This window comes from Massilia phyllostachyos, assembly GCF_021044825.1.
Lineage (GTDB): Bacteria > Pseudomonadota > Gammaproteobacteria > Burkholderiales > Burkholderiaceae_D > Telluria > Telluria phyllostachyos.
The window spans coordinates 1536046-1585987 of record NZ_JAJNOC010000001.1; the positions used below are offsets into that span (position 1 = coordinate 1536046).

Consider the following 49942-nt stretch of genomic DNA (forward strand, 5'->3'; position numbering starts at 1 on the left):
CAGGAAGCCGAGGCCGCCGATGCCGGCCATCAGGTTGAACGACACGCCGATGTAAGCGCCCAGCACGGTCGGGATCATCGACAGCGCGAGCAGCCAGTAGGTGTTACGCAACACATTGTTGCGGGGTGCGACCCGCGACCGTTTGGTCAGGTCGATGGTGCTTTGCGATGGGGTGTTGGGGAACATGGTGCCTCCGGTTGGTGGATGAGCGTCACTGTCAAAAATAGGGCCGCAAACTTAGCGGTCGCTTAAATTTCGGCTTAATGAGGACGAATTCTCGCCCCAACTCTAGCACTTTCCTTGCTAGTACCGCAATATCGGCTATATGAGGGATGTATGGTAAAATTAAAGGTTGATTGAGTCCCGAAATTCTACTTAAGTTCTTGATCCAAACCTTTCTTTTTATTGGAGTTTTTACATGGCAATCGAACGCACCCTGTCGATCATCAAACCGGACGCAGTTGCAAAAAACGTGATCGGCCAAATCTATAGCCGCTTTGAAGGCGCTGGCCTGAAGGTCGTCGCTGCTCGCATGACCCAGCTGTCGCAAGCCGAAGCCGAAGGCTTCTACGCCGTGCACGCCGCACGTCCGTTCTTCAAGGATCTGGTCAACTTCATGATCTCGGGTCCGGTCATGATCCAGGTGCTCGAAGGCGAAGGCGCGATCCTGAAGAACCGCGACCTGATGGGCGCAACCGATCCGAAGAAAGCCGACGCCGGCACCATCCGCGCCGATTTCGCCGACTCGATCGACGCCAACGCCGTGCACGGTTCGGACGCTGCCGAAACCGCTGCCGTGGAAATCGCTTACTTCTTCCCGGCACTGAACGTCTACTCGCGTTAATTAGAATGGGGGAGCGCATCCGGGGCGTTCCCCGGCAAATTTCCCCCGGACTAATTGAATGAGTAAGCTACCCGCCCGCAGCCCAGGGCTGGCGCGGGTAGCTTCGGAAACAAAAGGATTTCACCATGACGACGCTCACCAACCTGCTGGACTTCGATCCGGCGCAACTCATCGCCTACTGCGCCGAGCTGGGTGAGAAGCCGTTCCGCGCAAAACAGCTGCAACGCTGGATCCACCAGTTCGGGGCTCAAAACTTCGACGAGATGACCGACCTGGCCAAATCGCTGCGCGAAAAACTCAAGACCCGCGCCGAGATCCGGTCACCGGGCATCATCAGCGACAACACCTCGAGCGACGGCACCCGCAAATGGCTGGTCGACGTCGGCAACGGCAATGCCGTGGAAACCGTGTTCATCCCGGAAGAAAACCGCGGCACCCTGTGCATCTCGACCCAGGCCGGCTGCGCCGTCAATTGCCGCTTCTGCTCGACCGGCAAGCAGGGCTTCAACCGCAATCTCACCGTGGCCGAGATCATCGGCCAGCTGTGGATGGCGGAATTCGAGCTGCGCCGTACCAAGGGCATCGAGCCCGGCCCGAAGGGCGAACGCCAGATCACCAACGTGGTGATGATGGGCATGGGCGAGCCGCTGCTGAACTACGAGCCAACCGTCACCGCGCTCAAGATGATGCTGGACGATAACGCCTACGGCCTGTCGCGCCGCCGCGTAACCCTGTCGACCTCGGGCGTGGTGCCGAACATCGACAAGCTGGCGCAGGACGTGCCGGTCGCCCTGGCGGTGTCGCTGCACGCGTCGAACGACGCCCTGCGCGACATCCTGGTGCCGCTGAATAAAAAATATCCGCTGCGCGAGCTGCTGGCCGCCTGCAAGCGCTATCTCGAATTCGCGCCGCGCGACTTCATCACCTTCGAGTACTGCATGCTCGACGGTTTCAATGACAGCGACGAGCACGCGCGCGAACTGATCGCGCTGGTGAACGACCCGGTCGTCGGCGTGAACTGCAAGTTCAACCTGATCCCGTTCAACCCCTTCCCGGAATCGGGCCTGTTCCGTTCCAAGAACCCCCGCATCAAGGCCTTCGCCGAAGTGTTGATGAACGCCGGCATCGTGACCACCGTGCGCAAGACGCGCGGCGACGACATCGACGCCGCCTGCGGCCAGCTGGCGGGCGAGGTCAAGGACCGTACCCGCGTGGCCGAGCGCATGGGCAAGATGGCCGAATATCAAAAGAAGTTCGGCGCCGACTTCGGGCGCATCGTGGAGATTCCTTCCTGATGGGCCGCGCCGGCCGCGCAGCAGCAAGTCTCTTCGCCCTGGCAGTGCTGGGCGGATGCGCCAGCAATGGCGGGACCGGCGGCGGCGAACTGAAAACCGCGTCCGACCAGACCGCGGTGGAAAAGCGCGCCAACATCCGCATGCAGCTGGCGGTCGGCTATTACCAGAACGCCCAGTACGAAACCGCGCTCGACGAGGTCAAGCAGGCGATCGCGATCGACACCGGCTATGCCGAGGCTTACGGCCTGCGCGCCCTGATCTATACCGCGATGGGGCAGCTGCAGCTGGCCGACGACAACTACCAGCACGCGCTGCGCCTGCAGCCGAACAACCCGGACCTGGCCAACAACTACGGCTCCTTCCTGTGCCAGTCGCTGAACAAGCCGGCCCAGGCGATGCCGTACTTCGAACGCGCACTGAACAACCGCAGCTACCAGACCCCGGTCAGCGCGCTGGTGAACGCCGGCGTGTGCGGCATCCGCAACCGCAATTTCGAGGCCGCCGAGCGCCACCTGCTCGAGGCCCTGCGCTACAACCCCGACCTGCAGGCGACCAATGCCGGCCTGGCGCGGATCTATTACGAGCGGCGCGATTACCCGCGCGCCGGTTTTTTCATTAACCGCCTGATCGAGACGGCGAAACTCGACACGCTGCCGGCCGACACCTTGTGGCTGGCGCTGCGGGTGCAGCGCAAGCTGGGTGAACGGACGCATGAAGCGAGCCTGGCAGCCCAGCTGCGGCGCCGTTTCCCGGGATCGGCCGAGTACGCGGCTTTCGAGCGCGGCGCATTTGATGAGTGAGACGAGGAACATGAACGAGCATGCAGACCAGCCGGCAACCCCGGGCAAGGACACGGGCATTCCCGGCAAGACCCTGCAATCCCAGCGCGAAGCCATGGGCTGGAGCGTGGAGCAAGTGGCCGACCAGCTGAAGCTGGCCCCGCGCCAGATCCTGGCGCTGGAAGCGGGCAACTATGCCGCATTGCCGAGCCCGGCCGTGACGCGCGGCTTCGTGCGCGCCTACGCCAAGCTGCTCAAGATTGACGCCGCCCCGCTGGTCGCGATGATCGAGATGAACATGCCGCCGGAAGCGCAGGCGGGCGCCAGCAATGTGCGCCGCGAGCAGCGTCCGGCCTCGTTCTCGGAAAAGAGCCGCTTCCCGGTGGGCGGCAAGCGCAACAAGGTGCCGGCCGGCCTGATCGGCGGCGTCATCGTGCTGGCCGCCGCCGGCGCCGCGCTGTGGCACTTCGGCCTGCTGCCAGGCAGCAACCAGCCGGCGCCGCATAGCAATCCGGATGGCGCCGTGATCGAGACGCCGATGGCGACCCCGGGCGGCATCGCCCCGGCCGGCCAGGATGCGCTGCAGAGCCCGTCCGTTCCCCTGATTTCCGTGCCGGCGCCGGCAGCCGAAGGTGCAGCGCCTGGCGCCGCCCCGGCCACCACCCCGGCTGCGCCGGCGACCGCCCCGGCCACTGTGCCCGGCGCGACGGCGACCCCGGCCGCGCCTGCCGCGACGGCGCCCGCACCGGTCGCCGCGGCGCCTGTTGCCGCACCCGCGGCCGCCGGCGGCAATGCCCTGGTGCTGAACGTGCGCGAGGATTCCTGGATCGGCGTGCGTCCGGTCGGTGGCGGCAAGCCGCTGCTGTGGCGCGAGGTCAAGGCCGGCGCTACGGAAACCATCGACCTGGCCGGACCGGTCACCCTGACCGTCGGCAATCCGGGTGGTGTGACCGCGACCCTGCGTGGCGCCGCGGTCGGCCTGCAGGAAACGCCTGGCAAGAAATTCGCCCAAGTCTCCTTGAAGTAAGCAATGGAACAGAACATGAGTGAACCAATCCCGTCCGGCCCGCTGGCGCGCCGCGCCAGCCGCAAGGTCGCGGTCTCGCATGGCAACCGCACCGTCTGGGTCGGCGGCGACGCGCCGGTGGTGGTGCAGTCGATGACCAACACGGACACGGCCGACGCAATCGGCACCGCGATCCAGGTCAAGGAACTGGCGCGCGCCGGTTCGGAAATCGTCCGCATCACGGTCGATACCCCGGCCGCCGCCGCCGCCGTGCCGGCCATCCGCGAACAGCTCGACCGCATGGAAATCGACACCCCGCTGGTCGGCGATTTCCACTACAACGGCCACCTGCTGCTGCGCGACTATCCGGAATGCGCGCAGGCGCTGTCGAAATACCGCATCAACCCGGGAAACGTGGGGCAGGGCGCCAAGCGCGATACCCAGTTCGCCCAGATGATCGAGATCGCGGCCAAGTACGACAAGCCGGTGCGCATCGGCGTCAACTGGGGCTCGCTCGACCAGTCGCTGCTGGCGCGCATCATGGACGAGAACGCGTCGCGGGCGAATCCGTGGAGCGCCCAGGCCGTGATGTACGAAGCGCTCATCACCTCGGCGATCGAGAACGCCGTGCGGGCCGAGGAAGTCGGCCTGGCGCGCGACAAGATCATCCTCTCCTGCAAGGTGTCGGGCGTGCAGGACCTGATCGCGGTCTACCGCGAACTGGCGCGCCGCTGCGACTACCCGCTGCACCTGGGCCTGACCGAGGCCGGCATGGGCAGCAAGGGCATCGTGGCCTCGACCGCGGCCCTGTCGGTGCTGCTGCAGGAAGGCATCGGCGACACCATCCGCATTTCGCTGACCCCGGAACCGGGCGGCGACCGCACCCGCGAAGTGGTGGTCGGCCAGGAAATCCTGCAGACCATGGGCCTGCGCAAGTTCACGCCGATGGTGATCGCCTGCCCGGGCTGCGGCCGCACCACCTCGACCGTGTTCCAGGAACTGGCGGACAATATCCAGACCTTCCTGCGCGAGCAGATGCCGGAGTGGAAGAAGACCTATCCGGGCGTGGAAGCGATGAACGTCGCCGTGATGGGCTGCATCGTCAACGGGCCGGGCGAATCGAAGCACGCGAACATCGGCATCAGCTTGCCGGGCACGGGCGAATCGCCGGCGGCGCCGGTGTTTGTCGATGGGCAGAAGGTTGCCACCTTGCGCGGCGAGCGCATCGTGGAGGAGTTCAAGACCATCGTGCTGAACTACGTCCAGAAAAATTATGGGCGAGCCGGGGTTTCGGACGACATGTCGTCCGCCGGCGCAGCGACCCTGGCGTGAGCCGGGGGCTGTGGAGAGCTTGCAGAACCGCGGCTTGAAGCAGCGCCCAATACAGAAGTGAAAGAAATCATGTCCAAACCAGAAAAAATCGTCGCCGTCAAAGGCATGAACGACATCCTCCCGCAAGACGCACCGATGTGGGAGCTGTTCGAGAACACCGCCGAGACCATCCTGAAAAGCTACGGCTACCAGAAGATCGTCACCCCGATCGTCGAGGATACGAGCCTGTTCGCGCGCGCCATCGGCGCCGTGACCGACATCGTCGAGAAGGAGATGTACTCCTTCGAAGACTCGATGAACGGCGACCAGCTGACCCTGCGCCCCGAAGGCACCGCCGGCGCCGTGCGCGCCGTCATCGAGCATAACCTCGTCTACGACGGCCCCAAGCGCCTGTGGTACAAGGGCCCGATGTTCCGCCACGAGCGTCCGCAGCGCGGCCGCTACCGCCAGTTCTTCCAGTTCGGCGCCGAAGCCGTCGGCTTCTCGGGCCCGGACATCGATGCCGAGCTGATCATGCTGTGCCGCCGCCTGTGGGACGACCTCGGCCTGCAGAACGTGCGCCTGGAACTCAATTCGATCGGCAACGCCGACGAGCGCCTGCGCCACCGCGCCGAGCTGATCGCCTACCTGGAAAAGCACGAGGACATCCTCGACGCCGAGGCCAAGCGCCGCCTGCACAGCAATCCGCTGCGCATCCTGGACACCAAGAACCCGGCGATGCAGGACATGGTCAACGGCGCGCCCAAGCTGCTGGACTACCTGGGCGAGGAATCGCTGGCCCACCTCAACGGCCTGAAGAACATCCTAGACCGCAACGCCGTGCAGTACACCATCAACCCGCGCCTGGTGCGCGGCCTGGACTACTACAACCGCACCGTGTTCGAGTGGGTCACCGACGAGCTCGGCTCGCAGGGCACCATCTGCGCGGGCGGCCGGTATGACCCGCTGATCGAGCAGTTCGGCGGCAAGCCGACCCCGGCGGTCGGCTTCGCGATGGGCATGGAACGCATCATCGAGCTGATGAAGGGCCTCGGCGAAGCCCAGGCCCCGGCGCAGTGCGACGTCTACATGGTGCACCAGGGCGAAGGCGCGCAGATGCAGGCCTTCATCATGGCCGAGCGCCTGCGGGATGCCGGCCTGGATGTTGTGTTACATTGCGCAACGCCGGCCGGCGCGGGCAGCTTCAAGAGCCAGATGAAGAAGGCCGACGGCAGCGGCGCCGCCTTCGCCGTCATCATCGGCGAAGACGAGATGGCCAAGGGCCAGGCCGCCGTGAAATCCCTCCGCGGTGAAGCCGGCGAACAGCAGCAGGCCAGCGTCGCCTTCGAGGAACTGGTGGACCACGTGGTCGACCAGATCATCGGCGGCGGCGAGCACGACTGCGACGACGAGAACTGCGCGGAACACGGCCACCACCACCGTCCGTAACACCGATTCCCCACCGATCCACAACAACTACAACAGCAGAGTTACCATGGCATACGATCTCGAAGAACAGGAACAGATTGCTTCATTCAAGGCCTTTTGGGCCCGCTTCGGCAACATCATCCTCTGGGTGCTGATCATCGCCCTCGGTTCCTACGCCGGCTACAACTACTGGAATTCGCACAAGCGCAACCAGGCCGTCGAGGCCTCGGCGCTGTACGACGAGCTGCAGGTCTCCCTGGCCGCGAACGACAACGCCAAGGTCCAGCGCATCGCCGGCGACATCCAGAAGAAGTACGAAGGCACCGCCTACGCGCAGATGGCCGCCCTGGGCGCCGCCAAGACCGCGTTCGAGGCGAACGACCTGAAGACCGCCAAGGCGCAGCTGCAGTGGGCGGTCGACAAGGGCAACGACGAGTACAAGGCGGTCGCCAAGCTGCGCCTGGCCGGCGTGCTGCTGGACGAGAAGTCGTATGACGCCGCCCTGAAGCTGCTGAACGACTCGTTCCCGGCGGCCTTCTCGGCCGAAGTCTCGGACCGCAAGGGCGACGTGCTGGTGGCGCAGAACAAGCTGGCGGAAGCGCGCCAGGCCTACACTGCCGCCTACGCCGCGATGCCGAAGGAAAACCCGGGCCGCCAGCTGGTCCAGGTCAAGCTCGAAGCCATCGGCGGCAGCGTGCCGGCGGAGAAAGATGCGACAGCCGCAGACGAGGCGAAAGCAGCCGCGTAAAACCCCAGAATGAAGGCCCGCGCCCGCCGGCCAGGTGGGCGCGGGCTTATGTCCTCTAAAAGGTTAAAGAATATGCGTATTAGCAGCAAACTTGTTGGTGTTGGTGTACTGGCCCTGGTGACGGGCTGCTCGAGCATTCCGCAGCTGTCCTCGCTCAGCAAGCTCAATCCCTTCTCGTCCAAGAAGACGACCGACCAGCCGGCCGAGCTCGTCGAGCTGAAGGGCTCGATGGCGGTGCGCACCGCGTGGAAACTGGACATCGGCAAAGCCGGCGCCTACACCTTCTCGCCTGCGCTGGCCGGCAACACCGTGGTGGTGGCCAGCAACGCCGGTGACATCGCGCGCGTCGAAGCCGCCACCGGCAAGCTGCTGTGGCGCATCAAGGCGGGCACCGAGCTCGCCAGCGGCGTCGGCACCGACGGCAACCTGATCGTGGTCGGCGGCGACAAGGGCAAGCTGCTCGCCTTCGACATGGACGGCAAGAAGCTGTGGGATGCGCAACTCTCGAGCGAACTGCTGTCCTCGCCGGTGGTGGGACAGGGCATCGTGGTCGCGCGCAGCCTCGACAACCGCATCGTCGGCCTGGACGCCAAGACCGGCCAGGCCAAGTGGACCACCCAGCGCACCTCGCCGCCATTGACCCTGCGCACCGCGCCGGGCATGGTGGTGACCGGCACCGACGTGCTGGTGGCGCAGCCGGCCGGCAAGCTGTCGGCCCTGATCCTGGCCACCGGCGCGCCGCGCTGGGACCTGGAAGTGGGCGTCTCGCGCGGCGCCACCGAGCTGGAGCGCGTGACCGACATCGGCGGCTACCCGGTGCTGTTCGAATCCGACGTCTGCGCCGTGTCCTACCAGGGCCGCGTGGGCTGCTTCGAGGCGGCCAGCGGTTCGCAGCGCTGGACCCGCGACCTGTCGTCGCAGGCCGGCGTGGCGGTCGACCAGCTCTACGTCTTCGCACCCGACGACAAGGGTTCGCTGTTCGCCTATAACCGCGACACCGGCGCCAACGCCTGGAAGAACGACAAGCTGGCCTTCCGCCGCCTGTCGACGCCGGTGTCCTACGGCCGCGCGGTGGCGGTCGGCGACTACCAGGGCTACGTGCACTTCCTGTCGCGCGAAGACGGCTCTTTCCTGGCGCGCGCCGCCACCGACGGCAGCCAGATCATCGGCACCCCGCTGGTGGCCGGATCGCACCTGATTTTTCAAACACAAAATGGAACTGTGACCGCCATCGCGGTCGAATAGAATAAATACATGAAGCCGGTAATCGCACTCGTAGGTCGCCCCAACGTCGGGAAATCGACCCTGTTCAATCGCCTGACCCGTTCGCGCGACGCGCTGGTGGCCGACCTCCCAGGTCTCACCCGCGACCGCCACTATGGCGAGGGCCGGATCGGCGAGCGCCCCTTCCTGGTCATCGACACCGGCGGTTTCGAACCGGTGGCCAAGGAGGGGATCATGCACGAAATGGCGCAGCAGACGCGCCAGGCGGTGGCGGAAGCCGACGTCGTCGTGTTCATCGTCGACGGCCGCCAGGGCCTGACCCCGCACGACAAGACCATTACCGATTACCTGCGCAAGCAGAACCGCAAGGTCATGCTCGTGGTCAACAAGTCCGAGGGCATGAAGTACACCTCGGTCACCGCCGATTTCTACGAACTCGGCATGGGCGACCCGTACGTCATTTCGGCCGCCCACGGCGACGGCGTGCACGACCTGGTCAACGAGGCGCTCGACTTCGCCTTCGAGAATCGTCCGGACGAGGAAAACGAGGCGGAGCACCCGGACCACGGCATCAAGATCGCCATCGTCGGCCGCCCGAACGTGGGCAAGTCGACCCTGATCAACACCCTGGTCGGCGAGCAGCGCGTGATCGCCTTCGACATGCCGGGCACCACCCGCGACTCGATCGAAGTGCCGTTCGAACGCGACGGCAAGAAGTACACCCTGATCGACACCGCCGGTATCCGCCGCCGCGGCAAGATTTTCGAGGCCATCGAGAAATTCTCGGTCATCAAGACCATGCAGTCGATCTCGGACGCCAACGTGATCGTGCTGCTGCTGGACGCCCAGCAAGACATTTCCGAGCAAGATGCCCACATCGCCGGCTTCATCCTGGAATCGGGCCGCGCGCTGGTGGTGGCCGTGAACAAATGGGACGGCCTGCAGTCGGACGACCGCGACCAGGTTAAGATGGACCTCGACCGCAAGCTCGATTTCCTCTCCTTTGCCAAGACCCATTTCGTGTCGGCACTGAAGGGTACCGGCATCAGCCAGCTGATGAAGTCGGTGGACTCGGCATACGCCGCGGCGACCGCCAACCTGTCGACTCCGCGCCTGACGCGTGCGCTGCAGGAAGCGATCGAGAAGCAGGAACCGAAGCGCAAGGGCAGCACCCGTCCGAAGCTGCGCTACGCCCACCAGGGCGGCCAGAATCCGCCGATCATCGTCATCCACGGCAATGCCCTGGAAGCCGTCAGCGAGCCGTACAAGCGCTACCTGGAGAAGCATTTCCGCGACACCTTCAACCTCGTCGGCACCCCCGTGCGCCTCGAGCTGCGTACAGGCAAGAATCCATTTGCCAAGGAGCAGAAATAGGCCGGTGCAGTACGACAAAAAGTGGCGAAACAGGTTACAGTAGCTCAGGGCTTTCATTCGCTATAGCGGAATGTGGCCCAAGCACTTGAATTATGGCAAACCGCCATTACTTTTAAACTACAACAACATTACGGAGCTGTTATGAGCAACAAAGGGCAACTGTTACAAGACCCATTCCTGAACGCTTTGCGCAAGGAGCACGTCCCCGTCTCCATCTACCTGGTCAACGGCATCAAACTGCAAGGCCATATCGAGTCCTTCGACCAGTACGTCGTCCTGCTTCGTAATACCGTGACCCAGATGGTCTACAAGCATGCCATTTCCACCGTCGTCCCGGCTCGCGCCGTCAACCTTAACCTCGACTCCGAAGCCGAGTAAGGCCGATGGCTGACGCCCCCGGCAACACCTCCATGCGCGCAGCGCTGGTCGGCATCGACTTCGGTACTGGCGACTTCGGCGCCAGCCTGGAAGAGCTGTCCCTGCTTGCGCGCTCCGCCGGCGCCGATCCGATCACCACGATCACGGCCAAGCGCAGCAGTCCCGATCCCGCCCACTTCGTCGGCAGCGGCAAGGCCGACGAAATCAAGATGGCCTGCAAGGTCGATGGGATCGACATCGTCATCTTCAACCACGCCCTCTCGCCCGCCCAGCAGCGCAACCTCGAGCGCCGCCTGGAAGTGCGCGTGGTCGACCGCACCAGCCTGATCCTCGATATCTTCGCCCAGCGCGCCCAGAGCCACGAGGGCAAGCTACAAGTGGAACTGGCCCAGCTGCAGCACCTGGCCACGCGCCTGATCCGCGGCTGGACCCACCTGGAGCGCCAGAAGGGCGGTATCGGCCTGCGCGGTCCCGGCGAAACCCAGCTCGAGACCGACCGCCGCCTGATCGGTGAGCGCGTCAAGCAATTGCGCATCCGCCTGACCAAGCTGCGCAAACAGCACGAGACCCAGCGCCGCCAGCGCGGCCGCAACCAGACCTTCTCGGTCTCTCTCGTCGGTTATACCAATGCCGGCAAGTCGACCCTGTTCAATACGCTGACCAAGGCCGGCGTGTATGTTGCGAACCAGCTGTTCGCGACCTTGGACACCACCAGCCGCCGCCTGTACCTGGGCGACGAGGTAGGCAGCGTCGTGATCTCCGATACCGTTGGCTTCGTGCGCGAGCTGCCCCACCAGCTGGTGGCGGCGTTCCGCGCGACGCTCGAGGAAACCATCCATGCCGACCTGCTGCTGCACGTGGTCGACGGCAATTCGCCGGTGCGCATGGAACAGATCGAGCAGGTCAACGAGGTGCTGCGCGAGATCGGCGCCGATCACGTCCCCCAGATCCTGGTCTGGAACAAGATCGACGCGGCCGGGCTGGAGCCCGGGGTCGAGCGTGATGAGTATGATAAGATCAGCCGCGTTTTCATCAGCGCCCATAGCGGCGCCGGGCTGGACCTGCTGCGCGATGCGATCGTCGAGGCGGCCAAGGCCGCACGAGGCAACAACTACACCAACGAAGGGCAGGACGAGGCCGATGGCTTCGCCGAGGACGAGCCGGGTGGCGGTCTTCTCAGCGGTCCTGCCGACAATATGCCAACTTCCACCCAATTCGGGCCCCACTAGCCTATGCTCGTTTCTTTCCTCAAGCGTTGCGGCATCAAACTGTCGCTCAACGATCCACGTTGGGGCCATAAACCCCAGGGTGACCACAAGGCCCAGGAAGGCCGCCGGCCGGGTGAAGGCCCGCCCGACCTCGATCAACTCTGGCGCGACTTCAACGCGCGCCTGAACCGCCTGTTCGGCGCGCGCGGCAACGGCAACAACGGCGGCGACGGCGGCGGTCCTTACCGCGGCTCGAGCGGCGCCGGCATCACCGCCGGCGTCGTCGCCGTCATCGTCGGCCTGATCTGGCTGGCGAGCGGCGCCTTCATCGTGCAGGAAGGCCAGGTCGGCGTGGTCACCACCTTCGGCAAACTCAGCCACCGGACCGGCGCCGGCTTCAACTGGCGCTGGCCCTACCCGATCCAGGCCCACGAGACCGTCAACGTCTCGCAGATCCGCACCGCCGAGATCGGCTACCGCGCGAATGTCCGCAACAAGCAGCCGCAGGAAGCCCTGATGCTGACGGACGACGAGAACATCATCGACATCCAGTTCGCGGTCCAGTACACCCTGAAGGACCCGGTCCAGTGGTTGTTCAACAACCGCGACCAGGACGACAGCGTGCGCCAGATCGCCGAAACGGCCATTCGCGAAGTGGTCGGCCGCAGCAAGATGGACTTCGTGCTGTACGAGGGCCGCGAGAAGGTCGCGAGCGACGTGCACCAGATGATGCAGCAGATCGTCGACCGCTACGCGCTCGGCGCCCTGATCACCAACGTGACCATGCAGGCGGTGCAGCCGCCGGAGCAGGTGCAGGAAGCCTTCGATGACGCCGTGAAAGCCGGCCAGGACCGCGCCCGCGCCCGCAACGAAGGTGAGGCGTATGCCAACCAGGTGATCCCGCAGGCGCGCGGCCAGGCCTTCCGCCTGGCGCAGGATGCCGAAGCCTACCGCTCGATGGTGGTGGAAAACGCGACCGGTAACGCTTCGCGCTTCGACCAGGTGGTGGCCGCCTATTCGAAGGCGCCGCAAGTCACCCGCGACCGCATGTACATCGACACCATGCAGCAGATCTTCTCCAGCACCAGCAAGGTGATGGTCGATTCGCGCGCGGGCAATCCGATGATCTACCTGCCGCTGGATAAACTGATCGGGCAGGGCGCCGGCAACGACGGCGTGGGCAGCCGTTCCGGCCCGCAGCAGGTGCCGGCCGCGCCGCAGTCGAATGCGCCGCAGGACGTCATGCAAGCCATGGATTCGGTGCGTCATCGCGACAGCCGGAGCCGCGATTCCTCACGTGACCGGGAGAGCCGTTAATGAACCGCCTCGTAACTTTATTTGTGGCGGGCTTCATTGCCCTGATGCTGCTGTCCTCGACCGTGTTCGTGGTGGACCAGCGCCGCTTCGCCATCGTGTTCGCCCTGGGCCAGGTGCGTGACGTCATCACCGAACCGGGCCTGCACTTCAAGCTGCCGCCGCCGTTCCAGAACGTGATCTACCTGGACAAGCGCATCCTGACGCTGGACACGCCGGACGCCGACCGCTTCATCACCGCCGAGAAGAAGAACATCCTGGTGGATGCCTTCGTCAAGTGGCGCATCGTCGACCCGCGCCTGTACTACGTCTCCTTCAACGGCGACGAGAACCGTGCACGTGACCGCATGTCGCAGATCATCAAGGCGGCCCTGAACGACGAAATCACCAAGCGCACCGTGCGCGAAGTGATCTCGGGCGAGCGCGGCCGCGTGATGGAAGCGGTGAAGGAAAAGGTCGTGGCCGAAGCCAAGGAGATCGGCGTCGGCGTGGTGGACGTGCGTTTGAAACGTGTCGACTACATCGACCAGATCAACAACTCGGTGTACGAACGCATGAAGGCCGAGCGCGTGCGCGTGGCCAATGAGCTGCGTTCGACCGGTGCTGCGGAATCCGAACAGATTCGCGCGGATGCGGATCGCCAGCGGACCGTGATCATTGCCGAGGCATTCCGCGAGGCGGAGAAGATCAAGGGTGATGGGGACGCGAAGGCGACGGCGATTTATGCGGAGTCGTTCGGGAAGAATCCGGAGTTTGCGAAGTACTATCGTTCGCTGGAGGCGTATCGCGCTACCTTCAAGAATCGCGGCGACGTGATGGTGGTGGATCCGAATTCGGAGTTCTTCAAGTATTTCAAGCAGCCGGGTTCGAAGTAAGCGCTAGTGGTTTGCCGGCAGAAATTGGATCCCGGCCTTCGCCGGGATGACGGTTTTAAGGATTGTGGTGTCAGGAGTCGATAACTCCACTCATCCACGGACAAAAGACAACGTCATCCCGGCGCAGGCCGGGATCCAAGTTTACGTAGTACAGTGTTAACTCTTCAGTATAGACAAGCGCCGCACAGTGGCACTTTGGCAACCCTGAAAGGCTGTCAAAACCATATCCCCGTCCTGCACCTCCCCATTTTCGGGTAAAATCACCGATTCGGCGCTCGCACCGTGCGCCAGCACGCCTGTGCGTTTGTCATTGTTCTTAATAACAACTCCTTCGCTGTCTGCCCATGCCGAACTGGCTTCTGCCTGAAAATATCGCCGATGTCTTGCCGTCCGAAGCGCGCAAGATCGAGGATCTGCGCCGCAAGATGCTCGATACCTTCCGCCTCTACGGTTACGAGCTGGTGATGCCGCCGCTGCTCGAGTATGTCGAGTCGCTGCTGGCAGGCGCAGGGCAGGACACCGAGCTGCGCACCTTCAAGGTGGTCGACCAGATTTCCGGGCGCCTCCTGGGCCTGCGCGCCGACATGACCACCCAGGTGGCGCGCATCGACGCCCACCTGCTCAACCGCGACACCGTCACCCGCCTGTGCTACGCCGGCAGCGTGCTGCATACCCGTCCGTCGGGCCTGCACGCCACCCGCGAACCGATCCAGATCGGCTGCGAGATCTACGGCCACGCCGGCCTGGAAGCCGACGCCGAGATCCAGGAACTGGCCCTGTGTGCGCTGGCCCTGGCCGGCTTCGACAGCGTGCGCCTGGACTTGTGCCACGTCGGCATCCTGCGCGCCGTCCTGGCCGAAGACCCGGCCGCGCGCCGCGACGAAGCCCAACTCATCGGCCTGCTGCGCGCCAAGGATGCGCCGGGCCTGGACGAGTTCACGCAGCATTACGCGCTTGACACCCGCAAGGCCCTGATGGCGCTGCCGCAGCTGTACGGCGACGTCGGGGTGCTGGCGCGTGCGAAAGAGGAACTGCCGGCGCTGCCGGGCATCACCCGCGCGCTGGCCGAATTGGCGGCATTGGCGGCGAGCGCCATCGGCCGGGCCGAAGTGGCGATCGACCTGGCCGATCTGCGCGGCTACCAGTACGAAAGCGGCGCCATGTTCGCGCTCTATGTGCCGGGCCTGCCGAACGCGGTGGCGCGGGGCGGGCGCTACGACCACGTCGGCGAGGCCTTTGGACGTGCGCGTCCGGCGACCGGCTTCTCGCTCGACCTGCGCGAACTGGCGCGGCTGCTGCCGACCGCCGAGCGCAAGCATTCGATCCGCGCGCCCTGGGGCAATGCGCCGGAACTGAAGGAAAAAATCGCTGACCTGCGCAAGGCAGGCGAAGTCGTGATCCAGTCCATGCCGGGTCACGACAATGTTCAGGACGAGTTCGAGTGCGACCGCGTGCTCGTCCTCGAAAACGGAAATTGGATTCTCAAAAACTTAGGTTAAGTGATGTCAAATACTAACGTGGCAAAGAACGTCGTCGTCATCGGCACCCAATGGGGCGATGAGGGCAAGGGCAAGATCGTCGACTGGCTGACCGACCATGCGGCCGGCGTCGTCCGTTTCCAGGGCGGCCATAACGCCGGTCACACCCTGGTGATCAAGGGCCAGAAGACCGCGCTGCAGCTGATCCCGTCGGGCATCATGCGCGAAGGCGTGGCCTGCTACATCGGCAACGGGGTGGTCGTCTCGGTCCCGGACGTGATGCGCGAAATCGACAAGCTGCAAGCTGCCGGCGTCGAAGTCGCCTCGCGCCTGAAGATCTCGGAAGCCTGCCCGGTCATCCTGCCTTACCACGTCGCCATCGACAAGGCGCGCGAAGCCAAGCGCGGCGAGAACAAGATCGGCACCACCGGCAAGGGCATCGGCCCGGCCTACGAAGACAAGGTGGCGCGCCGCGCGATCCGCATCGCGGACATGCTCAACGAAGAGCGCTTTGCCGAGAAACTCAAGGAAAACCTGGAGTACCACAACTTCGTGCTGGTGAACTACCTGGGCGGCGAAGCGATCGACTTCCAGAAGACCTTCGACGACGCGATGGCGCTCGTCCCGCGCCTGCGTCCGATGGTCGGCGACGTCTCGTCGGCACTGTACGCGGCCCACAAGGCTGGCGGCAACCTGCTGTTCGAAGGCGCGCAGGGTTCCCTGCTCGACGTCGACCACGGCACCTACCCGTTCGTCACCTCGTCGAACTGCGTCGCCGGTAATGCTGCTGCCGGCGCCGGCGTCGGTCCGGGCATGCTGCACTACATCATGGGCATCACCAAGGCCTACACCACCCGCGTCGGCTCGGGCCCGTTCCCGGCCGAACTGCCGACCGACCAGGGCGTCGGCGAGCACCTGTCGCGCGTGGGCCACGAGTTCGGCACCGTCACCGGCCGCGCCCGCCGCTGCGGCTGGTTCGACGCCGCCCTGCTGCGCCGCTCGGTGCAGATCAACGGCGTGTCGGGCATGTGCCTGACCAAGCTGGACGTGCTGGACGGCCTCGAGTCGCTGAAGCTGTGCACCGGCTACACCGTCGATGGCCGCAATGTCGACATCTTCCCGGTCGGCGCCGAAGAAGCCGCGCGCTGCCAGCCGGTGTACGAAGAAATGCCGGGTTGGCTTGACTCGACCGTCGGCGCCAAGTCGATGGAAGACCTGCCGGCCAACGCCCGCGCCTACATCAAGCGCATCGAAGAACTGGTTGGTATCCCGATCGACATGGTGTCGACTGGTCCGGACCGCGAAGAAACCATCGTGCTGCGCCATCCGTTCGCAGCCTGATCAATAAAAATAGGAATAGCCTGAAAATGAACACCCCTGCATCGACCGACAAGGACCTCTGGGTTTCGTGGGACGAGTACAACCGCCTGGTCGAGCGCCTCGCGCTGCAAGTGTATGAATCGAACTGGAAGTTCGACATGGTCCTGTGCCTGGCGCGCGGCGGCGTGCGTCCTGGCGACGTGATCTCGCGCATCTTCGACGTGCCGCTGGCGATCCTGTCGACCAGCTCCTACCGCGAAGAAGCCGGCACCAAGCAAGGCAACCTGGACATCGCCAAGTACATGACGATGACCAAGGGCCCGCTGGCCGGCCGCATCCTGCTGGTCGACGACCTGGCGGATTCGGGCGTGACCCTGCAGAAGGTGCGCGAGCACCTGCAGACCAACTACCCGGACGTGAGCGAAGTGCGTTCGGCCGTCATCTGGGTCAAGGGTACTTCGGCGTTCAAGCCGGATTACCACCTGGAAGACCTGCCGCACAATCCGTGGATTCACCAGCCGTTCGAGGACTACGACGGCCTGCGTCCGCACCAGCTGTCGGCGTGGATGAAGAAGTTCGAAAAGTAATTTGCTTTAGTCCGCAAGGGCAAAGCGAACGGGCAGGGAAGGCGCAAGCCTTTCCTGCCCGTTCTGCTTTCTGGCGGCCTCTCTCGTGAAGGGGCGTCCGCGGCGCGCGATGCAGCTCCGGTCGTGGCAGAGGTTCTGGGCGGCGCGGGAATGTCTCGGTGGAGTGCTTCCATCGTAGATGCAGGCAGCGAAAAGGTGCTTTCAAAGTTTTATTCCTTTCTGCATCTTATAGGAGAATCTTCTATGATTTGGATTGGATATAGTTGAATCTTCTATATAGCGAAGGAAGTGGCATGAAAGACGGCCAGTTGGACGAAATCGACCGCAAAATCTTGCGCACCTTGCGTACGGATGGGCGCATCAGTAACCAGGACCTGGCAGTCAGCGTCCACCTGTCGCCGACCGCTTGCTGGAACCGCGTGCGTGCGCTGGAAGAGGGCGGCTTCATCGAGGAGTACGCGGCGATTCTCTCTCAGCGCGCGCTGGGACTGCCCGATACCGTCATCATCGAGGTCACGCTCGAGCGGCATGACGAGGACATGCTGGAGCGCTTCGGCGAGGCGCTGGCGCGGTTGCCGGAGGTGATGGAGGCCAGCCTGCTGACCGGCGACTACGATTACCTGATCAAGGTGGCGGTGGCCGGGACCGAGGGATACGAGCGCTTCCTGCGCCAGCGTCTGTACAAAATTCCCGGTATCCGGCATAGCCGCTCGACGTTCGTCTTGCGTACCCTGAAGCGTACGCACTCCGTCGAACCGTAGAGGGTGTGAAAAAACGGCGATGGCAAGGCGCCGAGTCGAAGACAGTACACTCCTACGGCGAGACGAGGCAACGCAGCCATCGACGAATTTTTCACACCCTCCTGTAAAATGCGGCGCTACCTGTCTAGTCAACTTCAACAATAAGAACCATGACCCAAAGCTTCTTCCAGACCTTTATCCTGCTCATCCTCGTCACCGACCCCTTTGGCAATATCCCGATCTTCGTCGCCGCCCTGAAAGACGTCCCGATCGAACGGCGCAACAAGATCGTGATCCGCGAATGCGCGATCGCCTTTCTGCTGCTGCTGGTCTTCATGTTCTTCGGCCAGCACTTCCTCGAGGCGCTGCATCTGAGCCCGGTCGCGCTGCGGATCGGCGGCGCCGTCATCCTCCTGATGATCGCGATCCGCATGATCTTCCCGCACCCGGACGGCGTGCTGGGCCGCAACGAGCACGGCGAGCCCTTCATCGTGCCGCTGGCCATCCCCGCGCTGGCCGGCCCTTCTGCGCTGGCGACCGTGCTGCTGTTCACCTCCGGCAGCATGACCGACACCCTGGTGCACGTGGCGGCCCTGGCCGCGGTCGGCGTGGTGTGGCTGGCGGTGTTCCTGTCGGCCGAGCGCCTGCAGCAGAAGCTCGGCCCGCAGGTCATGACGGCCTTCGAGCGCCTGATGGGCCTGATTTTGACCGCCATGTCGGTCGAGATGCTGCTGGGCGGAATCAGGGAGTTCGTGAAGACCCTCTAACGCCTTCTGTGCGGGGCGAATGTCACATTTCTGGCAAACTTTTGTCATCACGACCACAACGGCCCTGACCGCATCGCCAGAAGTATGAAAACCGAGCACGCGACACCCTCCGAATGGCTGCCCTTCCTCAGCGGAGGCGGCCAGATGGGAGCCATGATGCGGGCGCACGACTGGTCGACGTCGCCGCTCGGCCATCCGCGCAACTGGCCTCAGGCCCTGCGCACCACGGTCGGGCTCATGCTCAACTCGAAGTTTCCAATGTTCGTGGCCTGGGGGCCGGATCTGGGCTTCCTGTACAACGACACCTACGCCAACATCCTCGGTGACAAGCACCCGGCGGCGCTGGGCAGCCGCTTCCACGACATCTGGCGCGAGATCTGGGACGACATCCATCCACTGATCGTGCGTGCTCTGAAGGGCGAGGCGACCTACCAGGATCGCATGCCGCTGCGCATGAACCGACACGGCTACGACGAGGACACCTGGTTCCGCTTCTCCTATTCGCTGGTGCGCGACGAAGACGGCGACGTGGCCGGCATGTACTGCGCCTGCGTCGAGATGACCGGCGAGGTGATGGCTGAGCGCTATCGGGAGGAAGAGAACCAGCGCCTGATGACGCTGTTCGAGCAGGCGCCCGGTATCATCGCCGTACTACGCGGCCCGGACCACGTGTTCGAGCTCACCAACCGCTCCTACCTTCAGCTGATCGGCCAGCGCGAACTGATCGGCAAGCCCGCGCGCGAAGCGATTCCCGAAGTGGCCGGGCAGGGCTTCTTCGAACTGCTCGATCAGGTCTACACTTCGGGCGAGACCTTTGTCGGCCATGCGGTGCCGCTGCGCGTGCAGCGCGAAGCCGACGGGCCGCTGGAAGAGCGCTTCATCGACTTCGTCTATCAACCGATCCGCGGGCCGAAGGGCGACGTCGAAGGTATCTTTGTCGAGGGCAGCGACGTCACCGTGCGCAAGCGCGTGGAGGACGAGCTGCGCGCCGCCAACCGCCAGAAGGACCAGTTCCTCGCCATGCTGGCGCACGAGCTGCGCAACCCGCTGGCGCCGATCACCACCGCGGCCCAGCTCCTGCAGCGCGGGAACATGGACCCGCAGCGCATGCGCCACGCCAGCGACATCATCGCGCGCCAGGCCGAGCACATGACCTCCCTGGTGAACGACCTGCTCGACGTCTCGCGCGTGACGCGCGGCCTGGCCACCATCGAGAAGGACGAGCTGGACGTGGCCGACATCGTCCACGGCGCGGTCGAGCAGGTGCGCCCGTTGCTGGATGCGCGGCGCCATGTGCTGCGGCAGGAGACCGCGATTGAGGCGCTGCACGTGCGCGGCGACCGTACGCGCCTGGTGCAGGTGGTCTCGAACATCCTGAACAACGCCGCCAAGTACACGCCGCCCGGCGGCCAGCTCGTGCTGCGCACGCGGCGCGACGGTGACGAAGCGGTGATCTCGGTGTGCGACAACGGCCAAGGCATCGATCCGCAGGTGCTGCCGTATATCTTCGACCTGTTCACCCAGGCCGAGCGCACGCCCGACCGCTCGCAGGGCGGCCTCGGGATCGGTCTCGCATTGGTGAAGAGCCTGGTGGCCCTGCACGGCGGACGGGTCGCGGCGACCAGCCCCGGCCTGAACCAGGGCAGCGAGTTCTCGATCCGCCTGCCGGTGCTGCAGGATGCGCCGGCGCCGGCTGCGGAACAGGACGGCGCACACCCGGCCACGGGGCCGGTGCGGGTGCTGGTGGTCGACGATAACGCCGACGCCGCGCAGATGCTGGCGACCCTGCTGGAGGCGCACGGCCACGCGGTCAGCGTCGAGTACGACGGCACCGCGGGCTATGCGCGCGCCCTGCGCGAGCGGCCCGAGGTCATGCTGCTCGATATCGGCCTGCCCGACCTCGACGGCCACGAACTGGCGCGCCGCCTGCGCGCCACGCCGGAAACCGCGAACGCGGTGCTGGTGGCGCTGACCGGCTACGGCCAGAGCGACGATCGCGACCGCGCGCGCGAAGCGGGCTTCGACCGTCATCTGGTGAAGCCGGCCGACCTGTCCGAACTGCTGCGCATCCTGGCGCAGGTGCGCGATCCGGCCGCGCGCTGACTGTCGAAAGGAGGGGGAGAATCGAAGTAGGGTGGACCGGGCCACGAGAGGCGGCTCTGCCGTCCGCGCGTTCAACTAACGGTTGAGCAGACGTATCGTCCGTTCAAACGCTGGTTGAACGCGTGGGCGGAGGACCGCGGGGCCGCCCAGGCCCACCCTACGAAAACCCGGTAGCACCGGGTTTATTTGCCGAGCATCGAGACCACGTTGTCGGCCCCCGGCGCGCCGAATGCCTGCTGCTTGAGCACATGCAGCTGATCCCGCACCTGCGCCGCTTTCTCGAACTCGAGGTTCTTGGCGTGGTCCACCATGAGCTTCTCGAGGCGCTTGATCTCCTTGCTGATCTGCTTCTCGCTCATCGACTCGACCTTGGCCGTCGCCGCATCTTCCTGGATGCCCTCGACCATCGCCTTCTGCGCCGCATTGCTGTAGACGCCGTCGATCATGTCCTTGATCTTCTTGTTCACGCCCTTCGGCGTGATGCCGTTCGCCTCGTTGAAGGCGATCTGCTTGGCGCGGCGGCGTTCGGTCTCGTCGATCGCGCGCTTCATCGAGTCGGTCATCTGGTCGGCGTAGAGGATCGCGACGCCGTTCAGGTTACGCGCCGCACGGCCGATGGTCTGGATCAGCGAGCGTTCGGAACGCAGGAAGCCTTCCTTGTCCGCGTCCAGCACCGCCACCAGTGACACTTCCGGCAAGTCCAGGCCTTCGCGCAGCAGGTTAATGCCGACCACCACGTCGAAGGTGCCCAGGCGCAGGTCGCGCAGGATCTCCACGCGCTCGACCGTCTCGATATCGCTGTGCAGGTAGCGCACCTTGATGCCGTGGTCGCTCAGGTATTCGGTCAGCTGCTCGGCCATGCGCTTGGTCAGCGTCGTCACCAGCACGCGCTCGTCCTTGGCGATGCGGTCGGTGATCTCGCTCATCAGGTCCTCGACCTGCGAGCGGGCCGGCTTGACGATGACCTTCGGGTCGACCAGGCCGGTCGGGCGCACCACCTGCTCGACCACGTTGTCGGCCTTTTCCTTCTCGTACTCGGCCGGCGTCGCCGAAACGAAGATGGTCTGGCGCATCTTGTTCTCGAACTCCTGGAATTTCAGGGGCCGGTTGTCGAGCGCCGAGGGCAGGCGGAAGCCGTAGTCGACCAGGTTCACCTTGCGCGAACGGTCGCCGTTGTACATCGCGTTGAGCTGGCCGATCATCACGTGCGACTCGTCCATGAACATGAGCGCGTCCTTCGGCAGGTAGTCGATCAGGGTCGGCGGCGGTTCGCCCGGCATCGAGCCGGACAGGTGGCGCGAGTAGTTCTCGATGCCCTTCGTGAAACCGATCTCGGCCAGCATCTCGAGGTCGAAGCGGGTGCGCTGTTCCAGGCGCTGCTCTTCGATCAGCTTGTTCTCGTTGCGGAAGTACTCGAGGCGGTCGCGCAGCTCGGCCTTGATCGACTCCACCGCGCGCAGCACGGTCGAACGCGGGGTGACGTAGTGCGAGCCCGGGTACACGGTGAAGCGCGGGATCTTCTGGCGCACGCGGCCCGTCAGCGGGTCGAACAGCTGCAAGGATTCGATCTCGTCGTCGAACATCTCGACGCGGATCGCCAGTTCCGCGTGCTCCGCCGGGAAGATGTCGATGGTGTCGCCGCGCACGCGGAAGGAGCCGCGCGAGAAATCCATCTCGTTGCGGGTGTACTGCATCTGGATCAGGCGCGCGATGATGTCGCGCTGCGCCACCTTGTCCTTGTGGCGCAGGGTCAGGATCATCTTGTGGTATTCGTTCGGATTACCGATACCGTAGATCGCCGACACGGTGGCCACGATGACCACGTCGCGCCGCTCCATCAGCGACTTGGTGCACGACAGGCGCATCTGCTCGATGTGCTCGTTGATCGACGAGTCCTTTTCGATGAACAGGTCGCGCTGCGGCACGTAGGCTTCCGGCTGGTAGTAGTCGTAGTAGGAGACGAAGTACTCGACCGCGTTCTGCGGGAAGAATTCGCGGAACTCCGCATACAGCTGGGCCGCCAGCGTCTTGTTCGGCGCGAAGATGATGGCCGGGCGGCCGGCCTGCGCGATGGTATTGGCCATCGTATAGGTCTTGCCGGAACCCGTCACGCCGAGCAGGGTCTGGTACATCAGGCCGTCGTTGATGCCCTCCACCAGGCCGGCGATCGCGGTCGGCTGGTCGCCCGCCGGCGGGAAGGGCTGGTGCAGCTTGAAGGGCGATCCGGGGAAGGTGAGGACGGTCGGCTCGGGGGCATTTGCGATGGATAAATCTGCCATACTTTCAGACCTTTGCTAGAATGGGAGTCCACTTGACGCAGTGCAGCACTGCCGTCAACGTCTATACAACCGCTGCGAACCCACCGACAAACTCACTCAGTAAAGTTTAGTCTATCACGATGACTTCCACAGCCTCCGCCAGCCTCTTCGGCGCCATCGACATGGCGCCCCGCGACCCGATCCTGGGCATTACCGAAGCATTCAACGCCGACACCAATCCGGCCAAGATCAACCTGGGCGTCGGCGTCTACTATGACGATAATGGCAAGGTGCCTTTGCTGCAGTGCGTGCGGAAGGCGGAAGCGAAGCTGATGGAGCAGCCGGCTCCGCGTACCTACCTGCCGATCGAAGGCCTGGCAGCGTACGACAAAGCCGTGCAAGAGCTGGTATTTGGGGCCGACAGCGCCGTAATTCAAGAGAAGCGCGCGATCACCGTGCAGGCCCTCGGCGGCACCGGCGCATTGAAACTGGGCGCCGATTTCCTCAAGCGCTTCGCACCGGGTTCCGAGGTCTACATCAGCGATCCGAGCTGGGAAAACCACCGCGCGCTGTTCGAAGGCGCGGGCTTCACGGTCAACAACTATGCTTACTATGACGCCGCCACCCACGGCGTGAACTTCGAGGGCATGCTGGCCGCGCTTAAGGCCATGCCGCAGGGTTCGATCGTGGTGCTGCACGCCTGCTGCCACAACCCGACCGGCGCCGACCTGAGCCAGGACCAGTGGAGCCAGGTGATCGATGCTGTCGTCGCCGGCGGCCTGGTGCCCTTCCTCGACATGGCCTACCAGGGCTTCGGCGCGGGCATCGCGGAAGACGGCGCCGTGGTGCGCCGCTTCGCCGAGAAGAACATTCCGCTGCTGGTGTCGAACTCGTTCTCAAAATCGTTCTCGCTGTACGGCGAACGCGCCGGCGCGCTGTCGATCGTCGCGACCAGTGCCGAGGAAGCGGCGCGCGTACTGTCGCAACTGAAGCGCGTCATCCGTACCAACTACTCGAACCCGCCGACCCATACCGCCAAGGTGGTCGCGATGGTGCTGTCGACGCCGGAACTGCGTCAGCTGTGGGAAGAGGAACTGGCCGGCATGCGCGTGCGCATCAAGGAAATGCGCAACCTGATGGTCGAAAAGCTGAAGGAAAAGGCGCCAGGCCACGACTTCGACTTCGTGCGCGAGCAGGTCGGGATGTTCTCGTACTCGGGCCTGACCAAGGAGCAGGTCGGCAAGCTGCGCGACGAGTCGATCTACGCCGTGGACACCGGCCGCATCTGCGTCGCCGCGCTGAACTCGACCAATCTCGACCGCGTCGTTGACGCCGTCGCAAAAGTTCTTTAAAATCTTGGCTCTTCGGAACTGACCGCAAGTTGATTCCGAAGAGCAGCAAAAGTGGCTGCACGGCACGTTCAAATTTGACAGCGTGTCACTGCAAACATATAATGCTGTCATCAATTCCCTGATAGCTCAGTCGGTAGAGCGACGGACTGTTAATCCGCAGGTCCCTGGTTCGAGTCCAGGTCGGGGAGCCAGAATTCGGAAGGCCACATCGCAAGATGTGGCCTTTTTTGTTATGGCGTCTGCTAGGCTGGCAATCTCTTTTCATCAGGACTGTAATGTGAAGCATTTACCAAAGAGCAAAAGCATCGCCATCGGCAAGCAGGTGCTGCGCTTCTCGATGTCCGGCCAGGGTCAGCCGACCATCGTCATGATCAATGGGGCGGGTGGGCCGCTGGAAGGGTGGCACAAGCTGTATCCCGACATCGAGGCGCTGGGGGCGGTGGTCAGCTACGACCGTCCCGGCGTCGGCGCCAGCCCGCCTCCGAAGGAGCCGCAGGTCGGCACCACGGTCGTGATGCAGCTGCGCGCGCTGCTGCGCGAGATCGCGGCAAAGCCGCCGTTCCTGCTGGTCGCGCATTCCTTCGGCGGGCTGCATGCGAACCTGTTTGCGCGCGTGTATGCGGCTGAAACCTGCGGCGTGCTGTTCCTGGAAGCGACGGCGCCGGATGACGTGGCGAAGCTGAAGCAGTATCGGTCGGCCATGCAGCGCGCGGTGGCGGGGTTGCTGGACCGGGTGGCGCCGCCGGATGCGAACGACGAGATCGGCAATGAAGACGAGACCGTGGCGGAGATTGCGGAAGCGCCGGACTTTCCGCCGGTTCCCGTGACCGTGATCTCGGGCGGCAGGCGCTTGCCGCGCTGGATGGTGTCGAGTGCCTCGGTCGAGGAGCGTTCGCGTAACCAGGAAGGGCTGGCGCGGCTGTCGCCCTTGGGCCAGCGCGTGATCGCGCAGAAGAGTGCGCATTTTCCGCAGATGACCGAGCCGCAGCTGGTGCTGGATGCGTTGAAGAAGCTGATCACGCGGCTGCCGGACTAGAAATCTTGCTCAGCTATTCGCGAAATCGAAAAGCGCTGCTATAATACGGCCTCTAATCCCTGATAGCTCAGTCGGTAGAGCGACGGACTGTTAATCCGCAGGTCCCTGGTTCGAGTCCAGGTCGGGGAGCCAGAATATGGAAGGCCGCATCGTGAGATGCGGCCTTTTTCGTTTGCGCCGCCAGAATGCGGCCCCGACGTTTGAATTCTCTTCAGCCCAACTCGTCGTTCCGGCGCAGGCCGAAGGAATGCCACTGGCATTCCTTCGCCCAATTTCCCTCGCAAACCCCGATCCATCCGAAGCGCCCGTCACTAATCAACAGAATTGGGCCCCGGCCTCCGCCGGGGCGACGTTGGTTGAGCTAACGGTCTGTAAGGCAGTGCGACTTCGGATTTGCTAGCGAGCGCGCCGCTCAGCGAACAACCGGCTTGACCCGCGACGCCGCCTCCAACGCCCGTTGCCGCGCCGTATCCACATCCCCAGCAGTCGCCAACGCCACCCCCATCCTCCGCCGCGCAAACGACTCCGGCTTCCCAAACAACCTCAACTCCGCCCCCGGCACCCGCAGCGCATCCGCCACGCCCTCGAACGCAATCCCCGCAGCTTCATGCTGCCCATAGATCACCGCCGACGCCCCCGGCGCCCGCAGCGCCACATCCACCGGCAAGCCGAGGATCGCCTTGGCATGCAGCTCGAACTCGCTCTGCACCTGGCTCGCCATCGTCACCATCCCGGTGTCGTGCGGACGCGGGCTCACTTCCGAGAACCACACCATGTCGCCCTTCACGAACAGCTCGACGCCGAACACGCCGCAGCCGCCCAGGTTGGCCGTCACCTTGCCGGCGATGTCGCGCGCGCTCGCCAGGGCCGCGGGGCTCATCGGATGCGGCTGCCACGATTCGACGTAGTCGCCCTGCACCTGCTTGTGGCCGATCGGCTCGCAGAAGCTGGTTTCGATTTCGCCGTTCGCATCGAGCGAACGCACCGTCAGCAGCGTGATCTCGTAGTCGAAGTCGATGAAGCCTTCCGCGATCACGCGGCCCGCATCGACGCGGCTGCCGCTGGCCGCATACTCCCACGCCTGCGCCACGTCGCCCGCGTTGTCGAGCTTCGACTGGCCCTTGCCCGACGACGACATCACCGGCTTGACCACGCAGGGGAAGCCGACCGCTTCGCAGGCCTGCTGCAGTTCTTCCAGGCTGCTGGCGAAACGGTAGGGCGAGGTCGCCAGGCCGAGTTCCTCGGCGGCCAGGCGGCGGATGCCTTCGCGGTTCATGGTGAGCAGCGCCGCGCGCGCGGTCGGGATGCAGGTGATGCGACCGGCTTCTTCCAGCGCCACCAGGGTCTCGGTGGCGATCGCCTCGATCTCCGGCACCACCAGGTCGGGCTTCTCGAGCGCGATCAGGGCGGCCAAGGCTTCGCCGTTCGTCATGTCGATCACGTGGGCGCGGTGCGCGACCTGGTGGCCGGGCGCGTTCGGATAGCGGTCGACCGCGATGGTCTCCACGCCCAGGCGCTGCAGGGCGATGATCACTTCCTTGCCGAGCTCGCCGGAGCCGAGCAGCATGACCTTGGTGGCGGAAGGGGAGAGGGGCGTGCCGAAAGTGCGTGCGGTCGTCATGGGGTCTACTGTTGGTTGGGGATGTGGGACTATAGCAAAGCGTCATCGATGGCGCAGGCAAGCAGCCGTTTATGCGCGGCACTGGTCAAAACGAAAACGGGCCGCTATAATGCGGCCTCAATTCCCTGATAGCTCAGTCGGTAGAGCGACGGACTGTTAATCCGCAGGTCCCTGGTTCGAGTCCAGGTCGGGGAGCCAGAATACGGAAGGCCGCATCGTGAGATGCGGCCTTTTTCGTTTGCGGCGTCAGAATGCGGAGTTGGCAGATGAATCACTGCACACTTGCACGTGGTTCCGGCGCAGGCCGGAAACCAATTTCTCATGCAGATCATGATCGCATTCGCGAAGCGCCCGTCACTGTTCTACGGAATTGGGCCCCGGCCTTCGCCGGGGCGACGTTGGTGGAGGGAGCGGCAGATCAGGCCATGTCTACTTCGGTCGTGGCCGCCGCACTGCGCGTCATGTGCGCCGCTCGACAAACTCATACACCGCCATCCCACCCACCATCGCCGCGACGAACAACAGCGGCTTCAGCCCACCCCAGCCCAGCGACACCAACGCCGGCCCCGGGCAATAGCCGGCCAGCCCCCAACCAACGCCGAACACCAGGCTGCCCAGCACCAGCCGCCGGTCGACCTTGCCGCGCGCCGGCAGGTGCAGCGGCCCGCCGTCGAGCGTGCGGCCGCGCCGGCTTGCGAGCGCAAAGGCGGGCACGGAGACCAGCAGGGCGCCGCCCATCACGAACAGCAGCGACGGGTCCCAGTCGCCCGCGAGGTCGAGGAAGGCCAGCACCTTGTGCGGATCGGCCAGGCCCGAAAGCAGCAGGCCGATGCCGAACACGAAGCCGGCGAGCAGCGCATAAGGCAGGCTCATGACAGCAGATGGCGCAGCAGCCAGACGGTGACGAAGCCCGCCGCCATGAAGGCGAGAGTGGCTGAGATGGAGCGCGGCGAGCGGCGCGACAGGCCGCAGATGCCGTGGCCGCTGGTGCAGCCGGAACCGTAGCGGGTGCCGAGGCCGACCAGCAGGCCGGCCAGCGCCAGCACGGGTTTTTACAGTTCGTACGAAACTTGTTCATTTCTTACTTGTCATACAAAGGTAGCTTCAATTCGTTTGACGTCAGGGCATAGGTGGCATGCCCATATGAGAGACGAGTTGAGGAGCATCGCGGTGAGTTCCACCGTGACTGCCTGTGGAGGGGAAGGCGCTGGCCTTGTGCTTAGGCTTAAGGTGAAACCAGCCCCTACGAAGCAGGAATCCAACTGTATGGTGAGCCTTAAGCTGTATCAGGTAGCTTTACGTAAGTTTGGAGGAACGGTAGTCGGCATCGACTTGCGCCTCGGGCAGCACCGCGAACAGGCCCCAGGCGAGCGGCGCGCCGACCAGGCCGGCCAGGAAGGCGATGCGCCACGCCGTTTCGCCTTCCCGCGGCCGCAGCAGGCCGCCGACGATGCCGCTGATGCCTGCCACGCGACCGTTCAGCAGTACGAACAGCGCCACGCCGGCACCGATCAGGAGGCCGCCGGCGAGCGAGGTCCAGGGAGTGACCTGGGTCCAGTCGATGTGCATCGGACGCTGCCCATGAAACGAAGTTCAGCGGTACTTCTTCTTGTTCGTGGTGTACGTACGAGTATAGAAGCCGGAAGGCTTCTTTGCCACCCAATCGATGAAATTGCGGATATCCTCATGAGAACGCAGCGCTTCCCAGGTATGATAGCCCTGCAGCAGCTCGCGTTCGGTGAAGACCGAGTGGATCTTGCGGTGGCAAACCTTGTGGATCGGGAATTGCACCTTGCCCTTGAAGGTCTTGGGAATCAGGTGGTGACGGTCGACGTTGACCGTGCCCAGCGCCCGTCCGCACAGGGGGCACGGGGTATCGGCCGCGGGTAGGGCGGCGGCGCTCTGGTCGGGGATGGGCTGGCGTTTGGGCATGCCGTCCAGATGGCGACGCTTGCGCCATCCTGCAAGGCGCTCGTCAATACGGATGCACCGGACGGAGTCGTCAATTATGTTAAAGACCGCACATTGTAGTAGAATCAAAGCTTATCAAATTGCAAGATCGTGACATTACGATTCCCTGCCGCAATGATTGTAGATCGTCCAACCTGTTCCGTTCTCCTCATCGACGACGAGTCCTTTTCACAGGACATCGTCGCGCATGGGCTGACGGGCTGCGTCGGCCACAACCTGTGCTACGAGTCGAGCCCGGCCCGGGCGGTCGAGGTGGCGCGCGAAGTGCGGGCGACCGTGGTGCTGGTCGACATGCGCATGCCCGACCTCGACGGCTTCGAAGTCACCGCGCGCCTGCGCGCCCATCCCGACACCGCGGACATTCCCGTCATCGTGCTGTCCTCCGAGGACGACCCCGACATCAAGGCGCGCGCCTTCGCGGTGGGCGCCAACGACTACCTGGTCAAGTGGCCCGATCCGCGCGAGCTGGTGGCGCGCGTGCGCTACCACAACGACGCCTATGCCATGCGGCGCCAGCGCGACGAAGCCTTCGCCTCGCTGCGGGTGAGCCAGGAACAGCTCGCGGCCAGCCAGTCGGCCCTGCACCAGGCCCAGAAGATGGAGGCGATCGGCCAGCTCACCGGCGGCGTCGCCCACGACTTCAACAACGTCCTACAGATCATCGGCGGCAACCTGCAGCTGCTGAAACTGGTCGGCAACCTGAACGACAACGCCAAGGGGCGCGTCGAGATGGCCTTGACCGGCGTCGAGCGCGGCGCCAAGCTGGCCGCCCACCTGCTCGCGTTTGCGCGGCGCCAGCCGCTGCAGTCGGTGGTGGTCGATCCCGCCCACCTGCTGCGCGAGATGGACGACATGATGCGCCGCGTACTGGGCCCCAGCGCGCACGTGGTCACCGAGATCGACCACGATCTCGGCAGCACCATGGTCGACCCCAACCAGCTCAACAACGTGCTGCTGAACCTGGCCATCAATGCGCGCGACGCCATGGCCGGCAGCGGCACGCTGACCATCCGCGCCATGAACGCCGACGCCGGGCTGCCGCCCGAAGTGCCGGCCGGCGGCTACGTGATGCTGGAGATTGCCGATACCGGCAAGGGCATGCCGCCGGAAGTGCTGCAGCGCGCCTTCGAGCCCTTCTTCACCACCAAGCCGGTGGGGCAGGGCACGGGCCTGGGCCTGTCGATGGCCTACGGCTTCGTCAAGCAGTCCGGCGGCGAGATCGTGTTGAAGAGCGAGGTCGGGCGCGGCACCAGCGTGCGCATCTACCTGCCGCGCAGCGACGCCGCGCCGGCGCCGGTGGAGGCGGTGCACAGCGCCCAGCTGACCGGCGGCCTGGAGACCATCCTGGTGGTCGAGGACGAGGAACACGTGCGCGCCTCGACCGCCGGCATCCTGTCGGCGCTGGGCTACGACGTGATCGAGGCGGCCGACGCCGCGCAGGCGGTCGACATCATCGAGAGCGGCCGCCACATCGACCTGGTGTTCAGCGACGTGATCATGCCGGGGCCGGTGAGCAGCCTGCAGCTGGGCGAGATCGTGGCAGGCCGGCTGCCGGACGCGCAGATCCTGTATACCTCGGGCTACGCGGAAGGGGTGCTGGTGCACGAAGGGAAGCTGGATGCGTCGCTGCACCTGCTGCAGAAACCGTATCATCCTGAAGCGCTGGCGGCGCGCATCCGCCACCTGCTGCGCCGGCGCGAGCGCGCCGCGCAGGAAATCAAGCCGGCGTCGCCGCCGGCCGGTTCATCTCACTTGGGCTTGACGTAGCGGCGCGAGCCCGGCGGCGGTTCGTTCAGGACCGCCCAGAACACGCCCAGGTCGGCGATCGCGCGCAGGAATTCCGCGAAGTCGACCGGCTTCACCACATAGGCGTTCACGCCCAGCTCGTAGCTGCGCACCACGTCCTGTTCTTCCTTCGACGAGGTCAGCATGCACACCGGGATGCTCTTGAGTCCTTCGGTGTTGCGGATCTCGCGCAGCACTTCCAGTCCGTCCACCTTGGGCAGCTTCAGGTCGAGCAGGATTACGGCCGGATTGCCTTCCGCGCGGTCCTTGAACTCGCCGCGGCGGTGCAGGTAGTCGAGGGCGTCGGCGCCGTCGCGCACCACCACGACTTCATTGGCGAGCTGGCTTTTCGCCAGCGCGATCAGGGTCAGTTCGAGGTCGTGCGGATTGTCTTCGACGAGAAGGATGGGCTTGAGCATGGCTGCCTCAGGGAGTAGGGTGTTTCGGAATGCTGAAGGAGAAGGTCGCGCCTTCCCCCGGTACGGAATTGGCCCAGACCCGGCCGTTGTGGCGCTCGACGATGCGGCGCACGTTGGCCAGGCCGATGCCGGTGCCCTGGAAGTCCTCCATGCGGTGCAGGCGCTGGAACACGCCGAACAGCTTGTGGACGTAGTCCATATTGAAGCCGGCGCCGTTGTCGGCAACGTGGAACACGAATTCCTCGTCATTCTCTTCGGAGCTGATGGTGATGACCGCCGGGTCGCGCCCGCCGGTGAATTTCACCGCGTTCGACAGCAGGTTGAACACCGCCAGGTTCACGAACGTCGGGTCGGCCCAGATGGTCGGCAGCTGCTCGATGTGCCAGTCGACGTTGCGCTGGCCGATCTCGATGCCGAGCTTGTCGATGCAGGCCGAGACCAGGTCGTTCATGTCGACGTTGGTCGGCCGCAGCGCGGCGCGGCCCATCTGCGAGAACGACAGCAGGTCGTCGACCAGCTTGCCGGCCAGGCGCGCCGACTCCTTGATGTTCTTGAGGAAGCGCTGGCGCCGTTCCGGATCTTCGCTGCCGGCCGACTCGATCAGGAGGTCGGAGAATCCCACGATGTGGCGCAAGGGGGCGCGCAGGTCGTGCGAGACCGAATAAGAGAACGCTTCGAGCTCCTTGTTGGCGCGGCCCAGTTCCTCGGCCAGTTCGGCCATCTGCTCGGCGCGTTCCAGCGCGATGCCGAGCAGGGCGCTGCGGAACTCGATGGTGAGCTCGATTTCGCCCGCGTGCCAGGGCAGGCTGCGGCCATGAATGGTCTCGCGCCAGGCGGCGAAGGACAGGCGCGGCGAGAGCTGGACCGGATCGTTCGCCGAAGCGGCCTTGCCGCGCGGGTTGCCGGCCCATTCGATGGTCTGCACCACCTCCGGGCGGAACCACAGCAGATAGTGCTTGTGGATGCGCGAGATCGGCAGCGCCAGCAGGCCGCTGGCGTTGCGCACCAGCGCCACGCCGTCCGGATAGACTTCCATCAGGTGGTCGGTGTGGAACACGTCAGAGTGCCCCTGCATCGCCAGCCAGTCGACCAGCTGGCGGATGGCCGGCTCGGCGGGCGTATCGCCAAAGGTCAGCACGCGTTCGTCGACCACGATGGCGACCCCGCCTGCGCGGCCGAAGCGCAGCAGCTCGGGGAACACGCCGCTCATGTTTTCCAGGAAGTCGGCGCCCTTGGTCAGGTGGCCGAGCATCTCGACCATGATGCGCCGCACCTCGAGCCGGAACTGGAGTTCGGTGGCGTCCTCGCGCGACTCGATGCACAGGGCCAGGATCTGGCCCACCTGCTCGCAGGCGGTGCGCTTCTCGACCGGCACCGGGCGCGGGCCTTCGTTATGGCAGGAGATCAGGCCCCACAGCTCGCCCTTGACGATCAGCGAGACCGACATCGAGGCCAGCGTGCCCATGTTGCGCATGTACTGCAGGTGCACCGGCGAGACGCTGCGCAGGGCCGCGAACGACAGGTCGTTGCGCTTGCCCGTGACCGGGTTCAGTTCCGGCACCAGCGGCGCCGGCGTGTAGTTGGCGTCCTGGATCACGCGGATCGGCGACAGCGCGTACAGGGCGCGCGCCTGCGCCGGCACGTCGCTGGCGGGGAAATGCTGGCCCAGGTAGGACTCGTAGCCGTCTTCCTTCGATTCGGCCACCACCTTGCCGTGGCCGTCGGTGTCGAACTGGTACACCACCACGCGGCCGTAGCCGGTCACGGCGCGCACGTGGCGCGCGGCCAGCTCCGACAGTTCGGCGATCGCGGCCGAGCCGTTCACCTTGAGCAGAAAGTCGCCGATCAGCGGATACAGGTGGCGGAAGTCGGCCGCGCCCGGGCGGTTCACGCCTTCGCATTCGAGGATCACCAGGCCGTCCCAGGCATGCGCCAGCACGTCGAAGTGGGCGCCGTTGGCGAGGGTGATGGTGCCGATGTAGGCCGGGCGCGAGCCGAGGCCTTCGCCCGCGAGTTCCGGCGCCAGGCGCGCCGCGGCCGCCTCGCCGACGATGCGCGCGAGCGGTTGGCCGATCGCGTCCCGGACCGGCACGCCGGTCCAGTGCTCGAGGTTGTCGCTGGCCTGCTGGATCGCGCGGCTCGCGTCCGGGTCCGCGGACATGGTCAGCATGAAGCCGTGCGGCTGGATGCTGCCCGGCGTGCGGATCGGCTCGTTCGCGCAGTGGGTCAGGTCGAGGAGGTCGGTGGAAGCCTGTGTCATATTGCCAAGAGAAGGCGCAGGAAAGATACAATTCAACATTGTAACGTCAAATTCGGCACTTCAATCACGCCGGTGGCTGATTTTCCAACATTGCCGCGCCCGCAGGGGCTGGCGCCAAGTGCGCGGCGCGTATTGCTGAGCAGGGCTATGATACGATCCTTCGTACTGACCCGCGAGTGTCCAAGGCTCATGAATCCGCACCATCCCGCACTCCCCACGCTGACTGACGAACAACGACTCCAGTACCTGATCGCCGGCATCAGCGACTATGCGATCTACATGCTCGACCCGCTGGGGCACGTCAAGAGCTGGAACGCGGGCGCCCAGCGCTTCAAGGGCTACCTGCCGCAGGAAATCCTGTTCCAGCACTTCTCGCGCTTCTACACGCCGGAAGACCGGGACGCCGGCCTGCCGGCGCGGGCGCTGGCGCATGCCCTGGAACACGGCAAATACGAATCCGAAGGCTGGCGCGTGCGCAAGGACGGCACCCGCTTCTGGGCGCACGTCGTGCTCGACCCGATCTACGACGAGCACCGCAACCACCTGGGCTACGCCAAGATCACCCGCGACGTCACCGCGCGCAAGCAGGCCGAGGACGCGCTGCGCGAGAGCGAGCAGCGCTTCCGCCTGCTGGTGCAGGGCGTGACCGACTACGCCATCTACATGCTCTCGCCCGAGGGCACGGTCTCGAACTGGAACATCGGCGCCGAGCGCATCAAGGGCTACGGCCAGGCCGACATCGTCGGCAGCCACTTCTCGCGCTTCTACACCGAGGAAGACCGCGCCGGCGGGCTGCCGCAGCGCGCGCTCGCCACCGCGCGGCGCGAGGGCCGCTACGAGGCCGAAGGCTGGCGCGTGCGCAAGGACGGCACCCGCTTCTGGGCGCACGTGGTCATCGACGCCATCACCGGCGACGACGGGCAGCTGCTGGGCTTCGCCAAGATCACGCGCGACCTGACCGAGAAGAAGCAGGCCGAGGAAGCGCTGGAGCAGGCGCAGCGCGCGCTGTTCCAGTCGCAGAAGATGGAATCGATCGGCCAGCTCACCGGCGGCATCGCGCACGACTTCAACAACCTGCTGTCGGTGCTGGCCAGCGGCATCGAGGTCTTGAGCATGACCCGTCCCGGCGCCGACGCCAAGACCCTGGACAGCATGCGCCGCGCAATCGACCGCGGCGCCACGCTGACCCAGCAGCTGCTGGCCTTCGCGCGCCAGCAGCCGCTGCAGCCGGAAACGCGCAGCATCAACCGCATCGTCACCGGTTTCGAATCGGTGCTGCGGCGCGCCGCGCCGTCCGGCGTGGAATTCAGCCTGCAGCTCGACCCCAAGGCCGGCAGCGCCGTGGTCGACACGGCGCGCCTCGAATCGGCGCTATTGAACCTGGTGGTGAACGCGCGCGACGCCATGCCGGAAGGCGGGCGGCTGAGCCTGGACACGCGGCCGGCCGAGCTGCGCGAAGGCGAAGTGACCGGCCTGGCGCCGGGCCCCTACGTGCGCATCGCGGTGACCGACACCGGCACCGGCATGCGTCCCGACACCGTGCAGCGCGCCTTCGAGCCCTTCTACACGACCAAGGAAACCGGCAAGGGCACGGGCCTAGGGCTGTCGCAGGTGTACGGTTTCATCAAGCAGTCCGGCGGCGAAGTGGTCATCCAGAGCACGCTGGGCGAGGGCACCGCGATCGTGATCTACCTCCCGGCCGTGACCGAGCAGGGCAGCGAAGCGGTGCACGGCGACACCGAGACCGTGCTGATCGTGGAAGACGAACCGGACCTGCTGGACGTGGCCTCGGCGCTGTTCCTGAGCATGGGCTACGACGTGATGACGGCGGCCAGCGGGCAGGATGCGATGGGCATGCTGGCGAGCCGCGACGTGGACATCCTGTTCACCGACATCGTCATGCCGAACGGGCCGAACGGGATCGAGCTGGCGGAGTTCACGCGGGAGAACTACCCGAACATCAAGGTGATGCTGGCCTCGGGGTACCCGCAGCCGGCGCTCAGGCTGGATCAGAATCGCTTGGGGGAGTATACGTTTGTGAGCAAGCCGTATCGGCTGTCGGACCTGGCGCGGGGGCTGCGCAGCGTGCATTGAAGGTGGTTGTGGCTATTCGCTGACGACTGTCACTCTTCTTGCCACTTACCGTTGAGTCGTCATCCCGGCGCAGGCCGGGATCCAATTCCGTCGCACAGTGACGGGCGCGTCGCGGATGCCTTAGGGCGGCTCATGGGAAATTGGATTCCGGCCTACGCCGGAAGTCATGGGCGCCAGTGGCGCGCATGACGGTGCTACGGTTAGCGGTTTGGGCAAGTGTCGGTGGTATGCTGGGTGCTACAACCCAAAAATGATGTCACTAATCCGCTCATACAAAGGATTCGCCGACGGCCCCGGGTTCGGCCAGTTCAGCACATCGAAGTGGTCATACCCCCGATAATTCCCCAAAAAATTCCACGTCCCCTTCACCGACTTCCCATCGAACTCCCGCACCGCATGCCCCCCAGGCGCCCGCATGCTCACCGTGTTCACCACCCCATCGTTCGCAAACCAGTCGCTGTCGATCGGCACCCGGCCCGCCCCCAGCTGGGTATAGCCGCCCAGCCCGCGCTGCAGGGCCGAGGGCACGATCCATTCGCCGGCCGTGGCCTTGAATCCGGGGATCATGTCGTTGCGCGGATACTGGTTATAGGTGGTCTGCACCGGTGCGATCACGCGGTCGGTCGCGTTGCAGCACCAGGCGCCGGCTTCGGTGGCCACCGTGCCCACCGAATACCAGTAGATGTGCGGCGAAGTGCGCGCCCAAGTGTTGAATTCGCGTGCGCCGTCGGGCGAGAGTTCCCAGTTGGCCCAGCGGTTCTTCAGCACGTCCCCCAAGGGTGTCTGCAAGCCCAGGTTCAGCACGGCGTCGGCGAAGGTGGTGCCGTTGTGCGGCGTCGAGATGGTGGTGACGCTGCGCACCCAGCCCACCTTGCCGCCCTTGAACAGTTCGTGGCCGCCTTCGTCTTCCGGCGAGCCGTGCTCCAGCAGTTCGACCAGGGCGCGGATGGTCGTGCCGCCCTGGCTGTGGCCGATGAAGTGGAGCGGATGCGCGGCGTCCCAGGCCGGGTACAGGGCCAGCGGATAGTTTTCCGGATTGTTCTTCGGGTCGGCCGCCCAGCACTTGCCGGCGGGCGTCTGCTGCTGCCCTGGCAGGCCGTGCGTGCGCACGTGGGCGGCGCCGTAGTCGACGCAACCGCCCTTGATCTGCGCATACAGGTCGGCCGCGCGGTCCCAGTTCGAGCTGACCGGGCCGACCACCGCCGCGTACACCGCGCGCGGTCCGCGGTAGACCTGCATGTGCGCGGCGATGTCGCCATAGCCGCCCCAGTAATTGAAGCCGCTGTGCTCGAAGGTGTCGGGGCCGAAGCCGAGGAAACCGTGGACCAGGATGACCGGGTAGTTGTTCTGCGCGGCGGCCGGCAGGCCCGCGCCGAGCGCCAGCAGGGCAGCGAGCAGGGCGTGGAGGATGCGGGGCATGGAGGGCTTTCGGAAGTCGGACGCGATTTCCATTGTCGGAGCGGATGGACGTCGGTGATTTGCCCTGCCTCAGTGCCGGGTGGCGAAAAGTGATTACTTGTGGAATGGAATCGAGCTCCGGCAGCTCGCAGACCAGCAAGTTTTCAGTTGAATCCGTGCCGGCGCAGGATCGCCTGGCCGGCCGGGCCCATGACGAAGTCGACGAAGCGCTCGCCCGCGCGCGAACCCGGCGCCGCGCCGATCCCGTAGGCGCTGCGCACATTGAGATGGTCCGGGATGCGCAGCACCTTCAGCTGCGGCAGGGCGTGCAGGGTGCCGGCGGCATTGGTGCAGTACATGATGTAGGCGTCGGCCTTGTTCTCTTCGAAGGCGGTCACGTAGGGCAGCTTCTCGCCGGGCGCCGGGGCGCTCGCGCCCGACAGCTTGAGCGCCTTGGCCTCGAAGCGGGCAAAGGCGCCGGGCTGCGCCTTGTCGGCGTTGCGGAAGAACTGCCAGGTGTAGTCGCCCATCGGGTCGGACACCGGCGTCGAGGTGGCCAGGCGCACCGAGGGCCTGAGCAGGGTCTCGACCAGCGTGGCCTCGCTCAGGCCGAGCGCCGGCGTCGACACCACGCACAGGTCGTTGTAGGCGAAGGTGAGGGAGCGCGCCAGCAGCTTCTGCGCCGCCAGCGCCTCGGTATGTTCGACCGAGGCGGACGCGAACACGTCCACCTTGCGTCCGCCTTCGATCTCCTGGCGCAGCTTGCCGGACGGGCCGTAGGTGGCGGCGATGCCGCCGCCGGCGTCCTTGCGCCAGGCTTCCCCGAGTTCGCGCATCGCGTCACGCAGGCTGCCGGCGGCGAGCAGCGTGATTGGGGCCTCCTGCGTCTGTTGCGCGGCGGCCGGCAGGGCGCAGGCGAACCCGAAGGCGGCAAGGGCAATCTTCTTCATCGTTTTTCTCCCAGGCTGATGATCAAACGCCGATCACGACGCTCGCCTCGTCGATCGAGGCCATGGCCGCCTGACCCGCTTTCAGGATGCCGCCCGCGGCGGCGAATCCGACCAACTGGACGCCGCTCGCCAGGCGCAAGGTGACTTCGCCGGCCTTGGCGCGGCTGGCGCGCACGATGGCGCCGTCCAGCACGTTCCCGGCGCTTGAAACCGCGATGTGCGCGGCGACCTGCACCGCGGTCGCCTTGCACAGCGCCAGCACCTCCATGCCGGGCGCGAGGCCGAGCAGCTGCGCGCTTTCGCGCGTGATGCGCGCGTGCAGGGCGCCGCCGTCCGCCAGCAGCAGCCGCACACGCACCTGGCCCCCGTGCGCGCTGAGCGCGCCGACGGTGCAGGGGAACTGGTTGCGCATGCTGGTGCGCAGGGCGAAGGCGGCGCGGCCGCTGGTGTCGCCGTGGGCGAAGCTCTCCAGGATGCGCTGGCGCGCCCGCGCCATTTCGTCGGCGGCGTCGAGCACGCGCCGGCCCGCCGGCGTGAGCGTGGCGCCGCCACCGCCGCTGCCGCCCACCGCCTTTTCGACCAGCGGCGTGCCGGCCAGGTTGGCCAGCGTCTCGAGCGCCTGCCAGGCCGCCTTGTAGCTCACCCCGGCGGCGCGCGCCGCTTCGGAGATCGAGCCGGCCTCGCCCACGCGGCGCAGGATGGCGATGCGCTTGTCGACGGCCTGGAGGCCGAGGACTCCGTCCAGGGGAAGCGTGTGCTTGTTCATCATGCAATGGTAGCAGGATGCGCTATTCCGCGCATGAATAGCGGTTTCGTATGCTAGAGTTGCGCTATTCCGAATTTGAATAGCGATTTGAACAGTGAGGCGGACGATGAAGACATGGTGCGTGCTGGCGGGCGGCCTGGCGCTCTCGATGGGTGTGTGGGCGGGCGAAGTGCAGGTGGCGGTTGCCGCCAACTTCACCGCGCCGATGGAAAAGCTGGCGCCGATGTTCGCCGCGGACACCGGCCACAAGGCGGTGCTGTCCTTTGGGTCGACCGGCAAGTTCTACGCCCAGATCAGGAACGGCGCGCCATTCGAGGTGCTGCTCGCCGCCGACGACGAAACCCCGGCCAAGCTCGGACGCGAAGGCCAGGGCGCCGGCCGCTTCACCTATGCGGTCGGCAAGCTGGCGCTGTGGAGCCGCCAGGCGGGCGTCGATGCGCAAGGCGAGGTGCTGAAAGGTGGACGTTTCGAGAAGCTCGCCGTCGCCGATCCCAAGCTCGCCCCTTACGGCGCGGCCGCCGTCGAGACCATCACCAAGCTCGGCTTGCTGGAGACCCTGCGTCCGAAATTCGTCCAGGGCGAGAACATCGGCCAGGCTTACCAGTTCGCCGCCACCGGCAATGCGCAGCTCGGCTTCGTCGCGCTGTCGCAGGTCTGGGCGGACGGCAAGCTCAAGCAAGGCTCGGCCTGGATCGTCCCGGCCTCGATGCACGCGCCGATCCGCCAGGACGCCATCCTGCTGGACAAGGGCAAGGACAGCGAAGCGGCCGCCGCCCTGATGAAGTACCTGCGCAGCGACAAGGCGAAGGCGCTGATCCGCAGCTTCGGCTACGAGATCTGATGCCGATCGCGAAGGAAGCCTGGCAAGCCATCTGGCTGACGTTCGAGCTGGCCGCGTCGACGACGGTGCTCCTGCTGCTGCTCGCCACTCCGCTGGCCTGGTGGCTGGCGCGTACCCGGTCGCGCCTGCGGGTGCCGGTGTCGGCGCTGGTCACCATGCCGCTGGTGCTGCCGCCGTCGGTGCTGGGCTTCTACCTGCTGGTCGCGATGGGGCCGGACGGGCCGCTCGGCCGGCTGACGCAGGCGCTGGGTCTCGGGGTGCTGTCGTTCACGTTCACGGGCCTGTTGATCGGGTCGATCGTCTACTCGCTGCCGTTCGCGGTGCAGCCGATGCAGCACGCCTTCGAGGCGATGGGAAGCCGGCCGCTGGAAGTGGCGGCCACCTTGCGCGCGTCGCCGATCGACGCCTTCTTCACCGTGGCACTGCCGCAGGCGCGCAGCGGCCTGCTCACCGCCGCGGTGCTCAGCTTCGCGCACACGGTCGGCGAATTCGGCGTGGTGCTCATGATCGGCGGGAACATCCCCGGCCAGACCCGCGTGGTGTCGACCCAGATCTACGGCTACGTGGAGGCGATGGAATACGCCAGCGCGCACTGGCTGGCCGGCGGCATGCTGCTGTTCAGCTTTGCCGTGCTGCTGGTGCTGGCCAGCCTGCGCCGCAGCGATACGCGGGTGCTGCCGTGAGCGGCGATCCGACGCTGCTCGTTCGCCTGCGCCTGCCGCGCGCCGGCTTCCTGCTCGACGTCGACCTGCGCCTGCCGGGCAGCGGCGCCACCGTCTTGTTCGGGCCTTCGGGCTCCGGCAAGACCAGCATCCTGCGCTGCGTCGCCGGGCTGGAACGGGCGCAGGATGCGCGCATCGTGGTGGATGGCGAGACCTGGCAGGACGACGCCGCGCGCGTGTTCCTGCCGACCCACCGGCGCGCGCTCGGCTACGTGTTCCAGGAGGCGAGCCTGTTCGCACACCTGGACGTGCGCGGCAACCTCGAATTCGGCCGCAAGCGCACCCGCTCGCCAGAAGCCGCGCGCACCCTGCAGGATGCGATCGAATTGCTCGGCATCGGCCACCTGCTGGGCCGCCCGGTCGGCCAGCTGTCGGGCGGCGAGCGCCAGCGCGTGGCCATCGCACGCGCGCTGGCCACCCGGCCGCGCATCCTGCTGCTGGACGAACCGCTGGCCGCGCTGGACGCCGCGCGGCGCCAGGAGATCCTGCCGTGGCTGGAGAAGATGCACACGGAACTGAAGCTGCCGATGCTGTACGTGACCCATTCGGCCGACGAACTGGCGCGGCTGGCCGACCACGTGGTCATGCTGGAGCAGGGCAGGGCGAAGGCGGCGGGGCCGGTGGATGCGGTGCTGTCGTCGATCGACGGGCCCGCGGCGGCGGGAGAAGACGCGGGGGCGCTGGTGCATGGCGTGGTGGCCGAGCGCAGCGCCGAGTGGCAGCTGATCCGGGTGGCGTTCGACGGCGGGAACCTGTGGCTGCGCGACAGCGGGGTGGCGGTCGGGAGCGAAGTACGCCTGCGCATCCTGGCGCGCGACGTCAGCCTCACCACGCGCGAGCCGGCCGACACCAGCATCCAGAATCACTTCCCCTGCATGCTGGAGTCGGTGGCGGTGGCGAGCCATCCGTCGCAGGTGCTGCTGCGGGTGAGGTGCGGGGAGACGGCGCTGCTGGCCCGCATCACGCGGCGCGCCTTGTTCGATCTGGGCTTGGAGACAGGCAGCGCCGCCTGGGTGCAGGTGAAATCGGTAGCCCTGCTTTCGTAGGGTGGGCGCCCCCCCGCCCACGCGTTCAACTCCCGTATGAATGGATGCGACGCGTGCCTATCATGCACGGTTAGGACGCGTGGGCGGAGGCCCGCGGGGCCGCCCAGGCCCACCCTACCAATTCGTGGCTTTGTTACTGCCGATGGACGTGGTTGGCGCCGAATTCCCCATATCGACCTTCGGCGTCACCGACGCCGTCACCGCAGCTTCCGCCGCCTGGTCGATATCGCCCGTCCACACCACGTAATCGTCGACCGAATACAGCCGGCACGGTTCGGTGCTCTTGGCGGTGCAGGTGGCCAGGGCGCGGCCGTCAGGGTCTTCGCCTTCCTCGGCCCAGGTCCAGGCGCCGCTCGGCGACACGGCGAAGGCGCGCGGAGTCATCTTGCCCAGGTATTCCTGGTAGGCGCGGCGGCCGTTCTCGGACAGGAAGGGCACCGCCTCGACGTCGTCGACTTTCGCGTAATCGGTGCGGGCCGGGGTCGGCGGCGGCGGCACGTCGTACAGCACCTTGGTCGGCATCCCGACCTGCTGCAGGAAGGCCATGGTGTCGTTCAGCCAGACCTTCTCGCCGTCGCGGCTGGCCAGCATGCCGTGCGAGTCGCGCTTGAAGGCGGCGAATTCGACCAGCTTGCCGCGTCCGCCCGCGCCCTCGAAGGCGGCGTGCATGCGCGACGCCAGCTCCGGGCCGAACAGCGAGTCGTTCTCGCCATACATCCACAGGGTCGGCAGTTTCGCCTTGCTGCCGTAGTCGGTGAAGGCGGTCACCAGGGCCGAGCGCCAGGCGCAGCGGTCGCTGTCGTCGCGCAGGCCGCCGGCGAAGTTGATCAGGCCGCGCACGCCCGGCAGATCCCGGGTGCCGGCGGCGATGGTCGCCAGGCCGCCGTAGGACTGGCCGGCGATGACGATGTGGTTGGCGTCGACCCAGGGTTGCTTGCGCGCGTAGGCGAGGGTCGACACGATGTCCTCGGCCTGGATATAGCCGTTGGCCTTCATGTCGCAGCCGAAGTCGCGGTAGCGGCCGGTCGAGTTGGCGAAGCCCTGGCGCATCGGCACCATCACGGCATAGCCGCGTTTCACGAAGGCGGTCGCCATGTGATAGAAGCGGTCGCGCGGCTGCATGTTCGGGCGGCCCGGGTCCTTGCCGTGGTTGATGATGATCAGGGGGAAGGGGCCGGGGCCGTTGGGCTGGAACACGGTGGTTTCCAACATGGCGCGGCCTTGCGGGCCGGCGGGCACCTGCTCGATGTGCTCGTTCATGCGGTGGTCGAGCTGCAACTCCTGCTGCACGGCGATGCCGGGATACATGGCAGCGGCGGCGAGGGCGGCGGCGAAAAGCTGGCGGAGCGTGCGGCGTGGTGGCATGGCGACTCTGTCAAAACTGCGTGCCTGAACAGTTCTGGAACAATTTCCGTAAGGCACAAATTTATTCTAGGTATGCTGAATCGACAGAGCAATATCGGTTTTGGCAATTCCGAAGGTAAATTTTCGTGCCGTATCAAGGTGACCACATCTTGAACGCCTGCGAGTCGTGCCGACGTGCTTGTTCTTGTCCGGTTATCATGCGAAGGTGACAAGAACAGAGGGGAATGAGCGGATGAGCAAGTACGCGCCGCGCGAGTGGGCGCCGGACGAAAAGCCGATGCTGCCCGGCTCTCCCTCCACGCCCGCCCATCCGACGCCGCTGCGCTTCGCCTACCTGTTCGTCGGCGTCCTGATCACGATCACCGGCGGCCTCGGCAATGCCCTGGTCTCGGTCAACCTGATCAACCTGCAGGGCACGCTCGGCGCCTATACCACCGAAACCACTTGGCTGCCGGCCGCCTACGTCATGGCCAACGCCTCGATGAACCTGCTGCTGGTGAAGTTCCGGCAGCAGTTCGGCCTGCGCCTGTTCACCGAATTCTTCCTGGTGCTATATGCGCTGGTGACCTTCGCCCACCTGTTCGTGAACGACCTCGGCTCGGCCATCGCGGTGCGCGCCGCCCACGGCATGCTGGCCGCGGCCATCTCGCCGCTCGGCCTCTACTACGTGCTGCAGGCCTTCAAGAAGGAGTGGCGCCTGCGCGGCGTCGCGCTGGCCCTCGGCACGGCCCAGCTGGCGCTGCCGCTGGCCTACCTGTTCTCCGGCGACCTGCTGCAGATCGCCGAGTGGCGCGGCCTGTACATGTTCGAGCTGGGCCTGGCCCTGGTCTCGCTCGGCGCGGTGCTGCTGCTCAAACTCCCGCCGGGCGACCGCTTCCAGGCCTTCCGGCCGATGGACTTCGTCACCTTCGCCCTGTTCGCGCCGGGCATGGCGCTGCTGTGCGCGGCCCTGAGCTTCGGGCGCGTGCTGTGGTGGTTCGAGCAGCCCTGGATCGGCGTCGCCCTGGCCGGTGCGACGGTGCTGCTGGCGGCCGCCTTCTGCGTCGAGCACAACCGCGCCAACCCGCTGTTGAACATCCGCTTCTTCACCAGCGCGAACATCGTGCGGCTGGCGGTGTCGATGGTCCTGGTGCGCATCGTGCTGTCCGAGCAGAGCGTCGGCGCGGTCGGTTTCCTGCGCGCCGTCGGCCTGGACAACACCCAGATGCAGACCCTGTACACCGTGGTGCTGTGCGCCACCGTGGCCGGCATCGTCGCGTCGGCGCTGACGGTCAACGTGAATCACCTGATGGCGCCGCAGGTGATCTCGCTGGTCTTGATGTCGCTCGGCGCCTGGATCGACGCCCACGCCACCAACCAGACCCGCCCCGAGCAGATGTACCTGAGCCAGAGCCTGCTCGCCTTTGGCGGCACGCTGTTCCTCGGCCCCCTGGTGATTTCCTTGATCGGCACCGTGGTCGCCAACCCGGCCAACCTGATCAGCTTCTCGGTGCTGTTCGGCCTGACCCAGAACCTGGGCGGCCTGCTCGGCTCCTCGCTGGTCGGCACCTTCCAGGTGCTGCGCGAGAAATACCATTCGTCGATCATCACCGAGCACCTCAGCAGCCTCGATCCGCTGGTGGCGAGCCGCATCCAGTCCGGCGCCGCCGCCGTCGGCCAGCTGGTCGCCGACCCGGCCGCGCGCACCCGCCAGGGCGCCGCTTCGCTCGCGGCTTCCGCCACGCGCGAAGCCAACATCCTGGCCTTCAACGACGTCTTCCTGGTGCTGGCCGCGATCGCCGCCGCCAGCGCCCTGTGGATCTTCCTGCACGCCGTCTGGCTGCAGTACTTCGCCGCGCCCAAGCCCGCGCCCGCCGCACCCGCGCCGGGCGCTCCGCCACCACCCGAACCCGTTACCGATTGAACCATGCCAGATCAATCCTCCTCCCCGGCCAACAAGCGTTCGCGCCGCATCCTCGTCAGCGCCGCCCTGTTCGGCGCCATCGCCCTCGCGGGCGTGCTGGTCGTCCTGTATGCCTGGAAGCTGCCGCCGTTCCGCTCCACCCTGCAGGCGACCGAGAACGCGCTGGTACGCGGCCAGGTGACCATCATCAGTCCCCAGCTGGGCGGCTACGTGGTCGAGGTGCTGGTGCAGGATTTCCAGCAGGTGAAGCAGGGCGAGCTCCTGATGCGCATCGACGACCGCATCCCGACCCAGCGCCTGGAGCAGGCGCGCGCCGCGCTCGCGACCAGCCGCGCGGCGCTCGAGAACTTCGCCCAGACCAACCGCACGGCGCAGGCTACCATCGAACAGAACCAGGCCACGCTGGCATCGAGCGAGGCGCTGGCGACGCGCACCGCGCTCGACCTGCGCCGCGTCGAAGAACTGGCCGCCGACGGTTCGCTGTCGGCGCGCGAACGCGACGCCGCACGCGCGGCCAATGCCCAGGCGGTGGCGAGCCGCAACCAGGCGCGCGCCACGCTGGAGATTGCACGCACCAATCTGCGCTCGGTCGGCGTGAACCGCGCTTCGCTCGAGGCCGCGGTGGCGAACGCCGAGGCCCAGGTGCGGCTGGCGGAGATCGACCTGGCCAACACCCGCATCACCGCGCCGCGCGACGGCCAGCTGGGACAGGTGACGGTGCGCCAGGGCGCCTTCGTGAACGCCGGCGCCCAGCTGACGGCGCTGGTGCCGGCGCAGCTGTGGATCATCGCGAACATGAAGGAAACGCAGATGGCCGACGTGCGCCTGGGCCAGCCCGTGACCTTCACGGTCGACGCGCTCAATGGCGCCAAGCTGCGCGGCCACGTCGAACGGATCGCGCCGGCCACCGGCTCCGAATTTTCGGTCATCACGCCGGACAACGCGACCGGCAACTTCGTCAAGATCGCCCAGCGCATCCCGGTGCGTATCAGTATCGACCCGAACCAGCCGCTGGCCCGGCGCCTGCGGCCGGGCATGTCGGTGGTGGCGACCATCGACACGGCTTCCGCCGGCAAGGAGGCGCGATGAGGGCGTTGCGCTGGCTGCCGCTGGCGCTGGCGGCGGCGGGATGCACGATGGCGCCGCATCCGAGGCCGGCGCCGACCTTGCAGCTGCCGGCTGCATGGCGTACGGCGCCGGGCGGCGAGGGCATCGTGGCGCGCGACTGGTGGCGCGCCTTCGGCGACCCGGCGCTCGACGCCCTGGTGCGGCGCGCGCTCGACAACAACGGCGACCTGCGCATCGCCCGCAGCCGCCTGGAGGAGTACCGGGCGCGCGTGCGGGTGGCGCAAAGCGCGAACCAGCCGGCCATGAACCTGTCGTTCGCGCCGACCCGCGCGCGCGTCATCGGGCCGCTCGGCCAGCCGATCGACACGACCTCGATCGTGGGCTCGGTGCAGGCCTCGTATGAACTCGACCTGTTCGGCCGCATCGCCGCCGCGACGCAAGCGGCGCGCTTCGAGGAGCTGTCGCAGGAAGCGGCCTTCGATGCCGCCGCGCTGGCGATCGTGGCGAACACGGCGTCCGGCTATTTCAACCTGCTCGGCCTGGACGCCCAGCTGGCGCTGGCACGCGAGACGCTGGCCTCGCGCGAACGCTCGTTCACGCTCGCGCGCCACCAGTTCGAAGTCGGCTACAGCTCGCGCCTGGAGATGTCCCAGGCCGAGGCCGAGCTGCACGCGACCGCCGCCGTGGTGCCGCAGCTCGAACGTGCGATCGCCCAGCAGGAGCAGGCACTGAGCCTGCTGGTGGGCGCGCATCCCGGCCCGGTGGCGCGCGGCGTGCCGCTGCTGGAGGTGCGCCTGCCTGCGCCGTCTCCCGGGCTGCCGTCGGAACTGTTGCGGCGCCGTCCCGACATCGCCCAGGCCGAGCGCCTGGTGGCCGCCAGCGACGCCAGCCTGGCCGCGGCGCGCGACGCGCTGCTGCCCTCGATCCGCTTCACCGCTTCGCTCGGCGCGCAGGGCGGCAGCATCGCGCGGCTGCTGCGCGACCCGGTCGAATTGTGGAGCATCGGGGGCAGCGTGCTGGCGCCGATCTTCGACGCGGGCCGCCTGCGCGCCCAGGCCGACATTGCCGCTACGGTGCGCGACCGCGCGCTGTTCGCCTACGAGAACGCGGTGCGCGCGGGATTCGCGGAGACCGAGAATGCGCTGGCCGGCATCGACGGCCTGCGCCGGCAGTCCGATGAGGCCGAGGCGCGCAGCCGGGCGGCGAACGAGGTGCTGCGGGTGGCGCGCAACCGCTACCGCAACGGCTACGCGTCCTATCTCGAAGAGCTGGACGCCCAGCGCACCGCCTTCAGCGCCGAGACCAATGTGCTGCAGCTGCGCGCCAGCCTGCTGGCAGCGCACGTCGACCTGTACCGCGCGCTGGGCGGGGGCTGGACGCCGGCGCCATGAGCGGGGTCATGTCGAAACGCGCGCGCTGCGGCGTGTGCCTGCGTGCGCAGTCCGCGTGCATCTGCCAGTGGGTGAGGGCGGTCGATGCCGAGGCGGCGTTGCTGGTGCTGCAGCATCCGCTGGAAGTGGGCAACGCCAAGAACAGCGCGCGCCTGCTGCACCTGTGCGTGAGCGGGAGCGCGCTGGCGGTGGGCGAGACCTTCGATGCGGCCGAACTGGACGCGCTGCTGCATGCGGAGGGGCGCACGCCGGTGCTGTTGTATCCGGAGACCGAGGGGGACGCCGCCTTGCCCGCGCCGCCCCCCTTCGTGCCGATGCCGGCGCGCGAGCTGCGGCTGGTGGTGCTGGACGCGACCTGGCGCAAGAGCCGCAAGATGCTGTACCTGAATCCGCTGCTCCAGCGCCTGCCGCGCCTGGCGCTGCTGGATGTGGCGCCGTCCGGCTACCGCATCCGCAAGGCGCATGCGCCGCACCAGCTGTCTTCATTCGAGGCGGCGACTCTCGCACTGGCGCAGTTGGAGGGGAACCCGGGAAAGTTCCGAATTTTGTTCGATGCCTTCGCAGGATTTGTGGAACAGCAGGCCGCCTTCATGCCGCACGCGCGGCCTACTTGAATTCCGCATGCGGTGGGCGTAACATACTGTACAAATATACAGTATTGGAGCCGACGTGCCCGAACGCCAACTACCGCCGCAACGAGAGACCCTGGACGAGCAGCCCATGCTCGGCCCGCGTCCGCTCGCGGCGCGCAAGGGGCGGGGCGCGGTGTCGAACCTGCAGGGGCGTTACGAGGTCAATGGCCGCGAAGAATTCGACGACGGCTGGGAACGCGACGAGGACGAACCGGCAGGTGTGCGCACCGTCGTCAGCGACGAAGTGGCCAAGTCCATCCTGTCGCGCAACAGCTCGCCCGATATTCCCTTCAACGTCTCGCTGAATCCCTACCGCGGCTGCGAGCATGGCTGCATTTATTGCTTTGCCCGTCCCACGCACAGCTACCTCGGCCTGTCTCCCGGCCTCGACTTCGAAAGCCGCCTGTTCGCCAAGGTGAACGCGGCCGAACTGCTGCGGCGCGAGCTGGCCAAGCCGGGCTACGTACCCGAGCACATCGCCGTCGGCGTCAACACCGATGCCTACCAGCCTTGCGAGCGCGAGCTGGGCCTCACGCGCCAGGTGCTCGAAGTGCTGAGCGAATGCCGGCATCCCTACGGCCTGATCACCAAGTCTTCGCTGATCGAACGCGACATCGACCTGATCGCGCCGATGGCCGAGAAGGGGCAGGCCTGCGCCGCCATCACGCTGACCACGCTCGACCCGCAGATCTCGCGCACCCTGGAGCCGCGCGCCGCCGCACCGGCCCGCCGCCTGCGCACCATCCGCACGCTCACCGAGGCCGGCATCCCGGTCAGCGTGAGCGTGGCGCCGATCATTCCCTTCGTGACCGAACCGGAGATCGAAAAGATCCTGGAAGCGGCGCGCGACGCCGGCGCGGTAGGGGCGCACTACACGGTGCTGCGCCTGCCCTGGGAGGTCAACCCGCTGTTCCAGGAATGGCTGCAAGCCCACTTCCCGGACCGGGCGCAGCGCGTCATGAACCGCATCCGCGATCTACGCGGGGGGAAGGACTATGACGCCGACTTCAGCAAGCGCATGCAGGGGGAGGGCGTGTGGTCGGACCTGATCCGGCAGCGGTTTTCGAAAGCCGTCGACCGGCTGGGGATGGGAGATTACCGGGGACGCTTCGGGCGGCTGGATGGCTCGCGGTTTCGCCGGCCGGTCGTCGTTCCTGCGGCTACGGCCAAGCCGGGCGCCAAGTCGGCCAGCCAGCTTGATCTGTTCTAAACGAGATTCTTTAATGTAGGGAAGGTCTGGGCGGAGGACCGCCCACCCTGCTATTTCGCTGGTGTTTTCGGCTTTTCGATTTTGCCATGCACCTCATTCACCATCATCAGCGCGGCCGAGCTGAAGAACCTGTGGTACTCGGCCACCATCTCGCCGCTCTGGATGATGGGATCGGTAGATGCCCAGGTCCTGGCTTCGTCGATATTCCCGGTCGCCAGGATGAAGATCCCGCGCCGGTCCTCCTTGCCGTCCAGCGGCCCGGCGACCGCCAGCTTGCCGTCCTCGGCCAGGCGGCTCATGTTGGCGAAGTGGCCCTCGAAGATCTTCGCCCGTTCCGCCTTGTCGGTGGCCTTCTTCGGCCCGGTCTTGAGGATCACCAGCACATAGCTGCGCATCCCGTTTTCGTCGGCGCCGAGCGACTTCGCCAGGGCGGCGTCGTACATTGGCGCCGGTTTGGCGACCCGCGTTTCGGCGTACGCGGCACCGCTCGCCAGCACCAGGCCCGCGCACACCATGGTCAGTATCTTGTTCGACATTTCCGTCTCCTCATCGGCACACTTGCGGCGCGCCTTGTCGTTATCAAAGTGGTGTTGCGATTCTAGGTCAGATCCACAGCCGGTAGATCCGGAACGACTCATCTTCCACGTAGCGCTGCGCGAACTCGGTCGGCGGGTATCCGCAAATTTCCTTGGTCACGCGGCGCATGCGGGCCTGGTCCGCGAACCCTTCGTCCAGCGTCAGCGTGGTCCAGTCGAAAGGCTGGTCGTTCTCGTAGCGGTCGTGCGCAGCGAAGAACATGACTTTGGTGTGCACCAGCGCTTGCCACTGGCGCAACGAGCGACCGCTGAGGGATCTGACGTGGCGCTCGGCCTGGCGCGCTGGGGTTTTAACAGTTAGTTTGGAACCTATTCATTTTTGAGTAGTCATACTCATATGAACAAGTTTTTGTCCATCACCGCTGCCGCGCAAGCGCTTGGCGTTTCGGCCAGCACGCTGAGACGCTGGGAGGCGGCCGGCAAGCTCATCCCCAGCCGGACCAAAGGTGGTCAACGCCGCTACGATCTCGCATCGATGC

45 protein-coding genes, 3 tRNA genes and 2 pseudogenes (1 of these 50 cut by a window edge) are annotated in these 49942 nt (G+C 65.9%); 35 read left to right on the forward strand and 15 right to left on the reverse strand.

The genetic code is table 11. The features are described 5' to 3' along the window. Positions 1–186: the 5' portion of a Bax inhibitor-1/YccA family protein gene (locus LQ564_RS06715; RefSeq protein WP_231057291.1), read on the reverse strand. It extends 510 nt beyond the left edge of the window; 186 of the gene's 696 nt are visible here — the first part of the coding sequence; the start codon lies at positions 184–186; its stop codon lies off the left edge, out of view. A 232-nt stretch (positions 187–418) separates the two neighbouring features. Here LQ564_RS06715 and ndk point away from each other — a divergent pair, with 232 nt between their 5' ends. The 19 genes from ndk (at position 419) to LQ564_RS06810 (ending at position 20779) form a co-directional block, all read left to right on the forward strand. Next, positions 419–844 (forward strand): nucleoside-diphosphate kinase, encoded by a 426-nt coding sequence (gene ndk, locus LQ564_RS06720; protein ID WP_231057292.1) that lies wholly within the window; start codon positions 419–421, stop codon positions 842–844. Positions 845–969: 125 nt separating this feature from the next. Further along, a complete protein-coding gene (gene rlmN / locus LQ564_RS06725; protein WP_231057293.1) occupies positions 970–2139 on the forward strand; it encodes a dual-specificity RNA methyltransferase RlmN in 1170 nt (389 codons plus the stop codon). Further along, the gene (gene pilW, locus LQ564_RS06730; RefSeq protein ID WP_231057294.1) at positions 2139–2939 is read left to right on the forward strand and encodes a type IV pilus biogenesis/stability protein PilW; all 801 of its coding nucleotides are present in this window, start codon (positions 2139–2141) and stop codon (positions 2937–2939) included. Before rlmN ends, pilW begins: the two co-directional genes overlap by 1 nt. Positions 2940–2949: 10 nt before the next feature. Then, positions 2950–3945 carry a helix-turn-helix domain-containing protein gene (locus LQ564_RS06735; RefSeq protein ID WP_231057295.1) on the forward strand — a complete coding sequence of 332 codons (996 nt, stop codon included), beginning with the start codon at positions 2950–2952 and terminating at the stop codon, positions 3943–3945. Between the two features lie 15 nt (positions 3946–3960). Next, positions 3961–5256, forward strand: a complete 1296-nt coding sequence (gene ispG, locus LQ564_RS06740; RefSeq protein WP_231057296.1) for a flavodoxin-dependent (E)-4-hydroxy-3-methylbut-2-enyl-diphosphate synthase — start codon at positions 3961–3963, stop codon at positions 5254–5256. A 69-nt stretch (positions 5257–5325) separates the two neighbouring features. After that, complete coding sequence (hisS, locus tag LQ564_RS06745) at positions 5326–6684, forward strand: histidine--tRNA ligase (RefSeq protein WP_231057297.1); 1359 nt, start codon at positions 5326–5328, stop codon at positions 6682–6684. 46 nt (positions 6685–6730) lie between these two features. Beyond that, positions 6731–7411 carry a YfgM family protein gene (locus LQ564_RS06750; RefSeq protein ID WP_231057298.1) on the forward strand — a complete coding sequence of 227 codons (681 nt, stop codon included), beginning with the start codon at positions 6731–6733 and terminating at the stop codon, positions 7409–7411. Positions 7412–7483: 72 nt separating this feature from the next. Next, positions 7484–8656, forward strand: coding sequence for an outer membrane protein assembly factor BamB (gene bamB, locus LQ564_RS06755; protein WP_231057299.1), 1173 nt, complete (start codon positions 7484–7486; stop codon positions 8654–8656). Between the two features lie 9 nt (positions 8657–8665). After that, positions 8666–10009 carry a ribosome biogenesis GTPase Der gene (gene der, locus LQ564_RS06760; protein WP_231057300.1) on the forward strand — a complete coding sequence of 448 codons (1344 nt, stop codon included), beginning with the start codon at positions 8666–8668 and terminating at the stop codon, positions 10007–10009. Between the two features lie 141 nt (positions 10010–10150). After that, positions 10151–10387, forward strand: a complete 237-nt coding sequence (gene hfq, locus LQ564_RS06765; RefSeq protein WP_026354376.1) for an RNA chaperone Hfq — start codon at positions 10151–10153, stop codon at positions 10385–10387. A gap of 32 nt (positions 10388–10419) precedes the next feature. Further along, positions 10420–11616 (forward strand): GTPase HflX, encoded by a 1197-nt coding sequence (gene hflX / locus LQ564_RS06770; protein WP_231057385.1) that lies wholly within the window; start codon positions 10420–10422, stop codon positions 11614–11616. 3 nt (positions 11617–11619) lie between these two features. After that, positions 11620–12912: an FtsH protease activity modulator HflK gene (gene hflK / locus LQ564_RS06775; RefSeq protein ID WP_231057301.1), complete on the forward strand. Its 1293-nt coding sequence runs from the start codon at positions 11620–11622 to the stop codon at positions 12910–12912. Next, a complete protein-coding gene (hflC, locus tag LQ564_RS06780; RefSeq protein ID WP_231057302.1) occupies positions 12912–13784 on the forward strand; it encodes a protease modulator HflC in 873 nt (290 codons plus the stop codon). Before hflK ends, hflC begins: the two co-directional genes overlap by 1 nt. Before the next feature lie 344 nt (positions 13785–14128). Continuing rightward, positions 14129–15283 (forward strand): ATP phosphoribosyltransferase regulatory subunit, encoded by a 1155-nt coding sequence (locus tag LQ564_RS06785; RefSeq protein ID WP_231057303.1) that lies wholly within the window; start codon positions 14129–14131, stop codon positions 15281–15283. Positions 15284–15286: 3 nt separating this feature from the next. Beyond that, complete coding sequence (locus LQ564_RS06790; protein ID WP_231057304.1) at positions 15287–16603, forward strand: adenylosuccinate synthase; 1317 nt, start codon at positions 15287–15289, stop codon at positions 16601–16603. A gap of 26 nt (positions 16604–16629) precedes the next feature. Further along, entirely contained in the window at positions 16630–17169 is a 540-nt protein-coding gene (locus LQ564_RS06795; protein WP_209585874.1) for a phosphoribosyltransferase, read from the forward strand. A gap of 293 nt (positions 17170–17462) precedes the next feature. Further along, a complete protein-coding gene (locus tag LQ564_RS06800) occupies positions 17463–17930 on the forward strand; it encodes an Lrp/AsnC family transcriptional regulator (RefSeq protein ID WP_231057305.1) in 468 nt (155 codons plus the stop codon). 149 nt (positions 17931–18079) lie between these two features. Next, complete coding sequence (locus LQ564_RS06805; RefSeq protein WP_231057306.1) at positions 18080–18676, forward strand: MarC family protein; 597 nt, start codon at positions 18080–18082, stop codon at positions 18674–18676. A gap of 84 nt (positions 18677–18760) precedes the next feature. Then, positions 18761–20779, forward strand: a complete 2019-nt coding sequence (locus LQ564_RS06810; protein ID WP_231057307.1) for a hybrid sensor histidine kinase/response regulator — start codon at positions 18761–18763, stop codon at positions 20777–20779. A gap of 182 nt (positions 20780–20961) precedes the next feature. Here LQ564_RS06810 and uvrB read toward each other — a convergent pair whose 3' ends face one another. After that, positions 20962–23058, reverse strand: coding sequence for an excinuclease ABC subunit UvrB (gene uvrB, locus LQ564_RS06815; protein WP_231057308.1), 2097 nt, complete (start codon positions 23056–23058; stop codon positions 20962–20964). Positions 23059–23177: 119 nt separating this feature from the next. On the opposite strand from uvrB, the gene LQ564_RS06820 reads away from it, so the two are divergent. The 4 genes from LQ564_RS06820 (at position 23178) to LQ564_RS06835 (ending at position 25557) form a co-directional block, all read left to right on the forward strand. Further along, positions 23178–24389, forward strand: a complete 1212-nt coding sequence (locus LQ564_RS06820) for an amino acid aminotransferase (RefSeq protein ID WP_231057309.1) — start codon at positions 23178–23180, stop codon at positions 24387–24389. Between the two features lie 115 nt (positions 24390–24504). Further along, positions 24505–24580, forward strand: a tRNA-Asn gene (locus LQ564_RS06825). An 86-nt stretch (positions 24581–24666) separates the two neighbouring features. Further along, positions 24667–25425 carry an alpha/beta fold hydrolase gene (locus tag LQ564_RS06830; protein ID WP_231057310.1) on the forward strand — a complete coding sequence of 253 codons (759 nt, stop codon included), beginning with the start codon at positions 24667–24669 and terminating at the stop codon, positions 25423–25425. 56 nt (positions 25426–25481) lie between these two features. Next, positions 25482–25557, forward strand: a tRNA-Asn gene (locus LQ564_RS06835). A 280-nt stretch (positions 25558–25837) separates the two neighbouring features. Here LQ564_RS06835 and purT read toward each other — a convergent pair. Then, a complete protein-coding gene (gene purT, locus LQ564_RS06840) occupies positions 25838–27046 on the reverse strand; it encodes a formate-dependent phosphoribosylglycinamide formyltransferase (protein ID WP_231057311.1) in 1209 nt (402 codons plus the stop codon). A 122-nt stretch (positions 27047–27168) separates the two neighbouring features. Here purT and LQ564_RS06845 point away from each other — a divergent pair. Continuing rightward, positions 27169–27244, forward strand: a tRNA-Asn gene (locus LQ564_RS06845). 261 nt (positions 27245–27505) lie between these two features. On the opposite strand, the gene LQ564_RS06850 is transcribed toward LQ564_RS06845, so the two are convergent. The 4 genes and pseudogenes from LQ564_RS06850 to LQ564_RS06865 all read right to left on the reverse strand — a co-directional run bounded on the left by LQ564_RS06850 (position 27506) and on the right by LQ564_RS06865 (position 28978). Beyond that, positions 27506–27919 (reverse strand): YeeE/YedE family protein, encoded by a 414-nt coding sequence (locus tag LQ564_RS06850; RefSeq protein ID WP_231057312.1) that lies wholly within the window; start codon positions 27917–27919, stop codon positions 27506–27508. Beyond that, positions 27916–28092: pseudogene (locus tag LQ564_RS06855) on the reverse strand (YeeE/YedE family protein); the annotation flags it as partial. The gene LQ564_RS06850 and the pseudogene LQ564_RS06855, both read right to left, overlap by 4 nt. Positions 28093–28363: 271 nt before the next feature. Beyond that, positions 28364–28615, reverse strand: a pseudogene (locus tag LQ564_RS06860) (YeeE/YedE family protein); the annotation flags it as partial. A 24-nt stretch (positions 28616–28639) separates the two neighbouring features. Continuing rightward, positions 28640–28978, reverse strand: a complete 339-nt coding sequence (locus LQ564_RS06865) for an HNH endonuclease signature motif containing protein (protein WP_231057313.1) — start codon at positions 28976–28978, stop codon at positions 28640–28642. 153 nt (positions 28979–29131) lie between these two features. Here LQ564_RS06865 and LQ564_RS06870 point away from each other — a divergent pair, with 153 nt between their 5' ends. Next, entirely contained in the window at positions 29132–30784 is a 1653-nt protein-coding gene (locus tag LQ564_RS06870; protein ID WP_231057314.1) for a response regulator, read from the forward strand. Here the strand turns inward: LQ564_RS06870 and LQ564_RS06875 are convergent. Together LQ564_RS06875 and LQ564_RS06880 are read right to left on the reverse strand one after the other, a co-directional pair. Beyond that, on the reverse strand, positions 30766–31221 hold the full coding sequence (locus LQ564_RS06875; protein ID WP_231057315.1) for a response regulator: 456 nt from the start codon (positions 31219–31221) through the stop codon (positions 30766–30768). The genes LQ564_RS06870 and LQ564_RS06875 overlap by 19 nt on opposite strands. Positions 31222–31228: 7 nt before the next feature. Further along, positions 31229–33481 (reverse strand): ATP-binding protein, encoded by a 2253-nt coding sequence (locus LQ564_RS06880; RefSeq protein WP_231057316.1) that lies wholly within the window; start codon positions 33479–33481, stop codon positions 31229–31231. 189 nt (positions 33482–33670) lie between these two features. On the opposite strand from LQ564_RS06880, the gene LQ564_RS06885 reads away from it, so the two are divergent. After that, positions 33671–35575 carry a hybrid sensor histidine kinase/response regulator gene (locus tag LQ564_RS06885; RefSeq protein ID WP_231057317.1) on the forward strand — a complete coding sequence of 635 codons (1905 nt, stop codon included), beginning with the start codon at positions 33671–33673 and terminating at the stop codon, positions 35573–35575. Between the two features lie 237 nt (positions 35576–35812). Here the strand turns inward: LQ564_RS06885 and LQ564_RS06890 are convergent, their stop codons facing one another. The 3 genes from LQ564_RS06890 to LQ564_RS06900 form a co-directional block, all read right to left on the reverse strand. Next, positions 35813–36994 carry an esterase/lipase family protein gene (locus LQ564_RS06890; protein ID WP_231057318.1) on the reverse strand — a complete coding sequence of 394 codons (1182 nt, stop codon included), beginning with the start codon at positions 36992–36994 and terminating at the stop codon, positions 35813–35815. A gap of 143 nt (positions 36995–37137) precedes the next feature. Beyond that, a complete protein-coding gene (gene modA, locus LQ564_RS06895) occupies positions 37138–37923 on the reverse strand; it encodes a molybdate ABC transporter substrate-binding protein (RefSeq protein ID WP_231057319.1) in 786 nt (261 codons plus the stop codon). Positions 37924–37945: 22 nt separating this feature from the next. Beyond that, the gene (locus LQ564_RS06900) at positions 37946–38692 is read right to left on the reverse strand and encodes a TOBE domain-containing protein (RefSeq protein WP_307729928.1); all 747 of its coding nucleotides are present in this window, start codon (positions 38690–38692) and stop codon (positions 37946–37948) included. 103 nt (positions 38693–38795) lie between these two features. On the opposite strand from LQ564_RS06900, the gene modA (LQ564_RS06905) reads away from it, so the two are divergent. From modA (LQ564_RS06905) to modC, 3 genes are read left to right on the forward strand one after another with little or no spacing between them, the layout of a single operon-like run. Continuing rightward, a complete protein-coding gene (modA, locus tag LQ564_RS06905; protein WP_231057320.1) occupies positions 38796–39530 on the forward strand; it encodes a molybdate ABC transporter substrate-binding protein in 735 nt (244 codons plus the stop codon). Then, positions 39530–40213: a molybdate ABC transporter permease subunit gene (gene modB / locus LQ564_RS06910; RefSeq protein ID WP_231057321.1), complete on the forward strand. Its 684-nt coding sequence runs from the start codon at positions 39530–39532 to the stop codon at positions 40211–40213. The genes modA (LQ564_RS06905) and modB overlap by 1 nt, the downstream gene beginning before the upstream one ends. Continuing rightward, positions 40210–41298, forward strand: coding sequence for a molybdenum ABC transporter ATP-binding protein (modC, locus tag LQ564_RS06915; protein ID WP_231057322.1), 1089 nt, complete (start codon positions 40210–40212; stop codon positions 41296–41298). Before modB ends, modC begins: the two co-directional genes overlap by 4 nt. Before the next feature lie 114 nt (positions 41299–41412). On the opposite strand, the gene LQ564_RS06920 is transcribed toward modC, so the two are convergent. Then, positions 41413–42663 (reverse strand): dienelactone hydrolase family protein, encoded by a 1251-nt coding sequence (locus tag LQ564_RS06920; RefSeq protein WP_231057323.1) that lies wholly within the window; start codon positions 42661–42663, stop codon positions 41413–41415. Between the two features lie 232 nt (positions 42664–42895). Between LQ564_RS06920 and LQ564_RS06925 the strand changes: the two genes are divergently transcribed. From LQ564_RS06925 to LQ564_RS06945, 5 genes are all read left to right on the forward strand, one after another. Further along, positions 42896–44566, forward strand: a complete 1671-nt coding sequence (locus tag LQ564_RS06925) for an MFS transporter (protein ID WP_231057324.1) — start codon at positions 42896–42898, stop codon at positions 44564–44566. Positions 44567–44569: 3 nt separating this feature from the next. Continuing rightward, positions 44570–45655, forward strand: coding sequence for an HlyD family secretion protein (locus tag LQ564_RS06930; protein WP_231057325.1), 1086 nt, complete (start codon positions 44570–44572; stop codon positions 45653–45655). Then, on the forward strand, positions 45652–47025 hold the full coding sequence (locus LQ564_RS06935) for an efflux transporter outer membrane subunit (protein WP_231057326.1): 1374 nt from the start codon (positions 45652–45654) through the stop codon (positions 47023–47025). The genes LQ564_RS06930 and LQ564_RS06935 overlap by 4 nt, the downstream gene beginning before the upstream one ends. An 8-nt stretch (positions 47026–47033) precedes the next feature. Next, positions 47034–47639: a tRNA-uridine aminocarboxypropyltransferase gene (locus LQ564_RS06940; protein ID WP_231057327.1), complete on the forward strand. Its 606-nt coding sequence runs from the start codon at positions 47034–47036 to the stop codon at positions 47637–47639. Positions 47640–47745: 106 nt separating this feature from the next. Then, positions 47746–48867, forward strand: coding sequence for a PA0069 family radical SAM protein (locus LQ564_RS06945; RefSeq protein ID WP_231057387.1), 1122 nt, complete (start codon positions 47746–47748; stop codon positions 48865–48867). A 50-nt stretch (positions 48868–48917) separates the two neighbouring features. On the opposite strand, the gene LQ564_RS06950 is transcribed toward LQ564_RS06945, so the two are convergent. Together LQ564_RS06950 and LQ564_RS06955 are read right to left on the reverse strand one after the other, a co-directional pair. Continuing rightward, on the reverse strand, positions 48918–49403 hold the full coding sequence (locus tag LQ564_RS06950) for a YciI family protein (RefSeq protein WP_231057328.1): 486 nt from the start codon (positions 49401–49403) through the stop codon (positions 48918–48920). 67 nt (positions 49404–49470) lie between these two features. Beyond that, positions 49471–49680 (reverse strand): hypothetical protein, encoded by a 210-nt coding sequence (locus LQ564_RS06955; protein WP_231057329.1) that lies wholly within the window; start codon positions 49678–49680, stop codon positions 49471–49473. 120 nt (positions 49681–49800) lie between these two features. On the opposite strand from LQ564_RS06955, the gene LQ564_RS26005 reads away from it, so the two are divergent. Next, the coding region (locus tag LQ564_RS26005) for a MerR family DNA-binding transcriptional regulator (RefSeq protein WP_371873435.1) at positions 49801–49942 on the forward strand (142 nt) is incomplete at its 3' end.

What these genes read in the sequence shown, in the direction of transcription:
- hflC (WP_231057302.1), top strand. Translation starts at nt 12,912, where the DNA reads ATGAACCGCCTCGTAACTTTATTTGTGGCGGGCTTCATTGCCCTGATG.
- purT (WP_231057311.1), bottom strand. Translation starts at nt 27,046, where the DNA reads ATGACGACCGCACGCACTTTCGGCACGCCCCTCTCCCCTTCCGCCACC.
- LQ564_RS06925 (WP_231057324.1), top strand. Translation starts at nt 42,896, where the DNA reads ATGAGCAAGTACGCGCCGCGCGAGTGGGCGCCGGACGAAAAGCCGATG.
- LQ564_RS06805 (WP_231057306.1), top strand. Translation starts at nt 18,080, where the DNA reads ATGACCCAAAGCTTCTTCCAGACCTTTATCCTGCTCATCCTCGTCACC.
- LQ564_RS06865 (WP_231057313.1), bottom strand. Translation starts at nt 28,978, where the DNA reads ATGCCCAAACGCCAGCCCATCCCCGACCAGAGCGCCGCCGCCCTACCC.
- LQ564_RS06890 (WP_231057318.1), bottom strand. Translation starts at nt 36,994, where the DNA reads ATGCCCCGCATCCTCCACGCCCTGCTCGCTGCCCTGCTGGCGCTCGGC.
- LQ564_RS06945 (WP_231057387.1), top strand. Translation starts at nt 47,746, where the DNA reads ATGCTCGGCCCGCGTCCGCTCGCGGCGCGCAAGGGGCGGGGCGCGGTG.
- LQ564_RS06820 (WP_231057309.1), top strand. Translation starts at nt 23,178, where the DNA reads ATGACTTCCACAGCCTCCGCCAGCCTCTTCGGCGCCATCGACATGGCG.
- LQ564_RS06795 (WP_209585874.1), top strand. Translation starts at nt 16,630, where the DNA reads ATGAACACCCCTGCATCGACCGACAAGGACCTCTGGGTTTCGTGGGAC.
- hflK (WP_231057301.1), top strand. Translation starts at nt 11,620, where the DNA reads ATGCTCGTTTCTTTCCTCAAGCGTTGCGGCATCAAACTGTCGCTCAAC.
- hisS (WP_231057297.1), top strand. Translation starts at nt 5,326, where the DNA reads ATGTCCAAACCAGAAAAAATCGTCGCCGTCAAAGGCATGAACGACATC.
- bamB (WP_231057299.1), top strand. Translation starts at nt 7,484, where the DNA reads ATGCGTATTAGCAGCAAACTTGTTGGTGTTGGTGTACTGGCCCTGGTG.
- LQ564_RS06900 (WP_307729928.1), bottom strand. Translation starts at nt 38,692, where the DNA reads ATGATGAACAAGCACACGCTTCCCCTGGACGGAGTCCTCGGCCTCCAG.
- LQ564_RS06950 (WP_231057328.1), bottom strand. Translation starts at nt 49,403, where the DNA reads ATGTCGAACAAGATACTGACCATGGTGTGCGCGGGCCTGGTGCTGGCG.
- LQ564_RS06885 (WP_231057317.1), top strand. Translation starts at nt 33,671, where the DNA reads ATGAATCCGCACCATCCCGCACTCCCCACGCTGACTGACGAACAACGA.
- modA (WP_231057319.1), bottom strand. Translation starts at nt 37,923, where the DNA reads ATGAAGAAGATTGCCCTTGCCGCCTTCGGGTTCGCCTGCGCCCTGCCG.
- LQ564_RS06785 (WP_231057303.1), top strand. Translation starts at nt 14,129, where the DNA reads ATGCCGAACTGGCTTCTGCCTGAAAATATCGCCGATGTCTTGCCGTCC.
- der (WP_231057300.1), top strand. Translation starts at nt 8,666, where the DNA reads ATGAAGCCGGTAATCGCACTCGTAGGTCGCCCCAACGTCGGGAAATCG.
- LQ564_RS06935 (WP_231057326.1), top strand. Translation starts at nt 45,652, where the DNA reads ATGAGGGCGTTGCGCTGGCTGCCGCTGGCGCTGGCGGCGGCGGGATGC.
- LQ564_RS06940 (WP_231057327.1), top strand. Translation starts at nt 47,034, where the DNA reads ATGTCGAAACGCGCGCGCTGCGGCGTGTGCCTGCGTGCGCAGTCCGCG.
- LQ564_RS06930 (WP_231057325.1), top strand. Translation starts at nt 44,570, where the DNA reads ATGCCAGATCAATCCTCCTCCCCGGCCAACAAGCGTTCGCGCCGCATC.
- modB (WP_231057321.1), top strand. Translation starts at nt 39,530, where the DNA reads ATGCCGATCGCGAAGGAAGCCTGGCAAGCCATCTGGCTGACGTTCGAG.
- LQ564_RS06850 (WP_231057312.1), bottom strand. Translation starts at nt 27,919, where the DNA reads ATGAGCCTGCCTTATGCGCTGCTCGCCGGCTTCGTGTTCGGCATCGGC.
- modA (WP_231057320.1), top strand. Translation starts at nt 38,796, where the DNA reads ATGAAGACATGGTGCGTGCTGGCGGGCGGCCTGGCGCTCTCGATGGGT.
- LQ564_RS06875 (WP_231057315.1), bottom strand. Translation starts at nt 31,221, where the DNA reads ATGCTCAAGCCCATCCTTCTCGTCGAAGACAATCCGCACGACCTCGAA.
- LQ564_RS06870 (WP_231057314.1), top strand. Translation starts at nt 29,132, where the DNA reads ATGATTGTAGATCGTCCAACCTGTTCCGTTCTCCTCATCGACGACGAG.
- LQ564_RS06800 (WP_231057305.1), top strand. Translation starts at nt 17,463, where the DNA reads ATGAAAGACGGCCAGTTGGACGAAATCGACCGCAAAATCTTGCGCACC.
- hfq (WP_026354376.1), top strand. Translation starts at nt 10,151, where the DNA reads ATGAGCAACAAAGGGCAACTGTTACAAGACCCATTCCTGAACGCTTTG.
- pilW (WP_231057294.1), top strand. Translation starts at nt 2,139, where the DNA reads ATGGGCCGCGCCGGCCGCGCAGCAGCAAGTCTCTTCGCCCTGGCAGTG.
- LQ564_RS06750 (WP_231057298.1), top strand. Translation starts at nt 6,731, where the DNA reads ATGGCATACGATCTCGAAGAACAGGAACAGATTGCTTCATTCAAGGCC.
- rlmN (WP_231057293.1), top strand. Translation starts at nt 970, where the DNA reads ATGACGACGCTCACCAACCTGCTGGACTTCGATCCGGCGCAACTCATC.
- LQ564_RS06810 (WP_231057307.1), top strand. Translation starts at nt 18,761, where the DNA reads ATGAAAACCGAGCACGCGACACCCTCCGAATGGCTGCCCTTCCTCAGC.
- hflX (WP_231057385.1), top strand. Translation starts at nt 10,420, where the DNA reads ATGCGCGCAGCGCTGGTCGGCATCGACTTCGGTACTGGCGACTTCGGC.
- LQ564_RS06920 (WP_231057323.1), bottom strand. Translation starts at nt 42,663, where the DNA reads ATGCCACCACGCCGCACGCTCCGCCAGCTTTTCGCCGCCGCCCTCGCC.
- ndk (WP_231057292.1), top strand. Translation starts at nt 419, where the DNA reads ATGGCAATCGAACGCACCCTGTCGATCATCAAACCGGACGCAGTTGCA.
- LQ564_RS06735 (WP_231057295.1), top strand. Translation starts at nt 2,950, where the DNA reads ATGAACGAGCATGCAGACCAGCCGGCAACCCCGGGCAAGGACACGGGC.
- uvrB (WP_231057308.1), bottom strand. Translation starts at nt 23,058, where the DNA reads ATGGCAGATTTATCCATCGCAAATGCCCCCGAGCCGACCGTCCTCACC.
- ispG (WP_231057296.1), top strand. Translation starts at nt 3,961, where the DNA reads ATGAGTGAACCAATCCCGTCCGGCCCGCTGGCGCGCCGCGCCAGCCGC.
- LQ564_RS06880 (WP_231057316.1), bottom strand. Translation starts at nt 33,481, where the DNA reads ATGACACAGGCTTCCACCGACCTCCTCGACCTGACCCACTGCGCGAAC.
- LQ564_RS06790 (WP_231057304.1), top strand. Translation starts at nt 15,287, where the DNA reads ATGTCAAATACTAACGTGGCAAAGAACGTCGTCGTCATCGGCACCCAA.